Here is a 56,924-nt window from a genome sequence, read left to right on the forward strand (position 1 = left end):
CACCGACGGACTGGGCCGCCTCGAAGCAGGCCTGTTCTTCCTCGCCTACCAGCGCGACGTACGCAAGGGCTTCATCCCCGTCCAGCGCAGCCTCTCGCGCACCGACGCCCTCAACGAGTACATCCAGCACGTGAGTTCGGCGCACTTCGCCGTCCCGCCCGGCGTCCGCGACAAGGACGACTGGTGGGGCCGCACGCTGTTCTCCAAGGAGGCCTGACCGTGTTCTCCAACTACCTGATCGGCCTGCGCGAGGGCCTCGAGGCCAGCCTCGTCGTCTGCATCCTCATCGCCTACCTCGTCAAGACGGACCGCAGGGACGCCCTCAAGCCGATCTGGGCCGGCATCGCCGTCGCCATCGCCGTCGCCCTCGGCTTCGGCTGCGCCCTCGAATTCGGCTCCCAGGAAATGACGTTCCAGGCCCAGGAAGCCCTCGGCGGCTCCCTGTCCATCGTCGCCGTCGGCCTCGTCACCTGGATGGTCTTCTGGATGCGGCGCACCGCCCGCCACCTCAAGACCGAACTGCACGGGAAACTCGACGCCGCCCTCGCCATGGGCACCGGCGCCCTCGTCGCCACCGCCTTCCTCGCGGTGGGCCGCGAAGGCCTGGAGACCGCCCTGTTCGTCTGGGCCTCCGTCCACGCCGCCAGCGACGGCACCCCCCGCCCCCTCATCGGCGTCGCCCTCGGCCTCGCCACGGCCGTCCTCCTCGGCTGGCTCTTCTACCGCGGTGCCCTGAAGATCAACCTCGCCAAGTTCTTCACCTGGACCGGCGGCATGCTCGTCGTCGTCGCCGCCGGCGTCCTCGCCTACGGCGTCCACGACCTCCAGGAAGCCGACTTCATCCCCGGCCTCACCCACCTCGCCTTCGACATCAGCAGCACCATCGACCCCACCAGTTGGTACGGCACCCTCCTCAAGGGCGTCTTCAACTTCCAGCCCGACCCCACCGTCCTCCAGGTCACGGTGTGGGCGCTCTACCTGGTCCCGACACTCGCGATCTTCCTCGCCCCGGTAGGGTTCGCCTCCGGGAAGGGGAAGGTGAAGGCACCTGATGAGCAGGGATCACACGGGTCGCAGCCCACGAAGGCCTCGTAGTTCCGGCAGCCTCCGCCGTTTCGTCCTGGCGACGGGAGCGGTGACCGCTCTGTCCGTCGCCGCGAGCGGCTGCGTGGTGGTGCACGGTGAGCGGGAGGTCGTCCCGGCGGCGACCCGCGCCGAAGCCGCCCGCGCGCTCAAGGACTTCACCGCCGCCTACAACAAGGCGGACAAGACGTACGACCGTTCGCAGGACGCGGACCGGGTGACCGGTCCGCTCGCGGACATCGACGCCGCCAAGCTGAAGGCCGGGCACAAGAACAACCCCGGTGGGAATCCCTCGCATTCGGCGCTGGAGTTCCGGGACGCGACGTTCGCCATACCCGCGAAGGCGGCGTGGCCGCGCTGGTTCGTGGCGAACACGGCGGCCAACAAGGGCGCGCCGGGCAGCCGTTGGCTGATGGTCTTCACCCGGGGCAGCGCCGCCGAGGTGTGGCAGGCCTCGTATCTGACGGTCCTCACCGCCGACGAGGTGCCGCGGTTCACGCGGGACAAGGACGGCTGGGCGCAGCCCGTCACGGCCGACGACGCGGCGCTCGCCGTCGAGCCGGAGAAGCTCGGCAGCACCTACGCGACCTATCTGCGGGCGGGCGGCGACACGTTCGCGGCGGGGACGCACACCTCGCTGTGGCGGGCCCAGCGCAAGAAGTTCGCCAACCGGCCGGGGCTCGCACGGCAGTACATCGACGAGCCGCTGACCACGGGCGACCACGCGCCGGTGGGTCTGCGCACCGCGGACGGCGGGGCGCTGGTGTTCTTCACGACGCACCGCTTCGAGAAGCAGACCGCCGCGGAGGGCACCGCGATCCCGACGCCGAGCGCGGACGTGCAGGCGCTGACGACCGGTGAGATCAAGCAGTCCCTGACGCTGGAGTTCGTCTCCAACCAGGTGGCCCTGGACCCGGCGAAGGGCGCGGACGACCAGCGGGTGTCCGTCCTCGGACGGGTCGAGGGACTGACCGGCGCGAAGGGCGAGTGAGCGCGGTCCGGCCCCGGCGGGCCGGACCGGTCTCCGCTCAGCCCCGGTGCGGCCAGGCGGCGAGCCGCTCCGCGCCGCCGTTCTCCCCGGCGTAGCGGGCGCACGCGTCCGTGAGGTGTTCCAGGAGGGTGAGCGGGTCGGGCAGCGGGTGCTCGGGACCGCGCACCCAGTCGACGCTCAGACCGCCGGGCAGCTGGGCCGGCGGCACGAGGACGTACGAGCCGCGGCAGTGCCAGCGGAACCCCGGGTGCTCGTCCATCGTCTCGGGGTGGCAGTCCAGCTCGCAGGGCCACCACTCGTCCTCGTCCTCGGGCGTACCGCGGGTGAGGGTGAAGAAGAGCATGCGGCCGTCGCCGGTCTCGGCGACCGGGCCGACGTCGACGCCGGCGGCCAGTATCCGCTCCAGCGCCTCATGGCCCGCCTCCAGCGGCACGTCGAGCACGTCGTGCGTCATGCCGGTCGCGGTGATGAAGTTCGCCTTCGGCTGGTGCCGGGCCCAGCGCTCGATCTGGGCGCGGTCGGTGGTGGACTGCGTCTGCCAGGCGAAGGAGACGGGGTGACGCGCGGGTGTGGGACAACCGACGCGGTCGCAGGAGCAGCGGTGGCCCGCGGGGTACGCGGCCTGAGCGAGCGGCAGTCCCGCGTCCGCGGCGGCGAGCAGCAGGGCCTCACGCCGGGCGTCGGACGTCTCCGCGGGAGGCTTGGGCCGGCGTCCCCGCAGCCACTGGGAGATCCTGCCCTGCGCGCCGGGGCGGCTTCCGAACTCTGCGCTCATCTATCCCCTCGCCAAGCCGTAGTGCACTCGTCGTCCTTTGCCCATGGTCCCACCATCCTGCGCCCCGGGTGGCCGGAGCCGACAACCGGGGTAGGTGGGGCGATGCGTTCGCCGGGCCCTGATCAGGTGCTATCGCACGATGTATGACGATTTACGGTCCGCTCGGAGGGTGACGGGACCGTCAGCGCGGAGCGAGACCGTGCAGGGCGTAGTCGACGAGGGTGTCCGTGTAGTCGTACGTGATCGGGGCGGTCCGCTGGAGCCAGCGCTGGGCGAGCGGGGAGACGAACAGTTCCAGGGCGATCCGTGGGTCGACGTCCGGGCGGACCTCACCCTGGTCCTGGGCGGAGCGCAGGCGCCGGACGTACAGCTGGAGCTGGGGTTCGAGCAGTTTGGCGACGAACTCGGCGCCGAGCCGGTCGTTCACCAGGCCCTCGGCGGCGAGGGCGCGGGAGGGCACCTCGAAGGCGGGGTCGAGCAGCTCGTCGACGGTGGCGCGCAGCACCAGCTTGAGATCGGCCGCGAGGTCGCCGGTGTCCGGGAGGGCGTACGGCTCCTGTCCCGCGGCCCGCGCGGCCTGTTCGCCGAGGTCCATGAAGGCGTCCAGCAGCACCTCCGCCTTGGACGACCACCAGCGGTAGATCGTCTGCTTGCCGACCCCGGCCCGGGCCGCGATGCCCTCGATCGTGGTCTTCGGGTAGCCGCTCTCCCCGACCAGGGCCAGGGCGGCGGCGAAGATCGCGCGGCGGGACTTCTCGCTGCGCCGGGTGGCGTCGGGGGCGGGCCGCCCGGCGGGGCCGGGTGCCGGGGCGGAATCGGGGCTGGAGCTGGGCTTCTCGGCCATGGGGCGAACCTACCAGGACCGCGATACGGGGCGTCTCGCGTCCGGGGGGGGACCCGTGGGCGGACGTCCCGCGGGGCGTCTCGCGTCCGGCGGGCACCCGTGGGCGCGCGTCCCGGCCAGGGTTCCGGCGGGCCCCCGGTCGCGGTTCCGGTCGGCGTTCCGGCGGGCCGCACGGTCGGGGTTGCCGGTCGGCGTTCCGGCTGGCTGCACGGTCGGGGTTCCGATGTACGCGACGGCCCCCCGGCCGGGATTCGCCCGGGCGTCCCCGGCGGGGGTCCCGTGGCGGTTCCCGGCGGGGGTTCCGGCGGCCGGGCGGGGCGTCCGTGACGCGGACGGCGGACACCACCCGTCCGCCTGCGGGCGGCGACGGTGCGCACGGCGCACCATGAGCATCAACTGCCCCTGCGGTTGCGTAAGGAGCCTTCCTTGCACCCTCTCCGTCGTGCCACGCCCCGGCGTTACCTCATGTGCCCCCCGGTGCACTTCGACGTCACGTACGCGATCAACCCGTGGATGGACCCCGCCAAGCCGGTCGACGTGCCGCTCGCCCTCGCCCAGTGGGAGGACCTCCGCGACCGCTACCGCTCCCTCGGCCACACCGTCGAGGAACTCACCCCCCGCCCCGGCCTGCCGGACATGGTCTTCGCGGCGAACGGCGCGACGGTCGTGGACGGCCGGGTGCTCGGCGCCCGGTTCGCCTTCCGGGAGCGTGCGCCCGAGGCGGCGGCGCACCTGGAGTGGTTCCGCGCCCGGGGGTTCGCCGAGGTCCTGGAACCCGTGCACGTCAACGAGGGCGAGGGCGACTTCGCGGTCACCGCCTCGTACGTCCTCGCGGGCCGCGGCTTCCGGGCGAGCCCGCTCTCGCACGGTGAGGCGCAGGAGTTCTTCGGCCGTCCGGTGATCGGCCTGGACCTCGTCGACCCGCTCTTCTACCACCTGGACACGGCGCTCGCCGTCCTCGACGACACGACGGACGAGGTCATGTACTACCCGGGGGCGTTCTCCCCCGGCAGCCGCGAGGTGCTGCGCCGGCTGTTCCCGGACGCGCTGACCGCCACCGACGAGGATGCCGCCGCGATGGGCCTGAACGCGGTCTCGGACGGCCTGAACGTCCTGCTCCCCCAGGAGGCGGCCGGTCTCTTCGGCCCGCTCCGCGACCGCGGCTTCTGCCCGATCGGCATCGACCTCGGCGAGCTCCTGAAGGGCGGCGGCAGCGTGAAGTGCTGCACGCAGGAACTCCGGGGGTGAGCCCCGATCCCCGCGACCCGCCCGCTGTCCCGGGCCTCGCGGCCCTCACGGTGCGCGGCCCGGGCTTCCGGGCGGGGGTCTAGGACTCCTCGGGCGGCGGCCAGGCGTCGCCCCAGTCCGTGTCCCGGGCCGCCTTGTAGAGCGGGCCGTGGCGTTTGGTCACCGTCTCCCGGTGGAGGGACTCGTCCGGTCCGCACAGGTCGAGCAGGACCTGGCCCTTGCGGATCTGCGGCCTGCGCACGACGCGGGCGGGCGCCGGTTCGGGCGGGAAACGGGTCACGGCGATGTAGCTGAACTTCTCGTCCTCGTAGGGCAGGGAGCCGCCCTTGACCTGACGGTGCAGGGAGGAACGGGCGACCCGGGCGGAGAAGTGGCACCAGTCCTCGCCGGGGACGATCGGGCAGGCCGCGCTGTGCGGGCAGGGGGCGGCGACGTGGAAGCCGGCGTCGATCAGCCGGTCGCGGGCGGCGAGCACACGGGCGTAGCCGTCGGGCGTGCCCGGCTCGATGATCACGACGGCCTGTGCGGCGCTCGCGGCGGCGTCCACGACCGAGGCGCGGTCGTCCTCGGTCAGTTCGCCGAGCACGTAGGAGACCGTGACGAGGTCGGTGCTCTCGATGGTGAGCGCCGCTCCGATCCGTGAGCGCTGCCATGTGGCGCCGGTCAGTTCGGGGTTGGCGGCGGCGATCTCCCGGCCGAGGGCGAGTGCGGGCTCGGCCCAGTCGAGCACGGTCACCGGGCGGGTGCCCTCCCAGGTGGCGTTCACCGCCCAGGTCGCCGCGCCGGTGCCGCCGCCGACGTCCACATGGCTTCCCGGCGCCCAGCCGGGCACCGCGTCGGCGAACGCGTCGAGGGCCGCGCGGACCGCCTCGAACGTCGCGGGCATCCGGTACGCGGCGTACGCCGCCACGTCCGAGCGGTCCCGCAGGATCGGCGCGTGCGTCGGGGTGGTCCCCCGGTAGTTGACGATCAGCCGCTCGACCGCCTGCGCGGCGGCCTTCGGCGGGAGACCGTCGAGCAGCCCGGCGAGGGCGCTGCGCAGGGTGTCGACGGTGGGGAGGGGGGCGTTCACGGGGTCGATTCTCTCAGGTACGGCCGGTCGCCCGTGGCACGGGCGCTCTTCCCCGACCTGGGGCGTCTCCCCGCCCGCGCACCGCCCGTGACTGTCACCCGACAACCTCGGCTCGCCCGTAGGGACTCCCCGCCGTCGGCGGCACGCGGTCGCGATGCTTCCCCGGCCTCCGGCCGGGCCCTCCCCCGCCCGCGCACCACCCGTGACTGTCACCCGACAACCTCGGCTCGCCCCCGGGGGACTCCCCGCCGTCGGCGGCACGCGGTCGCGATGCGCCCCCGCCGTCGGCGGCGTGCCGGAGGCTCAGGTGCCGCGTACCGCTCGGCGGAGGCGGGTCGCCGCTGCTGCGCGGGGGGTGTTGTCCGGTGGGCGGCGGCGTGGGTGGACGGTGTTGGCGAGCAGGACCAGGAAGGTGCCCGTCACCGGGTCGAGGACCAGGGACGTACCGGTGAAACCGGTGTGGCCTGCCGCGCCGCCGCCCGCGAGGGCGCCCATGAACCGGGGCTGGTCCAGGGCGAACCCGAGGCCGGGCGGGGTCAGCAGGAGTTCGACGAAGTCGGGGCCGAGGATGCGCGCGGGACCGTAACTGCCGCCGGCGAGCAGGGTACGGCAGAAGACCGCCAGGTCGCGGGCGGTGGAGAAGAGGCCCGCGTGACCGGCCACGCCGCCGAGCGCCCAGGCGTTCTCGTCGTGCACGACCCCGCGCAGCATGCCCCGGTCCGCCTTGCCCCAGGGCCGGCGCTGGTCCTCGGTGGCGGCGGCACCCGGGCAGGGGCCGAAGGCGGTGGCGTTCATGCCGAGCGGGCGGGTGATGCCGTCCCGGACGAGGACGTCGAGCGACCGCCCGCTGACCCGCTCCAGCACGAACTGGAGGAGGATCAGGTTGAGGTCGGAGTACAGGTACTCCCCCGGCTCGGACGAGGGGGCCTCGGCCCGCAGCATCGCCAGCCGGGTCGCGTCGTCCGGGCAGTCGTACAGCGGGAGTTCGGGGCGCAGCCCGGAGGTGTGGGTGAGCAGCTGCCGTACGGTGACGCCGTGCTCGCGGACACCGCGGAACTCGGGCAGGTACGCGCCGACCCGCGCGTCGATGCCGAGGGTGCCGCGCTCCAGTTGCTGCACCGCGGCGACCGCCGTGAACAGCTTGGTGAGCGAGGCCAGGTCGAAGGGCGTGTGCACGGTCACCGGCACACGGGCCCCCGCCGCCAGCTCGGTCCCGGCGTCGGTCTTCTCGTCGTAGGCCGCGTAGCGGACCGCCCATCCCGCCGCCTCCTCGACGGCGATGACGGGGCCGCGCCCGGCGACCAGCACGACGCCCGCCGCCCACGGGTCGGGCCCGGTGGTGAGGGCGCGGACCTCGCCGGCGAGCTGTCGCAGCTCTCCGGCGTCGAGTCCGGCGCGTTCCGGTGTGTCGATCCGCAGTCTCGGAGCGCTCAGCTGTCCGCCGCCTTTCCGTCCGGTGTGGGCCCCGTGCGCCGGGGACGGCACAGTCCCACGAAGCAGGCGACGGCCACCAGTACGGCCGCCAGTTGGACGACGGCCATCGGGACGGCGGTGTGCTCGCCCGCGATGCCGACGAGCGGTGAGGCGACCGCGCCGATGAGGAAGGAGGTCGTGCCGAGCAGCGCGGAGGCGGAACCGGCCGCGTGCCGGACCCGCATGAGGGCGAGCGTCTGGGTGTTGGGCAGGGCGAGGCCCATCGCGGACATCAGCACGAACAGCGCGGCGGACACGGGTACGAGTCCGACGTTCCCGAAGACGCCGGTGGACATGAGGAGCAGCGCGGTCGCGGCGAGGACGACGAGGGCGAGGCCGGTGGCGAGGACCTTCTCCAGCGGGACCCGGCCGACCAGCACCTTGCCGTTGATCTGGCCCGTGATCACGAGGCCGACGGAGTTCACGCCGAAGAGCAGGCTGAACGTCTGCGGGGAGGCGCCGTAGATCTCCTGGATCACGAACGGGGAGGCGGAGATGTAGGCGAACAGGGCCGCGAAGGTGAAGCCGCCGGCGAGCATGTAGCCCGCGAAGACCCGGTCGGCGAGCAGCCCGCGCATGGCGTGCAGCGCTTCGCCGACGCCGCCCACGTGCCGGTCCTCGGGCCGCAGCGTCTCGGGGAGCTTCGCCCAGACGACCGCGGCGAGCGCGATGCCGACGGCGGTGAGGACCACGAAGACGCCCCGCCAGTCGGTGACGCGCAGGATCTGTCCGCCGATGAGCGGCGCGACGACGGGGGCGACCCCGGAGAGCAGCATGAGGGTGGAGAAGAAGCGGGCCATCGCGTCGCCGTCGTAGAGGTCGCGCACGACGGCGCGGGCGATGACGATGCCGGCCGCGCCCGCGAGACCCTGGGCGAGTCGGAAGGCGACGAGGAGTTCGACGGTCGGGGCGAGCGCGCACAGCACCGTGGCGACGACGTACACGGCGAGTCCGGAGAGCAGCGGGCGCCGGCGGCCCCAGCGGTCGCTCATCGGGCCGACGACGAGCTGGCCGAGTGCCATGCCCGCGAGGCAGGCGGTGAGCGTGAGCTGCACCGTCGCCGCGGGTGCGTGCAGGGCTCCGGTCACCTCGGGCAGCGACGGGAGGTACATGTCCATCGCGAGCGGGGGTGTGGCGGTGAGCCCGCCGAGGACGAGGGTGACGAGGAGTCCGGTGCGGCCGGCCGGGCCCGGGCCCGTGGCCGGTCGCGCCGTCCGGCCCCGGGCCTGCCGGGGTTCGGCGGCGGGCACCGGTGCGGTGTCCGCGGCGGTCGCGTCCGGTATGTGCCCGTGCGGGCTTTCCTGTTCCCGCGTGGTGCGGCCACGCTCGGGCATGTGCCCTCCCTCTCCGAGTGATGCGCCCCCTATGCTCTCAGTTCGAACAGCGTGTTCGGGGTCACAGATCGAGGTGCGGGCATGACGGGCGAGCGCGAACGCGTGCGGTGGGGGATTCTGGCGACGGGCGGGATCGCCGCGGCGTTCACGGCGGACCTGGTGGACATGCCGGACGCCGAGGTCGTGGCGGTCGCCTCCCGGACGGACACCTCGGCGAAGGCGTTCGCCGAACGGTTCGGGATTCCCCGGGCGTACGGGGACTGGGCCTCGCTCGCGGCCGACGAGGACGTCGACGTGGTGTATGTCGCGACTCCGCACGCGGCGCACCGGCAGGCCGCCGGGATGTGTCTGGAGGCGGGGCGCCATGTGCTGTGCGAGAAGGCGTTCACGCTGAACGCGCGGGAGGCGGACGAACTCGTCGCCCTCGCGCGGCGGCACGACCGCTTCCTGATGGAGGCCATGTGGATGTACTGCAATCCGCTGGTCCGGCAGCTGAAGACCCTGGTCGACGACGGGGTGATCGGTGAGATCCGCACCGTGCAGGCCGACTTCGGCCTCGCGGGGCCCTTCCCGCCCTCGCACCGGCTGCGGGACCCCGCGCAGGGTGGCGGCGCGCTCCTCGATCTCGGCGTCTATCCGGTGTCGTTCGCGCAGTTGCTGCTCGGGGAGCCCTCGGACATCGTCGCGCGAGCGGTGCTCTCCGATGAGGGCGTCGATCTCCAGACGGGTGCGCTGCTCTCCTTCGAGAGCGGCGCTCTCGCCTCGGTGCACTGCTCCATCAACGGCGGCACTCCGGTGGCCGCCTCCGTGACCGGCTCCGAGGGCCGCATCGACGTCCCGGACGGCTTCTTCTTCCCGGACCACTTCGTGGTGCACCGCGACGGCCGCGAGCCGCAGACGTTCCGTGCGGAGCCGTCGGCGGGGCCCCGCAACAGCCTGCGGCACGAGGCCGCCGAGGTGATGCGCGCGCTGCGGGCGGGTGAGCGGGAGTCCCCGCTCGTCCCGCTGGACGGCACGCTCGCCGTGATGCGGACGCTCGACACGATCCGGGACCGCGTCGGCGTCCGCTATCCCGGCGAGGCCGGCGGACCGGACGTCAGGCCTGCTTGAGCCCCTGGTCGCCGACCTCCGTCACGAAGGAGGCGGCGGTGGTGACCGGCGCACCCGGGGTCGTCACCGCGGACACGGTCCTGAAGTCGGCCCGCGCCGCCTCCCGGCCCAGTTCGACGGTCACGTAGCCGCGCCGCCCGTTGTAGAACTTCAGGTGCGGGTTGGCCTGGGTGTAGGTGGCCCAGTTGGCGGGCCGGTCGGCGCCGTCCTTGCCGCTGGTGATCGAGGTGGCGACGATCTCGGTGCCGAGGACCGCCGACGAGGGGTCGTCGAAGTCGTCGAGGAGGTCGAAGGCGTACCCCACGTGCACGTCCCCGGTGAGCACCATCAGGTTCTCGGTCCCGGTGGACCGGGCGCCCGCGAGGATCCGCTGCCGGGAGGCCCGGTAGCCGTCCCAGGCGTCCATGGACACCTTGGCGACCGGGTTCAGGTCCAGCTTGCGCTGGGCGAAGGTGACCTGCTGCGGTACGACGTTCCACAGGGCCCGTGAGTCCCGCCAGCCGTCGATCAGCCAGCGTTCCTGCGTCGCGCCGGTGATGGTGCGCGCCGGGTCGTCCGACTCGGGCCCGGGGACGTGCGAGCCGTCGCCGTAGGCCTGGTCGGAGCGGTACTGGCGGGTGTCGAGGATGTCGAACTGGGCGAGCCCGCCCCAGCGGAGCCGGCGGTAGAGCTGGGCGTCCGGGCCGACCGGGAGCTGCGCGCGGCGCAGCGGCTGGTTCTCCCAGTACGCGCGGTAGGCGGCGGCGCGGCGCAGCAGGAACTCCTCCGGCGGGCCGTCGTTCTCGTCGATGTCGTCGGCGTAGTTGTTCTCCGTCTCGTGGTCGTCCCAGGTGACGGCGAAGGGGTGCGCGGCGTGCGCGGCCCGCAGGTCGGGGTCGGACTTGTAGAGGGCGTACCGCAGGCGGTAGTCCTCCAGCGTCACGGTCTCGTGGTTGAACAGGTCGGGGAGCGTCCGGTCGGTGTAGTTGCGGGCGCCGCCGACGGAGCTGACGGCGTACTCGTAGAGGTAGTCGCCGAGGTGGAAGACGACGTCGACGTCCTCCTCGGCGAGGTGGCGGTACGCGGTGAAGTAGCCGTCGTGGTACGCCTGGCAGGAGACGGCGGCCAGGCTGAGCGAGCCGACACGGGCGCCGGGGGCGGGCGCGGTGCGCGTGCGGCCCGTCTCGCTGGTCCAGCCGCCGACCTTGAAGCGGTAGAAGAAGACGCGGTCGGGGGCAAGGCCGCCGACCTCGACGTGCACGGCGTGGTGGTACTCGGGGTGCGCGGTGGCGGCGCCGCGCCGCACGATCCGGCGGAAGCGGTCGTCGTGCGCCAGCTCCCAGTGGACGGTGACGCGTGCGGCGGGCAGGCCGCTGTCGGGCTGGTACGGGGCGGGCGCGAGCCGGGTCCACAGCAGTACCGAGCCGGGCAGCGGGTCGCCGGAGGCGACGCCGAGCGTGAAGGGGTTCTCCGTGATTCTCGCCGCGTCGAGTTCGGCGGCGCTTGCCGTACCGGCGGCCGGGAGGTCGACGGCGAAGGCGAGCGCGGCGGCCGCGCCGGTGACGGTGAGGAAGCGGCGGCGCCCGATGTGCCGTGCGACGGCGCGGATTTCGGGGGCGTGCTGCGACGGATGCTGCTGGCCTGCGGGTGTCATCTGGCCCTCCCCTGACGGTGGTGGTACACGGCATTGGAGTGGTCAGGATCGACGGCCGCTTGGCGCGTACACAACAGACACATGGCGGGGGGATGAGTTCCGGATGTCGGCCGCGTCAAAAGCCCCTCCCGTACGCTGCGGGGCCATGAACGCCATGAATCACCCGCATCCCCTGGAGACGAAGACCGCGGTGGTGACCGGAGCGGGCTCCGGCATCGGCCGCGCGGTCGCCGCCGAACTGCTGCGCGCCGGCTGGTCGGTGGCGCTGGCCGGGCGCCGGACCGAGACTCTGGACGAGACGGCCGCCCTCGTGCCCGAGGCGCCCTCGATCGCCGTCCGCACGGACGTCTCGCGCCCCGACGAGGTCGCCGCCCTGTTCGGCGCCGTACGCGACCGGTTCGGGCGGCTGGACCTGCTCTTCAACAACGCCGGGACGTTCGGCCCCGGCGGGGTGCCGGTCGAGGAACTGCCCTACGACGCCTGGCGGCACGTCGTGGACACGAACCTGAACGGCGCGTTCCTGTGCGCGCAGGCGGCGTACCGGCAGATGAAGGAGCAGGACCCGCAGGGCGGCCGGATCATCAACAACGGCTCGATCTCGGCGCACACGCCCCGTCCGCAGTCGATCGCGTACACCGCGACCAAGCACGCGCTGACGGGCCTGACCAAGTCGCTGTCCCTGGACGGCCGTCCGTACCGGATCGCCTGCGGCCAGATCGACATCGGCAACGCGGCCACCGACATGACGGAGCGGATGCGGACCGGCACGCTCCAGGCGAACGGCGAACTCGCGGTCGAGCCGGTGATGGACGTGGCCGATGTGGCCCGCACGGTGCGGCACATGGCCGAGCTGCCGCTGGAGGCGAACGTGCAGTTCGCGACCGTCCTGGCGTCCGCGATGCCCTACGTCGGACGCGGCTGAACCGCGCCGCACCCCGCCGTCTCCGTCGGGGCGGCCCGTCCCCTGTGTACGCAGGAAGCGGGCCGAGCGTTCACCGCATCTGGTCAAGTCCTCAACCTACACAAACGGAAGCTGACTCTCCGGACCATACGAGCCGGTGATGGGCTTATGCTCAACACCTCCTCCACGAGAGCTTCACACTCGGAGGAAGAGACTTCGGTAGGACCGACGGTCCGCACCGAGGGGGGAGGCGACCGTCGTTCCGCGGTCCGGGTGGGGGCGGGCCTCGCGCGCAGGCGTGAGGAAAGCACCGGGTCACGGAGCGGCTGTCGCCGTCATGGCCGGCACCGCACAGCTGTCAGGGCTGTGCGGTGCCGCGCTGTGTTGTGTTGTACGGCCCCGCGCACGTGGTCCCGCGTCAGCGCTCGCGGCGACGTCCGCGTCCCTCGGCGGACGCCTCGGCCTGATCCTCCGCCGGGCGACGGCGGCGGTTGCGCAGCGCCAGCGCGCCCCCCGCGAGCAGCACGACCGCTCCCCCGGCCCCGCCGACCAGTCCCCAGGGCGGGCCGTCGCTCTTCGCGGCGGCGGCCGGAGCGCCCGCCGCCGGCTTCGCCGTCGCCCTGCGCGTGGGGGCCGCACTCGCGCCCCCCTCACTGATCGGGGTGACGAGCGTCCCCACCGGGTCGACCGTGGCGTTCCGGAAGCCCCAGTCGAGCAGTTGGGCCGTTTCCTCGTAGACGCCGTTGCCGCCGCTCTTGGGGTGCATCACCGTGACGAGCAGGGTCCGTCCGTCGCGCGTCGCGGCGCCCGTGAAGGTGTTGCCGGCGTGGCTGGTGTATCCGTTCTTCACGCCGATCAGGCCGTCGTACGTCTTCAGGCCCCACGCGCCGGTCAGCAGGCGGTCGGTGTTCTGGATCTGGAAGGTCTTCTTGCCGCCGGCCGGGAAATCGGCCGTCCTGGTCGCGCAGTAGCCGCGGAAGTCGGCGCTCGCGAGGCCGTGCCGGGCGAACAGTGTCAGGTCGTACGCGGACGACAGCTGGCCCGGGTGGTCGAATCCGTCCGGGCTGACCACGTGCGTGTCCAGGGCCTGCAGGTCCTTCGCCTTGGCCTGCATCTCGGCGACCGTCGCCGGGACACCGCCGTTCATGTGGCTGAGCACGTGCACCGCGTCGTTGCCGGAGCGCAGGAAGACGCCCTGCCACAACTGCTCGACGGTGTAGGTGATACCGGGCTTGATGCCGACCAGACTGGAACCCGCGGGGACGTCCGCGATCTCCACGTCGGTCACCCGGTGCGTCTCGGTCCGTTCGAACTTCGCCAGCACGGTGTCCGCGAACAGCATCTTCAGGGTGGAGGCCGGCGCGAGGCGCCGGTGCGCGCGGTACGAGGCGAGCACCTGGCCGCTCGTGTGGTCCGCGACCAGCCAGGAGCGGGCCGTGAGGTGCTTGGGCAGCGCCGTGCCGCCGCTCGCCTGCACCCCGGTGCGGCCCAGGCGCGCACCGCCGATCGTGCCGGCGGCGGAAGCGGTGGCGGCCGTCGCGGCGGCGAGCGGCGCGGCGGCGGCGAGGCCCAGAGCGGCACGGCGGGAGAGCCCGGAAGAATCACGCATCCCGGGACCGTACAAAGCCGCTCCGCGGGCCCCGACAGCGGGGTGACAAAGGGAAGGGAAGCCGCTTCCAAAGGGGCGGCAAAGACACCGCGAACGTCGGGGCGAGCGGGCCGCGCGGGGGCGAGCGCGGGCCCGCCCGCGCACCGTCCGCCGTCCCACCGGGAGAAGCGCGGCGGGCGGGCCCGCGACCGTGACCGTCCGCCATTCCACACGCCTTTCCTGTCAATGGCCCCTTCATCGCCCAGGAATGCGCTGTCTGATCAAAGAATGATGCGGGGCCCCGTTTTCTCAGTTCGCGCACATCCGCCACTCAGCCCGGATCAAAGGTTCCTCCCTAGCGTGTGGCCGCGCCCACAGCGGGCGCCAAGAACCAGTGAGGAACGGGATGTTTGGCATCTATCTCAAGCGTGAGCTGAGCCGGCGCAAGAAGGCGGCGCTGGTGATCGCCCTGGGTCTGGCGCTCGGAATCGCGCTGGTCATCACCGTCAATTCGGTGTCGGCCGGAATGCAGCAGGCACAGGACAAGGTCCTGAAGTCGCTGTACGGACTCGGCACCGACATGACCGTCACCAAGGCCCAGGCGGCACCGACGGGCAATTCCTCGGGCCGCCCGAAATTCGACTTCGACGCCAAGGCGGACAGCGGCAAGAGCCAGAGTTCGGACCGGGTGATGACCCAGGGCGGGCAGTCCCTGAAATCGTCGCTCGTCAGCCGGGTCGCCGCGCAGAAGGGCGTCGCGAGCGCGGTCGGCGCGCTGAGCCTGAACGTCACCAAGGTCGACGGCTCCTTCACCCAGGGCAAGGCGAAGTCGTCCACCTCGGGCTCGGGACAGCAGGGCGGACCCGGCGGCGGCCAGAACGGCGGCACCGGCACCCCGCAGGTGCAGGGCGGCGGAGCCTCCTTCGACGTGAACTCGTACTCCGTCGCGGGCGTCGACGTCACCCACCAGGACCTCGGCCCGCTCGCCACCTCGAAGATCACCACGGGCACGACGTTCACCTCCGCGCAGAGCGACGCCAAGGTCGCGGTGCTCGCCACCTCCTACGCCAAGGAGAACAAGTACACGGTCGGCAAGACCGTCAAGATCTCCGGCACCACATACAAGATCATCGGGATCGCGACGCCCGACAGCGGTGAGTCGACCACCGACGTCTACCTGCCCCTGAAGCAGGCCCAGACGCTCGGCGACGCGAAGAACAAGGTCACCACGATCTACGTCAAGGCCACCGACTCGAAGCAGATCGACACGGTCAAGGCGGCCATCCGGAAGAACATCGCGGGCACGACGGTCACGACCTCCGCGGACCTCGCCGACACCGTCTCCGGCTCGCTGTCGACGGCCTCGAACCTCGCGACCAGCGTCGGCAAGTGGCTGTCGATCGCCGTCCTGGTCGCCGCCTTCCTGGTGGCGGCGCTGCTCACCTCGTCCGCCGTCTCCCGCCGGGTGCGCGAGTTCGGCACCCTGAAGGCGCTCGGCTGGCCCTCCCGCCGGGTGACCCGGCAGGTCGTCGGCGAGTCCATGGTGAACGGCCTGCTCGGCGGCGCCCTCGGTATCGCCCTCGGCGTCGGCGCGGCGGCCGTCGTCACCGCGATCAGCCCGAAGCTGACGGCACAGCTCGGCTCCACCGGCGGCGGAGGCGGGATGGGCGGTCCCGGTGGCGGCGGTCCCGGCCGGCAGGCCGCCTCCGCGGCCAAGAACACCGTGGACATCGCGCTCTCGGCGCCGGTCTCGGTCACCACCATCGCGCTGGCCGCGGGCCTCGCCATCGCGGGCGGTCTGATCGCCGGTGCCATGGGCGGCTGGCGCGCCTCGCGGATGCGCCCGGCCGACGCGCTGCGCAGCGTCGCGTAACCGCCCCCGGCCACATCCCGGGCCACACCCCAGGAGCCGGGGCGCCGCGTCCACTCCCCCGGGCCGCGGCGCCCCACCCCTCACCCTCGGAGAACCTCATGTACAAACTCACCGGCGTCACCAAGCGGTACACGCGGGGCAAGGAGACCGTCGAGGCGCTGCGCGGCGTCGACCTCGCCATCGAGGACGGCGACCAGCTCGTCATCCAGGGCCCCACCGGCGGCGGCAAGTCGACGCTGCTCCAGATGATCGGCGGCCTCGACCGGCCGACCTCCGGCAGCGTCGAGCTGGACGGCGTGGACCTCGCCTCCATCAGCGAGGCCAGGCTGACCCGGCTGCGGGCCGAGAAGATCGGCATCATCTTCCAGTCGTTCAACCTCATCCCGACGCTGACCGCCCAGGAGAACGTCGAGACCGCCCTCGTCCCGCTCGGCGTGAAGCCCGCCGAACGGCGTGAGCGGGCCGCCGAGGCGCTCCGCTCGGTCGGACTCGGCGAGCGGCTCGCGCACGTCCCGACCGAGCTGTCCGGCGGCCAGCAGCAGCGCGTCGCCATCGCCCGCGCGCTGGTCAAGAAGCCGAAGGTGCTCCTCGCCGACGAGCCCACCGGCAACCTCGACGAGGGCACCCGCGACGACATCATGGGCCTGCTGGACGGACTGTGGCACGAGTACGGGCTGACGTTCGTCATGGTCACCCACGACTCGTCCATCGCCCGCCGCTCGCCGCGCCTCGCCACCATCCGGGCCGGCCGGATCACCCTGACCGAGCAGGGCGGCGCGCGCCGCGCGGCCCCGCGGCACTCGGCCCGAGGGGAGCACGAGGGACCGCGGTCGGCGCGGCAGCCGTACGGCTCCCAGCCCGTCGTCCCGTAGGCGTACGCGCCCGGTACGCCGCCGCGGTGCCGTACGCGCCGCAGGGCGGCACCGCCCGTTCCCCCTGTGCGACCCGGCGGCTCGGGTTCGTACAGGGGAACCGGACGGCTACGAAAGGCGGTTCGGGGTTGGACCGCGCGGAACCGTGCCTCTACGACCGGAGGTTGGGGGTCGAACCGCGGAACCGTGCTTCTACGACCGGCGGTTCGGGGTCGTACCGGGAGACCGGACGTCCGGCGGCCGCATTCTCGCGTGGGCACCTGTGAGGCCGTTCACCGCCCGAGCACCCGGTCGACCTCGGCCATCTGGGCGGCGGTGAGCGGCCCCCGGGCGATCGCGCCCGCGTTCTCCTCGGCCTGGGCGACCGAGCGGAAACCCGGGATCGGCACCGTCCGGGGGCTGCGGGCCCACAGCCAGCCGAGGGCTCCCTGGGCGAGGGTGCGCCCGCCGCTGGTCAGGATCTCCTTGAGGGCGTCCACGCGGGCCAGCCACTCCGGGTCGGCGCCGCCCTCGCCGGTGAAACCGGGCAGCCAGGCGGGCGGCGCGCTGCGGATGTCACCCGAGGCGAGGGAATGGCCGGAGGCGTGCCGCCCGGTCAGCAACCCCATGGCCAGCGGGCTGCGGTTGATGCTCGCGAGCCCCGACTCCTCGCAGAACAGGACGAGTTCGGGGGCGTCCTGGAGGATGTTCAGCCGGTGCTGCACGGCCGCGCAGTGCTCGCCCTCGGCGAAGACCGCCGCACGCTCCGGATCGTCGGTGCTCCACGCGTAGGCCCGCACGAGCCCCTCCCTCACGAACCCCTCGCAGGTGTCGCGGAGTGCGGCGGCCCGGTCGGGTTCGGCGTCGGAGAGGTGCAGTTGATAGAGGTCGATCCAGTCGGTGTCCAGGCGGCGGAGCGAGGCGGTGAGGGCGCGCCGGGCGTACGCCGGGGAATCGTCGGTGCCGGTGAGGAGCCGGTGGTCCTCGTCGATGACGTTGCCCCACTTGGTGGCGAGCACCACGTCGGCCCGCCGCTTGCCGAGGGCCCGCGCCAGCACGCGTTCGCTGTGCCCGGCCCCGTACGCGTCCGCCGTGTCGAAGAAGGTCACGCCGAGGTCGAGGGCGCGGCGGACGGCCCGTACGGACTCCTCGTCGTCGACCGCGCCCCAGCCGAGCGGCTGCCCGTCCGGCGTCGCCCACTCACCGCCGATGGCCCAGCAGCCGAAGCCGAGCGCGCTCACCTCGATGCCGCTGCTTCCCAGGGTCCTGTTCCCGAAGCTCTCCATGCCCAGGGACGCTAGGAGTTGGAGCGCACGCGAACACAAGCCCTCGGGGCGGGATTCCCGGGCCCGGGAACGGACGACCTCCCCGGGTCCGACCGGCGTCCCCGGCCGGCCTCGGTCAGGCCCGGCCGGCCTCGGTCAGGCCTGGCCGGTCTCGAAGCGGCTGATCCGCCCGCCGTCGTCCACGGTGAACGTCCACTTGGTCTTCATCTCGCCCCAGGCGTCGTTGCGGTACCGCACGACGAGGGAGCGGCCGCCGGCGGACTCGTTGTCGACGTCCATGTGACCCCGGGAGGAGAAGATCTCCCGGTCGGTCCAGTCGGCGACGTCCCGGTCGGAGCCGTCGTCGGACATGGTGGCGCCGGGCGCGAGGACCGACTGGAACGCGTCGCGGTCGTGCGCGTTCACGGCGGTGACGAAGGCCCGGACGGCCGGATCGCTGAGTTTCGCTACCTGAATCGTCATGGCAAGCAGACTCACACCGGTCCCCGGAGCCCGCCACCCGAACGGCCGCGCGGGAACACCGGGCGCGGGTGATCGGTGCGACGGTGGAGACCCGGGAGGGAACCGTTGCCGTTGTCTGCACTGGGAGTCACCGTGACCTGTTTCGACCGGCGTGATCTGGGACTGCTGCTGCTCCGTCTGAGCACGGGCGGCGCACTGGCCGCGCACGGAGCGCAGAAGCTCTTCGGCTGGTTCGGTGGCGGCGGCCTCGAAGGGACCGGGGCGGCCATGGAGGCCATGGGCTACTCCCCCGGCAAGGCCAGCGCCACGGCGGCGGGCCTCGCCGAGGCGGGCGGCGGCGCCCTCCTCGCCCTCGGCCTCGCCACCCCGGCGGCCGGTGCCGCCGCGGCCGGGGCCATGGCCGGAGCGGCCGCGGTGCATGTACCGAACGGGTTCTTCGCGCAGTCCGGCGGCTACGAGTACGCGGCGTCGCTCGGACTGGCCGCGGCGGGTCTCGCGGTGACGGGCCCCGGGCGGCTGTCGGTCGACCACGCGCTGGGCCACGCCGTGAACCGCGGATGGATGGTGCCGATCGCACTCGGTGTCACGGCCGCGGTCACCGCCGTCGTCATCGGCACCCGCAACAGCCGGCTCCGCACGGCGCAGCAGGGCGAGCAGGAAGCCCTGTTCGAGGAGTAGGAGTCGGGCGGTCCGCCGCGGGGGAGGCTGCTCCTATGGCCGATCAGGACCGTGACGACGACCCGATGGACCGTGACGCCCCGACGAACCGTGCCCGACCGACCGGCCCGGCGGGCACCGAGGGCACCACGGCCGGCCCACCGGACCCGTGGGAGGCGATCGACCGGTTGCACGACTGGCTGACCGTGAACCGGGCGCACGGCGGCCGGGAGGGGTTCCTCCTGCGGGTGCTGAAGCTGTCGGAGGAGGTCGGCGAGGTCGCCCAGGCGGTGATCGGCGCGACGGGCCAGAACCCGCGCAAGGGCGTGAGCCACACCTGGGACGACGTCCGGTCGGAGCTGTGCGACGTCATGATCACGGCGATGGTGGCGCTGCGGGAACTCGCGCCCGACGCGCGCGAGGTGTTCGCGGAGCACCTCGTGTCGGTGACGGACCGCTCCCTGCGTCCGGACCCTTCTCCTGGCGCCGAACCGGCCCCCGAACCGGCCGCGGGGCCGCCCCTGTCCGACGCGGGCCCCTGACCCCGCTCTTTACCTGCGCGCCCACCCTGCGCGCCCAGGCTCCACTCGCCGCTCTTCCCCTCCCCTCCACCCGGCGCTTGCCGCTCTCCCCTCGCTTCCCCGCCGTCCGGCGCGTTCCGCCGCCCGGCGCGTTCCGCCGCCCTCTCGTGCTCCGCCGACCCCTCCCGCTCCGCCTCCACCCTTCCTACGAGGCAACGGGGTTGGCGGCCGGCTCAGGGGTGTCCGTCGGTCGCGCCCTCGGTGACCGCATCTGTTCACCTCCCGGACAGCGCGACGCAGCCGGGAGTTGGCGGACGCCGCACAGCCTTCTCGTCGACATCGCGTCGACGAAAGGGCCCCCGTGCAGGACAACGCTTTCCCCAGAGGCCGCCGGACGACCGCCGTGATCGGCGGCGTGCTGACGCTCGCGGCCATGGGGCTGGGAAGCCAGGCACACGCGGCGAGTTACGGCACGCCGAGCCTGTCCCTGTCGGCCACGTATCTGTCGGGCGCGGTGGGCGCGACCGGCGATCCGACCGTGAACGTGACCGTCGCGCAGAGCGGGGCCGACGCCGGCGCGCTCGCCGTCACCGTCACCAAGAGCAGCAAGACCTCGGTGGCGACCACCACCGACGCCACCGTCAGCGGCACGGGCGCCACCCGCAAGCTCGCGGTCGCCGCACGCGGCCTGGGCTACACGGACCTCACGGTGCAGGTCACCGGCGTCGACGGCAAGAAGGTCACCAAGACGCTGCACTACGCCGCCTCGGCGTCCGTGCAACACCCCACGGACACTCGCTACTTCACCGGCTCCAGCGACGCCTCGGCGGCCGTCGACGTCGGCGGCGGCTACGCGGTCGTCGCGGACGACGAGTCCAACACGCTGCGCCTGTACGACCGTTCGGCGTCGGGCGCGCCCGTCAAGACCTGGGACTTCGGCTCCAAGGCGGGCGTGTCCAAGGAGATCGACATCGAGGGCGCCACCCGCGTCGGCGACGCGATCTACTGGACGGGCTCGCTCGGCAACAACAAGGACGGCGAGTACAAGGCCGACCGCAACACCGTGTTCACCACGACGGTGACCGGCTCCGGCGCCTCCACCGCCCTCACCTACGGCCGTTCGTACAAGAAGCTGCGCGACGACCTCGTCGCCTGGGACGAGGCGAACGGCGACCGCTACGGCTTCGCGGACGGCACCGAGGACGGCCAGATCCCCAAGCAGATCGACGGGTTCAACGTGGAGGGCCTGGAGTTCGCGCCGGGCTCGACGACCACGGCCTACCTCGGCTTCCGCGCACCGCTCGCTCCCGCGGTTCCCGGCGGGAAGGCGCTCATCGTGCCGGTCACCAACTTCGACAAGGTGCTGAGCAGCGGTTCGAAGGCGGTCTTCGGCACACCGATCGAGCTCGACCTCGGCGGTCTGGCGATCCGTGACATCCGTAAGAACGCGTCGAACCAGTATCTGATCGTCGCCGGTTCCTGGGCCGCGGACGACAACTCCGACCCGTACGCGCTCTACTCCTGGGACGGCAACGCGGCGCACGCCCCGGTCAAGCGTCTCGACCTGCCGACCTCGGACCCCGGCGGCTGGGAGGCGGTGGTGGACGTCCCCGATCTCAGCGTGTCCGGCGCCCGCGCCCAGCTGATCACGGACGACGGCTCGGCCGACCTGTACGGCGACGGCACCGAGGCGAAGGACCTCGACCACCCGGAGTGGCAGAAGTCCCGGGCGACCTGGTTCACGGTCACCGACTGAGCCGTCCTGGGCGCCGGTTCACGGTCCGGGGCCGGTGGTCCACGCGGGCAACGGCGCGGTCCCGCCGGGACAGTGACCTCGTGCCCGACATGGACCTGATGCACGTCCGCACGGACCCGTGCCCCGCACTCCGGGGCACGGGTCCGTGGCGTTTCCCGTATTCGTCCGGGGGGACGGAAATCAGCCGTTCTCCGAGGTGGGACGGGGGACGGCGCAGGCCAGGCCGGTCGGCGGGGGGGCGACAGGGCTCTCGCTCCGGACGCGACTGTCCGGACGGAGCGGCGGGCGCGTCCGGTGCCCGATCGGCCGCCCGGAAGAAGGGCCGCTGCCCGATCGGGCAGCGGCGGATGCCCCGCCGGTCAGATGTAGCCCTCGCGCAGGGCGTGGGCCACGGCGTGCGCCCGGTTGCGCAGACGGAGCCGGGTGGTCAGTCCGTGCATGACGTTCTTGACGGTGCGCTCCGAGTAGGAGAGCTTGCTCGCGATCTCCGCGGTGTCGAGCCCCTCCGCCACCAGGCGCAGCACGTCGATCTCGCGCGGTGTCAGCCCCGACGCCGGTGCGCCGGTTTGGCCGGACGCCGAGCGCTGCATCGTGCCCACCTGGCTCAGCAGCCGCCCGAGCAGGTCGGCGGGCAGGTCCCCGTCCCCGCGCGCGGCGGCGAGCACGGCCTGCGACAGACGCTGCGCGGTGGCCTCGTGCCGCCAGACGACAGCGGCGGCGCCGCAGGCGATGACGTCGAGGAGCTCGGCCTCCCGGACGGAGTTCACCACCAGCACCGCACGGGCGCCCTCGGCGCGGACCAGCCGGCGCAGCCGGGCGAGGACGGTGGCGTCGGGCGTCTCGCTGATCAGCACGGCCACGGTGTCGGGGCCGGCCTCCGTCTCGTCGCGCAGGTCGAGCAGCGGGTCGCCGCGCAGTTGGCTCAGCGCCCCTGCCCGGGAGATGGGGTCCGCGGTGTGGACCACGACCGGGATGCGCGACGGCGCGCCCGCGGGGCCGTGGTCCGTGCCCGGTTCGGATGCCGGTTCCAGGGACGCTTCGATGCCTGTCGTCCTGGCTGAACTGTGCAACCGCTTCTCCCGAATCAACGTGCCGTCCGTCGTGTGGGGTCGGTGACAGAGGGCTGAAATCACACTCCTGTGCCAACAGAGGTCCGCACAATCGTGGAGCACCACGAGAGACACCACGAGATCGGCGTCAGCGGATCCACGACTGCGGGAGGCAGTGATGTCCGTACGCGGACCACTTCGCGAACGCGGGGACGCGCTGGAGCTGGTGGCCGCCGAGGCCGCGCGGGCCCGCGGCGGCACCGGCCGGCTGCTCCTGCTGTCGGGCGCCACCGGCACCGGGCGCACGGCCCTCCTCGAAGCCGCCGCCGGTCACGGGGAGACGCACGGCATGCGGGTGCTGCGCGCCCGCTGCTCACCGGACCCCCATCCGCCCTTCGCCGCCGTGCTCCGCCTGCTCTCCCTGGACCAGGACGCGCTCGGGCAGCACAGCGCGGACCAGAGTGCGCTGGGGCAGCACAGCGGGCGCGGGACGGAGCCGCCGTCCCCCGCCCCTGAGCATGGCCGGACGGCCGCCCGGCTGTGGCGCCTGCTGCTCGCGCACGCGGGCGACGCGCCGCTGCTGGTGGCCGTGGACGACGTGCACCTCGCCGACGAGCACTCCCGGCAGTGGCTCGCCGCCGCCGCCCGGCAGATCGACCGCCTGCCGGTGCTGCTGGTGGTGACCGAGCGCACGCAGTACGACGTCGATCCGGCGGGCCCCGGCCTCGCGCACGCGCTCTCGCCCGACCTGGTCCGTACCCACACCCTGGCCCCGCTGAGCACCGACTCGGCGGCGGAGCTGGTCCGTTCGGCCTTCGACGACGCCCCCGCGGACGCCTGGGTGGACGACTGCGTACGGGCCTGCGCGGGCAACCCGCTGCTGCTGCACGCCCTCCTCGACGACCTGCGCGCGGTGCCCGGTGCGCGGTCCCCCGCTCCCGTCCCGTCGACCTGCGCGGCCCTCTACCCCGGCGCGTACCCGGCGGCCGTGTCGTGGTGGCTGGACTGCGCGGGCCCCGCCACCGCCGATGTGGCCCGTTCGCTCGCGCTCGCGACGACGGACTCAGCCAGCCACGCGCCGTACGCCGACACCGAGTTGCTGGCGGTGATGGCCGGCGCCGACCCCGCCCGGGTCCCCGGCTGGCTGACGTCGATGACCCGCCTCGGGATGCTGCGCCCCTCACCCGCGGGCGGCCACCCCGACTACGCCCACCCCCTCCTCCGGGACGCGGTGGCGAGCGGCTGGCCGGGAGCCCGGCGCCAGGCGGCCCACCGGGCAGCGGCGGAGACGATGCTGCGGCGGGGCGATCCGGCTCAGGCGGTGGCGGGGCACGTCCTGCGGGCGCCCGCGATCGGTGCCGGGTGGGCGGTCGGCGTGCTGCTGGACGCCGCGTCCGCCGCGGTCCGCACGGGCAGGGCCGGCGACGCACCGGCCTTCCTGCGCCGCGCCCTGGAGGAGCCGCTGACGCCCGAACGCCGCTCCGCGGTCCTCACCGAGCTGGGGTCCCTGGAGTTCCTGACCGTCCGGCCGGCCGCGGGGATGTCCCGGCTCGCCGAGGCCGTACGGCTGCCGGGCACGCCCCGTGACCGGGTACGGGCGGCGGTCGCCCTCGGCACGGCGCTGACCGGGCAGGGTGAGACGCGCGCCGCGATCGGCGTCCTGCGGTCCCTGGACGACCAGTTGCGCGACCACCCGGACCTGGCCCGCACCGTCCAGACGGCCTCGGCACTCCTGTCGGACCAGGACGCGGACGTACGGCGGGAGATGTACCGGTGGCTGCGCGAGACCGCCGAACGCTCCCCGCACCTGGTCGGCGCGGCGGGCCGGGCGCTGCTCGTGCGGTACGAGGCGACGGCCGGCCTGACGTCGGCGCGGACCGCCGTACGACGCGTCCGCGCGCTCCTGGAGGAACCGTCGGACCCGCTCGGCGAGCCGTTCCTCCTGGGCACGGCCGCCGCCGTCGCGCAGTGGGCCGACGAACTCGACGAGGCGGAACGCCTGGTGGAGCGGGGCCTCGCGGGCCAGAGCGCGTCGCTCCTGCACCCGATGCACGCGGCCCTGCTGAACGTACGGGCCGACATCGCGGCGGCCCGCGGCGCCCACGAGGACGTCGTCCCGGCCGCCCGTCCCGTCGGCCGTGCCCCGGGCAACCAGGACGCGCTCGCCGTCCTCGCCCTGGTGGGGCAGGGCCGTACGGACACGGCCACCGCCCTCGCGGACGACGTCGAACTGCGGGACGCCCCCGACTCCTGGGAGGCGAACCGGTTCCTCTACGCACGCGGGGTCCTGCGCGCGGCCGACGGCGACCCGGCAGCGGCGCTGGACGACTTCCTGGAATGCGGGCGCCGGCAGTCGGCGCGGGAGGTGCTGAGCCCCGTGGTGACGCCGTGGCGCACGGCGGCGGCGGAGTGCCGGGTGGCCCTGGGCCGCCCGGAGGAGGCCCTCGCACTCGCGCGGGAGGAACTGCGCCTGGCCACCGTCTGGAACACGCCCCGCCTGGTGGGGCGTTCCCTGAGCACCCTCGGCACGGCGACGGGCGGCAGACAGGGCCTGGACCTGGCGGACCGCGCCGTACGCCTGCTGCGCGAGGCACCCGCCGGTACGGAACTGCCGGCCGCGCTGATCGCCCAGGGCCGCCAGTTGACCGCGGCCGGGGAGCGGACGCGCGCCCGCGAGCCCCTGCGCGAGGCGGCCGAACGCGCGGAGCGCCTCGGCGCGGTCCGCCTGCACACCGAGGCCCAGCAGGCCCTGCGCGAGGCCGGCGCCCGCCGCGCGGCGGCCCCCCGCACCGGCACGGACGCCCTCACCCCGAGCGAACGCCGCATAGCCACCCTGGCGGCCGACGGCCGCACCAACCCGGAAATCTCCACCCTCCTCCACCTGGCCCGCCGCACCGTGGAAACCCACCTGACCAGCACCTTCCGCAAGTTGGGGATTCGGGGGCGGGGGGAGTTGGCGGGGGCGTTGGGGCGAGAGTATCCACAGGGGGACAGCGAGCCGAGAACACGAATGCCCGCGTGAACAGCCGGGCAAGATGCCGTGCGGCCCCGATCAAGGGTCGACTCACCGGTCGACATCCGTCGGTCGCGGTCCCGTGTCGGAACCCCTACCGGGCTGCTCCAGCGGGGCACACGCCTTGACAGCTGATCCAACGCCTCGGGAGGCTGACCGCAATGGACTTCCATGAGACTCATGACGGGTTGACCGAGGCCAACGCGCGACGGGCCATGCTGGTGGCGTGCGACTCCGCCGGATTGCCCCAGTTCCCGGACGCGAAGCTCCTGCGGCTCGGCGAGAACGCCCTGTTCGCCCTTCCCGAGGTGGATACCGTAGTCAGAGTCGCCCGGTCGGCGGAGATGGCCGACAAGGTTGCCAAGGAACTCGCCGTCGCGCGCTGGCTCGCCCGGTCCGGCTTTCCGTCCGTTCATCCGACGGACGCGCCACAGCCGGTCGAAGCGGACGGCCGACTGGTGACCTTCTGGGAGTTCGTGCCGGACAGCTCTCCCCCGACAGCCTGTGCCCCGCTCGCCACGCTCCTCCGCGATCTTCACGCGCTGCCGGATCCCGACTTCCCCCTTCCGGTCCTGGACCCGTTTCCTGTCATGCGTCGCCGTCTTGATGTGGCATCAGGCATCCGACGGGAGGACGTCCGCTTCCTTTCCGAAGCCTGTGACAGCGCTGAGGACGACTTCCGTACGCTCGTGGCCTCGTCACCACAGCACTTGGTCCACGGTGACGCTCATCGCGGCAACGTCCTCCGCAACAGCGACCGCACCCTCCTGATCGACTACGAGGCAGTGGCGTTGGGCCCACGGGCCTGGGACCTGGTGCCCACCGCAATGGCTGTCGACCGGTTCGATCTGCAACCCGCCGAGTACGCGGCCTTCGCGCTCACCTACGGCGCCGACGTCACCGAGTGGCACGGCTATCCGGTGCTCCGCACCACGCGGGAGTTGGGGATGACGACCTGGCTGATGCAGATCGCCCAGTCCGGCGACGCGGCGGAAGAGTTCGCGCTGCGTATGGAGTCTCTGCGAAAGGGTGACCTTGAACGGCGCTGGCACGCGCTCTGACGGCACGGCCGGCGGGCTCTTCGCTCCCTATGCCTCCCGGCCCCACCTTCGCATCACCACGGTCTATTCGACGTCCTGGGTCTGCGACCCGGCCCGGCTCACGCCGGACGGTCATGCTCCGACGGACATCCTGGCCTTCGGGCGGCTGACACCCTTCTATGACATGGCGAAGGAGCAGTTACCCAGAGTCCTCAGGAAGGAGTCCCTCGACTGCGCCTCGCTGGTGTGTCAACGCTGGCAGACCGGCCTGCCGATGGCCGCGACTCTGTGGCATTTTTTGCACCCCTCCGGTCAGGTGCTGGTGGCGCTGACGCTGGACGTTCCCCTGGGGCTTGTCGAGTCGGTTCCGCTGATGGAGGACCTCTACTACGCGAGCATCGAATGCGGCGGTGTCCCGCTGGAACAGCTCGCCGGCGAACGAGTCGGTCATCATGCGCCGAACGGCGACGCAGCGACCAGGGGCTTCCTCCCCGAACGACACCAACTGGTCTTCCGCAGTGTGTCCTCTCCGGAGGATGCGCCGGGCGACGATGTCATTCAGCGCGTCATCTACCGCTCCGATCTTCCGTACCGTCCGGAGCACAGTTCCATCAGCTACCCGGCCGAACTCAACAGACGACCCACCACAGTCGGCGCCCTCGGGCCGTACGCGAGCCTCATCTGCGGCCATCAGGACTACATTGAGAACTGCGTCCTGCTCTCCGCCGTGCAGACGGTGGGTTCTGCCGCCCGCCTGCGGGAGATCCGGGAAATCGCCTACGCCTACGGACACCGGTTCCGGGCCCGGTCAGAAACCGAACGCGACACCCATCGCCGTCGGACGATGCTGGAGTCGATCTCCGAAGGCCTGAGCCATCTCGAACTGGAACTCAGTTACAGCGTCGAAGCCGGCGGTGACATCGGAACCCTCGTCCCGGCCTTACGCGTGGAGAGCTTCCACAACGCCCTCTACACCGCGATGGGTCTGACCGGACGCTCCAGCACGATCGGCCAGATGCTGGGCCGGCTCAGCAACGCCATCGCCGCCGAACTCACCTCTGTCGAGAGTGCCGAGCAGCGAGCTGGCGACCGGCGTCGTATCCGGACGGTCGTGGCAATCACCTTCGTCACCACGGTCTCCGGAACCCTGAGTCTGCTCTTCGGCTTCTTCGGCATCAACGCCCGGCAGGTGGACGACCAACGGTCGATGTTCGACGACCGCTACACACCGATCTACGCCCTCATCGCCCTCATCCTGGCCTGCGCTTTGGCGATCTTCGGAGGGATGAGGCTGCACGAACGACGGACCGAACGGCGTGAGCGCAACCGTATCCGCAGCTGGGAGACCATTCACGGGCTCCTGGCCCGCGAATTCGGAGCCGTCATGCTGAACCCGGCCAACTTCGCCGCCCCGCATCCCCAGGCCGGACCGTCCCAGGAAGCAGGACGGGACCCCCCGATGGGGAGCCGCAGCCTTCGGGCACCCCGGCTCACTGACGTGATGGAGCGACGCCGGGTAAAGAGCGGCAGACGAGTCAGGCTGTACGCCGGGTTTTGTACCGCGGGTCCTCGCGGACGTCGCGGCGACGGCCATCCATCTAGGGCCGGCGTTGCCGCCGGCCTCGTGCGGTCTACCCGCGGACTCGGGCGAGCAGCCCTCGAACGTCCGCGCAGGAGCACCGAGGTGCTCCCTCTTGACCTTGCTCCGGGTGGGGTTTACCTAGCCGCCTGAGTCACCTCAGGCGCTGGTGGTCTCTTACACCACCGTTTCACCCTTACCGGGAACCGGAGTTCTCGGCGGTCTGTTTTCTGTGGCACTGTCCCGCGGGTCACCCCGGGTGGCCGTTAGCCACCACCCTGCCCTGTGGAGCCCGGACGTTCCTCGGGAAGGTCCACAAGGACCTCCACGCGGCCGCCCGCCCGGCTCGTCTGCCGTGTCGACCATGGTACCGGCCGGACGGGGCGGCGCGGACCGGTGGCCGCCGTCGCGAGGACCGAGCCCGCCAGGATGAGGGTGAAGGAGACCATCACGGCCGTGGTCAGCGACTCGTCGAGGAACAGTGCGCCCGCCGCCACGGCCACCGCCGGGTTGACGTACGTGATCACCGTCGCCCGCGTCGGGCCCGCCTCCCTGATCAGCTCCAGGAACGCGACGAACGCGATCGCCGTGCAGATGACGCCGAGGCCCGCGAGGGCGGCCAGGGCGTGGGCGGACGGGACGGCGTCGGGACGGGTGAGGACCGCCGCGGGGGCGTAGACCAGGGCCGCCAGCGCCAGGCAGGGGGCCGTCAGGTGGAGCGAGGGCACGTCCTTGAGGCGGCGGGCCGCGATCACCGGCGCCGTCGCGTAGCCGACGACCGTGAGCAGCACCTCCGCGAGCGACCGGGTGTCGCCGCCGGTCAGGTGCGGGACCGTGAGGACCGCGACGCCGGACAGGCCGAGGGCGAGGCCGATGACGCGCCGGGCGCCGAGGCGCTCCGTGTCGCCGAGGAGGCGGGCCGCGGCGACGCCGACGATCGGCACCCCGGCGATCAGCAGGCCGGCGGTGGAGCTGGACAGGTGGCGTTCGGCGTCCGTGAGGGTCCACCACGGGACGATGACCTCGATGCATGCGAAGGCCAGCATCGGGCGCCAGTGGGCCCGCACCGTCCGGGTCAGGCCGCCCTGGCGGATCGCGAAGGGCAGCAGCAGCGCCGCACCGATCGCACAACGCGTGAACACCACCACCGACGGAGACACCTCGTCCACCGCCACTTTGATCATCAGGTAGGGGATGCCCCAGACCACTCCCATCAGGGAGAACAGGAGCCAGCCACGTGCAGTCATACGCGCAGTCTCGGGCTGTCGGGGGTCGACCGTCTTGAACGTCGTTGCGCCGCCGTCACCGGCCGACGCCCCCTGTCATCGCGCGACCACGCTCGCGCGGTACGCCGCCGGGGTCACCCCGAGCACCCGGCGGAACCAGCGTGTCAGGTGCGCCTGGTCCGCGAAGCCGACGAGGCCGGCCACCTCGGCGGGGCGCAGCCCGGACTCCAGGAGCCGGCGGGCCCGCTGGACGCGGTGCTGGGCCAGCCAGGCGTACGGGGGTAGTCCCACGGTCGTACGGAAGGCGCGCAGGAGCTGGTAGCGGGACAGGCCGAGGTCGGCCGCGAGGACGGTGAGGGAGGGCGGGGCCTGGAGCTCGCCGGCGAGGCGGTCCCGTACGACGGTGGCGATGCCGGCCGCGCCGGGGATCCCGTCGCGGTCCGGGCGGGCCGTGGAGTGGCGTCGGGCGAGCGCGGCGAGCAGCCACGGGAAGCGTGACTCGGCCTCCAAGGGGTCCGGGCAGGCGCTCAGTTCGGTGTGGGCGGCGCGCAGCGCGGCGGCGAGTTCGGGGTCGTCGATGAGAGGTTCGCGGAAGTGCGGCGGCGGGCCGACGACTGCCTCGGTGAGGAGTGACGGCCGCGCGTAGAGGGCGCGGTAGGCGTAGCCGTCGCAGGCGGCCGGTCCGCCGGTGTGCATCTCGCCGGGCGCGAGGACGACGATGGAGCCCGGGACGGCGCGGATGCGGCCGCCGCGGTAGTCGATGATCTCGGAGCCGCCGACGCACACCCCGATGGTGAACTCCTCGTGGGCGTGCGGCGCGTAGCGGTGCCGGTCGAAGCGGGCGGTCAGCAGGTCGAGGGGCTGTCCGTCGCGCCCGAGGGTGGCCCGGGTCCAGCGGGCCTCCTCCCGGCGGGTCGGGGACCGTACCACCCCGGCGTCGTCCGTCACCGTTCCGTCCTCCCCCCTGTCCGCTCCGGTGCCGTGTGCCGGTACCGCTGGAGGGACAACGCGGACGGGTGCCGTTTCCATGCCGGGCGGCGGCCGCCGGATACGCCGACGGGCCCGGGGAGCGGAGTCCTCCTCGTGCGGAGCGGTCAGGCCGGGGCGAACTGGACCTTCGTCGTGCCGGGGTCGGCCTGGGTGAGGCGGACCCGGAGGCGTTCGCCCAGGGGGAGCCGGGAGGTGCCGCCGGTGATCCGGGCGAAGACCGCCGGGGACTCCAACTGGACGGTTCCGACGGTGGGTTCGTGTTCCTGCACGTCGACCACGCAGCCTTCGAAGAGTTCGCCGACCCGGTCCTTGAGCAGGGCGGCCTCCACGATGTCGACGCACTCGCGCTCGACGGTCCCCGCGCGCCGTCCGCCGTCCGCCATCTCCTTGGGGAGGGCGTCCAGAGCGGCGAGGGCCCACTCGGGCGACGGCTGCCCGGCGACGGCCGCGAGGCAGATCTCGGCGGCGTAGCGGTCGACGAGCCGGCGCAGCGGGGCCGTGCAGTGCGTGTAGGGCGCGGCGACGGCGGCGTGCGCGGTGACCTCGGGGAGGGCGCCGTCCCGGAAGACGGTGTAGCCGGCGCCGCGCAGCAGGGTCGTGCACTCCTGGAGGAAGGCGGCGTGGTGCGGCCGGTGCGGGTCGAGGGAGCGGATGAGCTGTGCGTACGAGACGTGGTGCGGCCAGTCGATGCGCAGGGCCCTGGCGGTGCGGCGCAGCCGTCCGACCGCTCCGTCGGGCGCGGCGGGCAGGGTGCGCAGCACTCCGGTGCCGTACGCGAGCATCAGGTCCGCCGCGGCCATGCCGGTGAGCAGGGAGATCTGGGCGTTCCAGCCGTCGGCGGGCAGCGGGGCGCGGTAGGCGAGTTCGTACGTCCCGTCCTTCTCGACGATCTCCTGCTCGGGCACGTTGAGCGAGATGCCGCCGCGTTCGACCTCCAGGGCCTCGCGGAGGGTGCCGACGTCCTTGAGGAGCGCGAGGGGTTCCTCCGCGGTCCCCGTGTCGATCTGCCGCTGCACGTGCGCGTAGTCGAGCTTGGCGCGGCTGCGGACGAGGGCGCGGCGCACGTCGGTGGCCTCGGTGCGGCCGTCGGCGTCGAGGTCGATCGTCCACAGGACGGCGGGGCAGGTCTGGTCCGGGAGGAGGCTGGCCCTGCCCTCGGAGAGGCCCGGCGGGTGGACGGGGACCTTCTCGTCGGGGAAGTAGAGGGTCATCACGCGGCGATGGGCCTCGGCGTCCAGGGCTCCGCCGGGGGTGACGAAGGCGGCGACGTCGGCGATGGCGTAGCGGACGCGGTATCCGCCGTTCTCCCTGCGGGACAGGTGCATCGCCTGGTCGAGGTCTTCGGACGTCGGCGGGTCGATGGTGAAGAGGGGGATGTCCGTCGCGTCGTACGAGGGCAGCCGGGGCGGCAGCGCGGCCTCCGCGAGCGCCTCCGCCGGGAAGGTCTCGGGCACGCCGAGTTCCGTTCGCAACGCGCTGAGGGCGGCTCGCAGCGGAGCCTCCGGTGCACCGGTGACACGGACGCGACGGCGAGGCATGGGTCGAGCCTAGGCCGGGGGTCCCCGATGGGCACGCCGAAGGGGGACCCATCGCCCAGGAGCGGGCCGTCCGGACGGCCCGCGCACACCGTTTAGGCTGGCGCCGGGCCGTTTCCACCGTGAGGAGATCCAACCGTGCTCGTGCTGCTGCCCCCCTCCGAAGGGAAGGCCTCCTCCGGCCGGGGAACCCCGCTCAAGCTGGAGTCGCTGTCCCTGTCCGGTCTCACGGAGGCACGCCAGGCGGTTCTCGACGAGCTGGTCGAGCTGTGCGCGGCCGACGAGGAGAAGGCGCGTGAGGTCCTCGGGCTGAGCGAGGGGCTGCGCGGGGAGATCGCGAAGAACACCGAGCTGCGGACCGCGGGCGCGCGTCCGGCCGCGGAGATCTACACCGGTGTCCTCTACGACTCCCTCGACCTGGCGACACTGGACACCGCGGCCAAGCGGCGCGCGGGCCGTTCGCTGCTGGTGTTCTCGGGGCTGTGGGGCGCGGTGCGGGTGACGGACCGGATCCCGTCGTACCGCTGCTCGATGGGTGTGAAGCTGCCCGGCCTCGGAGCGCTGGGCGCGCATTGGCGTGCGCCGATGGCGACCGTGCTCCCGGAGGCGGCGGGCGAGGGACTCGTCCTGGACCTGCGGTCCTCGGCGTACGCGGCGGCCTGGAAGCCGAAGGGCGAGGTCGCGGGGCGCACGGCGACGGTACGGGTGCTGCACGCGCAGCTGGTGGACGGCGTCGAGAAGCGTTCCGTCGTGAGCCACTTCAACAAGGCGACCAAGGGAAAGATCGTCCGGAGCCTGCTCAGTGCGGGTGCGGCGCCGAAGAACCCCGCCGCGCTGGTCGAGGCGCTGCGGGACCTCGGGTACACGGTCGAGGCGGAGGCGCCCGGCCGGGCGGGCCGGCCCTGGGCGCTCGACGTGGTGGTGACGGAGATCCACTGACGGACCGGCCCACGCATGGACCACGGACCGGTCCATGCCGCGATCACGGACCGGCCCACGCCGACAGACGGATGTGTCCGCGCCGAGATCACGGAGGGTCCGCGCCGAGATCACGGAGGGTCCGCGCTGAGATCGACTCCCTGAGAACCTCTGGATTGCAGCATGTGCAACGACCTTTGCGCATGCTGCACACCCCGGGCAGGATGTGGGCATGACTTCGCCGCTGCCCCCGTCTCCGCATGCCTCCGTCCTGGATCTCGCGCCCGTCGTGCCCGTCGTCGTGGTCGCGGACGCGGCCGACGCCGTTCCCCTGGCGCGGGCGCTGGTCGCCGGCGGGCTGCCCGCGATCGAGGTGACGCTGCGGACCACGGCCGCGCTCGACGCGATCCGGGCCATCGCGGCGGAGGTGCCGGACGCGGTGGTCGGCGCGGGCACCGTGCTCACACCGGAGCACGTGGCCCAGTCGGTCGCGGCGGGCGCCCGCTTCCTGGTCAGCCCGGGCTGGACGGACGCGCTGCTCGACGCGATGAAGTCGTCCGGGGTGCCGTTCCTGCCGGGGGTGTCGACCACGTCGGAGGTGGTGGCGCTGCTGGAACGCGGGGTGCGCGAGATGAAGTTCTTCCCCGCGCAGGCCGCGGGCGGTACGCCGTACCTCAAGTCGCTGGCGGGGCCGCTTCCGCAGGCCCGGTTCTGCCCGACCGGCGGCATCGGCCTCGACACCGCGCCGGACTATCTCGCCCTCCCGAACGTGGGTTGCGTGGGCGGCAGTTGGATGCTCCCCTCGGACGCGGTCGCGGCACGCGACTGGCAGCGGGTGGAACAGCTGGCCCGCGAGGCGTCGGCTCTGCGGCGCTAGGACGAGCCGTGGCCCACGGTCCCGCCCGGCACGTGGATGCGTCCATAGCTGTTCGGGACGGTCGTCGCGCTCGATTCCCCGCCGGGCACGACGGGTTGCCGGGCCCGTCCCTGCGCAACCCCGATCCCCGACTCGACGCGCCGGCAGCGGAGTTGGCGCGGTACGTCCCCGGCGGCGAGCCCGGCGGGGTTGAACCCCGGGTTCCGTCCCCGCGGCGCCGGTGCGCTCGTCGCCGGCGGGTGCTCAGCGCAGGTGCGAGGTGTCGTTGAACAGGCGGACGCTCGCGTTGCCGTCCGCGTAGTAGGCCACCGCGGAGAGGGACGCCGCCGACAGCTCCATGCGGAACAGGGACTCCGGCGGGGCGCCCAGGGCCAGCCGTACCAGGGTCTTGATCGGGGTGACGTGCGTGACGAGCAGGACGGTGCGGCCCGCGTAGGCGGCGGTCAGTCTGTCGCGGGTCTCCGCCATGCGGTGGGCGGTCGCGGCGAAGCTCTCGCCGCCGCCGGTCGGTTCGACGTCCGGGGAGCCGAGCCAGGCGTTCATGTCGTCCGGGTACCGGTCGCGGACCTCGCCGAAGGTCAGTCCCTCCCAGGCGCCGAAGTCCGTCTCGCGCAGGCCGTCCTCGACGGTCACGTCGAGACCGAGACGGGCGGCGACGACCGCCGCGGTCTCGCGGGTACGGGCCAGCGGGGACGCCACGACCGCCTGGATCGTGCCGCGTGCGGCCAGTGCCCTGGCGGCCCGCTCGGCCTGCTGCCGGCCCACGTCGGAGAGGGACGGGTCGCTGCCGCCGCTGCCCGAGAAGCGCTTCTGCGGGGTCAGGGGGGTCTCGCCGTGGCGCAGGAGGACGAAGGTGGCGGGGGCGCCCATGTCGGGGGGTGCGCCCCAGCCGACGGTGGGGGTGGTCGCCACGTTGTGCGCGGCGCGTCTGTCGTCCGTGGACTTCGCGGCTTCGCCGCCGGGGGGTGGGGTGGGGGTCTCGGTCGCCGTCCCGGTGCCGCCCGGCTGGGGCTGGCCGCGCAGTTCCCCGCGCCCCTCCACCGGCACCCCTGCACTCGCGGCTTCGCCGCCGGGGGTCGGGGTGGGGGTCTCGGTCGCCGTCCCGGTGCCGCCCGGCTGGGGCTGGCCGCGCAGTTCCCCGCGCCCCTCCACCGGCACCCCCGAACCCGCGGCTTCGCCGCCGGAGGCCGAGGTGGGGGGCTCTGTCGCCGTCCGGCTGCCGCTCGGCTGTGGCTGGTCGCGCAGTTCCCCGCGCCCCTCAACCGGCGCGCCTGCACTCGCGGCTTCGCCGCCGGAGGCCGGAGTGGGGGCCTCTGTCGCCGTCCCGGTGCCGCCCGGCTGTGACTGGTCGCGCCGTTCCCCGCGCCCCTGGACAGTCCCGGTGCCGGGGCGCTGTGGCTGGTCGCGCCGCTCCCCGCGCCCCTCGACCGGCACCGCCGGACCCGCGGCTTCGCCGACCGGCACCTCCGCGCTCGCGGCTTCGCCGGCGGGTGGGGTCCAGGGTTCGCCGCGTTTGCCTGCGTCCATCGCATCGTTGGCCAGGCGGTCCGCGTGCTTGTTCTGGGCGCGGGGGATCCACTCGTAGGTCACCTGCGAGCGGGGAAGGACCCGGGCCGCTTCCGCGGCCAGGGGCCTCATATCGGGGTGCTTGATCTGCCAGCGGCCGGACATCTGCTCGACGACCAGCTTGGAGTCCATGCGGACCCGGACCCGCGCGGCCGGGTCGAGGTCGCGGGCCGCCAGCAGCCCGGCGATCAGGCCGCGGTACTCCGCGACGTTGTTGGTGGCGACGCCGATGTACTCGGCGCGCTCCACCAGCGTCTCCCCCGTGACCGCGTCGATCACGACGGACCCGTAGCCCGCGGGCCCCGGGTTGCCCCGGGAACCTCCGTCGGCCTCGACGATGAACTCCCGCACGCGACGGACTCCCTGACTGCTACGGGCCGGAAACTGCTACAGGCCGGACTCGGACGTACGCACCAGGATGCGACGGCAGTTCTCGCAGCGCAGCACGGTGCTGGGAGACGCGGCCTTCACCTCGTTGACCTCGGTGATGTTGAGCTCCAGGCGGCAGCCCTCGCAGCGACGCTGGTACAGCCGGGCGGCACCGACGCCACCCTGCTGCTCGCGCAGCTTGTCGTACAGCTTGAGGAGATCGGCGGGCACGCTGCCGGCGATGACCGCGCGCTCCTTGGTCACCGTGGCGGCCTCGGCGTCGAACTGCTCGAACGCCGCGTCGCGCCGCCCGGTGGCGTCGTCGATCTTCGACTGGACGGACGCGTCGCGCTCGGTCAGCTCGGCGACCCGCTCCTGCGCCGACTCACGGCGCTCCATGACCTCCAGCACCACGTCCTCCAGGTCGCCCTGGCGCTTGGCGAGCGAGGTGATCTCGCGCTGGAGGTTCTCCAGGTCCTTGGGGGAGGTGACGGCACCCGAGTCCAGGCGCTGCTGGTCGCGGACGGCGCGCTGACGCACCTGGTCCACGTCCTGCTCGGCCTTGGTCTGCTCGCGGGCGCAGTCGCTCTCCTCGGTCTGCGCGGCGACGAGCAGGTCGCGCAGCTGGGTGAGGTCCTTGTTCAGCGACTCGATCTCGGCGTGCTCGGGAAGCGACCTCCGCCGGTGCGCGAGCTGCTGCAGGCGGGCGTCGAATGCCTGGACGTCGAGAAGTCGGATCTGGTCGGCGGGCTCGGCGTTCAGTTGGGGGCTCCTGATGTGTCGTTGTGAGAGGCCGCGTGAGCGGTCCAGGGGTCGGTGACCGTCCGGGAGACGTGGACGCGCAGTCCCCATCCCTTCCGGTCGGAGATCTCGTCGAGCTGGGCGGCGGCCAGCTCGCACCAGGGCCACTCGGTGGCCCAGTGCGCCGCGTCGAGCAGCGCGAGAGGACTGTGGGCGCGCGCCTCGGAGGCGGGGTGGTGGCGCAGGTCCGCGGTGAGGAAGGCGTCCACGCCCGCGGCGCGTACGTCGTCGAAGAGGCTGTCGCCCGAGCCGCCGCTGACGGCGACGGTGCGCACCAGCGCCTCGGGGTCGCCCGCGACGCGGATGCCCTGCGCGGTGGCGGGCAGCCGCTCGGCGGCCCGCGCCGCCAGTTCACGCACGGTCAGCGGGTGGTCGAGTTCACACACGCGGCCGAGGCCCCGGCGGCCCTCGGGGTCCGTCGGGTCGGGCACGAGGGGCCGTACGACCCGCAGGTCCAGCGCTCCGGCAAGGGCGTCGCTGACGCCCGGGTCGGCGCGGTCGGCGTTGGTGTGGGCGACGTGCAGCGCGATGTCGTTCTTGATCAGGGTGTGCACGACGCGGCCCTTGAAGGTGTCCGCCGCCACGGTCGTCGTCCCGCGCAGATAGAGCGGGTGGTGCGTGACCAGCAGGTCGGCGCCCAGTTGCACCGCCTCGTCGACGATGTCCTGGACCGGGTCGACGGCGAAGAGCACGCGCGTGACGTCCTGGTCCGGGGCGCCGCAGACGGTGCCGACCGCGTCCCAGCTCTCGGCCTGCTGAGGAGGCCAGAGGGATTCGAGCGCGGTGATGACTTCAGACAGACGGGGCACGGGGAAAGGCTACCTGGCCCGGGTGCCTCTCCGACCGGCCGCGGACCACCCGGCCGGTGCCCGGGCGGCCGGGCGTCCCCGGCCGCCGTCGCACGGGCTCCGTCCGCCCCGTCGCCGGCGCTTCCGCCCCTTCCTTCCGCGGCACCGTTCAGCACATCCGCCCCCGTTCCCTCAGGCGAATCCCGACATGGCCACCCTTATGTGTGAAGCCGCAGCCCGTCGGTCCCCCGTCTGTGCGTGCGAAAACTAGCTTCGTCGCCGGAGGTGACCGAACGATGACGGCCGGTGCGACGGAGCCCGTGGTGGCGAGCGAGGGCGGGATGGGCGACGGGGACGACGACGCCGCGAGTGGGTGGGCCGCTCCGCCCGCCTGTGTCATCACCGCGGACGGGACCTACGGGGCGCGGCTGACCAGCGACGGCGAGTCCTGGTACCCGGAGCGCTGGACGCTGGACGGCCCGGAGCCGTACGCCGTTCCGCTGCCCTCCCATCAGCCGGAGGAGCCCGGCACCGAGGTGCTGCCGCTGACGGACGGGAGGGTGCTGATCCATCGGGTCGCGGACGGACGCCACGCGTTCTCGCTCCTGTACCCCACCGGGCCGGGCACCGGTGAGCTGCCGCTCGGCGCGGTCGAGTGTCCCGACCCGGGCACCCGGCTGCGGCTGCTGCCGCCCGCGCCGGACGGGGAGCGGGCCTACGCGCTCGCCGTGGGACGGGGGTCCACGGCGGTGTGGCTGGTGGCTGGCGGCGCGTTCGGTCCCGAGCACCTCGCCGAGATCCCCGGGCACTGCTCGGGCGGGGTGTGGCTGGACGGCTCGGGACGGCTGCTCGCGCTGGACCGCTTCCACGGCGGCCGCACCAAGACGGTCGTCGTCGACCTGGAGCGCGGCGGAGAGGTCTCGCCGCTCCTCCAGATCGCCGAGCGCAGCAACGACCGGCTGCTCCTCGCCGACGCGGACAGCGGGCTTCTGCTGATCCGCTCCGACGCCCCCTCACCCGGCCGGGAGCGGCTCGGCTGGGGTGTGCTCGGCAGCACGCTGCCGGTCCGCTTCCCGGAGTGCCTGACGGCGACGGGCTGCTCGATCACGCCGTTCGCCATCCAGCCGGGCCAGGTGCTGACCCCGGAGGCCTGCGCGGTCGCCCTGCGCATCGACGGTCCGGGCGGCACCTGGGTGGGGATGTGGCGCCCGTCCGAACGCCGGATCGACCACCGGCCCGTGCCCGAGGGCTGGTTGGCGGGCACCGGGCTGTGGACCAGGGAGGGTGTGCTCCACCTGCCGTACGCGAACGGGGGCGTGCCGTGCGGTGTCGCCCGGCTGCAGGTGTCCCTGGGGGCGACGGAACCGGACCGGGGGGACCCGGTTCCGCCGGAGCGCCCCGCACCTCGGCCGGTCCCCCTTCAACAGGCCTCTCTGCACGGCCGGTTGACCACCTCTCGGAATCCGGTGGTGAGCGCGGGTCCCGTGCTCCGCACGTCCGACGCCCACCCGGCCCGGCAGGCGGACGCCACCCGCCGGCCGCCGCGCACCGACGCGGACCACGCGACCTCGGTCGCCGGAGTGCACCGGCACACCGCCGCCCCGGAACCCCGGCGCGCGGAAAAGCCGGGGTCGGGGGAACCGGGGACTCGGACACCCGGGTCGACGCCGGCGGGTGCGGTGTCGGCGGGTGCGGTGACATCGGGTGCGGGGACGTCGACCGTCGGAGCGCCCGCAGCGGGGGCGCCCGGTCCCGGCCCGCGCCTCCTCGCGGTACCGGTCGAGGTCCAGCGCGCACCGGCCCCGGCGGCCCCGTACGCGGACGCCACCACCGACGTCGACGCACGGTCGGCCGAAGGCGAGCGATCCGTCCCGCCGGTCGCACCCGAGCCGACGGAACCGCGTCGGCCGAGGCCGGGTCTCTGGACCAAGGTCGCCGCGACACCCCCGCCCGGCAGGAGTCTCGGCGCCGGCTTCGTCGCGTCCCTGCCCCTGGAGGTCGAGGCACATCCCGCGGTCACCCACGGCGGACCCGAACTGCCCCTGAGGCAGGACGGCTTCAGTGAGCCGCAGCCGCCCCGCGAGCCCCGGCAGCGGGCCGACTTCGGCGAACGCGAACAACCCCTGGAACCCCAGCAGCAGGCCGACTTCAGTGGACGCGAACTTCCCCTGGACCCCCAGGAGCAGGGCGACCTCGGCGGACGCGAACGGCCCCTGGACCCCCAGGGGCAAGGCGGCCTCGGCGGACGTGAACTACCGCTGACACAGCCCGACTTCGGCGGCGGCGAACCGCCCCTGGAGCAGACCGCCGCATTCGACCGCGGAGGGCTGCCGATGGAGCAGTCGGCGGCCACCGGTTCCCCGCACCCCTCCGACCACCGGCAGCTCCCCGTTTCGGCACCACTCCCCGTTTCGGCACCGCTCCCCGACCACCGGCAGCCCCCCGTTTCGGCGCCGCTCCCCGACCACCGGCAGCCCCCCGTTTCCGCCCAGCCAGCGGGCGCAGCGGAGTTCACCGCAGCGCCGGAGTTCACCGCAGCGCCGGAGTTCACCGGGGCGCCGGAGTTCAGGGGAACACCGGAGTTCACCGGCTTCACGCGGATCGCCGACTCCCCCGGCTCCGGGAGCTTCGCGGACTTCACCGCTTTCCGGGGCGAGACCCCGCTGCGGAGCTTCGAGCCCCAGCAGCTCCCGCCCGAGCAGCCGTGGCGCGACGCGGCCCCGGCCCTCCCGCAGGCGCCCGCACACGACGCGGAGTGGAGCCCGGAGCCCTCCCCGAGCCCCGAGCACCGCGAGGAGCCGGAGAACTCGGGGAGCCTCGGCGGCCCCGGCCGTGCGGAGTCGCCGGACCGCTGGGAGCACCAGGACGTCCCCGCCCGTCGCACGCCCCCGACCCACCGCCGTCCGCTGCACGCCGGTCCGCCCACGCCTGTCGAGCAGACGTCGGAGGGAGAGATCGCACCGCCCGGTGTCGCGGCCCCGGACGCGGCCTCTCCCGGGAATCCGGCGGCGACCGCTCCCGGAGGCGGGGAGGAAACGGGCGGAGAGGATGAAGAAACGTCACCCTCCGCCACCCGGGCGATGACGGCACGTTAGACTCCCCCGGCTGAAAAGAAGGATCTTGCATACGGGGTGAACACTTCAATGAACGACACCAGCACCACGGAAACGCGGGGCTCGGACGTCCACGAGACGTCGACGGGCCGGTCGGACGGCCACGGCAGACACCGTGGACCGGTCTCCGGCCACGACGACGAGGCGAGCCCCCAGGGACGCCACCGCAAGCCGTCCGGCCAGTCCGGTCAGCCCGGACAGTCGGGCACGGCGATCTGACGGCTCCGCCGGTTCTCGTCGCGTCGACGATCCGAACGGCACACGGCCCCGCTCGCACCAACACGAGCGGGGCCGTTCCCTGTCCGTGCGGGTGTCCACGTCCGCATCCGCGCCGGGGCTCTCCCGGTGGCACGCTTCGCCGACGGACGGCCGCGCAGCTCAGCGAGCGGTGCCGTCCCGGTCCCTCTTGAGACCCAGCACCTCGGCCGCCGCGAACGTCTCGCCGCGCGGCCGGTCCGCGTAGTACGGGGTGAGCAGCGCGTCGAGTTCGTCGTGGCTGAAGGTGTCCTGTTTGCTGTCGAACTGGGCTGCCACCCGCGGTCGTTCGACGACGGCGACCATGCCTCCGTGCACCACGAGGAGCTGTCCGTTGACGTCGGCGGCGGCGGGCGAGGCCAGATAGCCGACGAGCGGGGCGACATGCTCGGGGGCGAGCGGGTCGAGTCCCTCGTCCGGCCTGCCGAATCCGGCGAAGACGTCCTCGGTCATACGGGTCCGGGCGCGCGGGCAGATGACGTTGGCCGTGACGCCGTACTTGGCGAGCGCCAGGGCCGTCGAGGTCGTCAGCCCGACGATCCCGCCCTTCGCCGCCGCGTAGTTGGGCTGTCCGGCGGATCCGGCGAGGAAGGCCTCCGAGGAGGTGTTCACGATCCGCCCGTACACCGGTGCGCCGGTGGCCTTGGAGCGGTCCCGCCAGTGCGCGGACGCGAAGTGGGTGGTGTTGAAGTGTCCTTTGAGGTGGACGCGGATGACGGAGTCCCACTCGTCCTCGGTCATGGAGAAGACCATGCGGTCGCGCAGGATGCCCGCGTTGTTGACGAGGATGTCGAGTCTCCCGAACTCGGTGACGGCCGACTCGACGAGCTCGCGGGCCTGTTCGTGGTCGGCGACGTCTCCGGTGTGGGCGAGGGCCCGGCCGCCCGCGGCGCGGATCTCCGCGGCGACCTGCTCCGCGGGAGCGTCCGAGGCCTCGCCCGAACCGTCCCGTCCGGGCTGTCCGAAGTCGTTGACGACGACGGCCGCGCCGAGCCGTGCGAGTTCCAGTGCCTCGGCCCGGCCGAGGCCGCGGCCCGCGCCGGTGACGATCGCGGTCAGCCCGTCAAGTGGCAGTGACATCAGGGTCCTTAGCGGTTGTCGTGGGGGGCCTCGGAGGGCGGGGTCTCGCGGGACACCCGCCCTCCTCGTGCTCGGCGGGCCCCGGGGCGGTCTCGGAACGGGTCAGATCTCGATGCACGTCCGCAGGGCGGTGCCCGAACGCATCTGGTCGAGGGCCTCGTTGATCCCGGCGAGCGGTACCCGGTGGGTGATGAGGCTCTCCAGGTCGATGCGTCCCGCGCGCCACAGGGCGATGGTCCGTTCGTAGGAGCGCAGGACGTCGCCGCCGCCGTACATGGAGGGCAGGATGCGCTTCTCGTCGAAGAACAGCTCGAACATGTTGAGCTGGAGGAAGTCGTCCATGGCGCCCGCTCCGACGACGACGAGCGTGCCGCCGCGGCGGGTGTGGTCGTAGGCGGTGCGGGCGGTGGCGGACCTGCCGACGACCTCGAAGACGTAGTCGAAGCCCTCGCCCGCGGTCACCGACTGCTTGGCGTCGCCGAGTTCCTCGGGCGACACGGCCCGGGTCGCGCCGAAGCGGAGGGCCGCCTCGCGGCGTGAGGCGACCGGGTCGACGGCGACGATCTCGGCGGCTCCCTTGAGGCGGGCGCCCTGGATCGCGGAGATGCCGACGCCTCCGCAGCCGATGACGGCGACCGACGAACCGGCCTCCACGTCGGCGGTGTTGAGGGCGGCGCCGAGTCCGGTGGTGACGCCGCAGCCGATCAGGGCGGCGATGTCGAAGGGCACGTCGTCGGGGATGGGGACGGCGCAGCCCGCGTCGACGACGACCTCCTCGGTGAAGGTGCCGGTGCCGGCGAACCCGAAGACGTCGCCGCCGGGTCGCCGGAAGTTGGGCGTGCCCGCGTTCATGAAGCCGGCCAGGCACAGCTCGGTCTGGCCGCGCTTGCAGGCCGGACAGACGCCGCAGGCCGGCAGCCAGCAGACGACGACCCGGTCGCCCGCCTTCAGATGTCCCACTCCGTCACCGACCTCGACGATCTCACCGGCGCCCTCGTGCCCGGGGACGAACGGCGCGGGCTGCGGCAGTACACCGTTCATCGCCGACAGGTCCGAGTGGCACAGCCCGGTGGCGCGGACCCGGATGCGCACCTTTCCGGGCCCGAAGCCCACCGCCTCGACGTCGTCGAGGACTTCGAGCTTGTCCTGGCCTATCTCGTGCAGTACGGCTGCGCGCATGGTGCGGCTCCCCTCGGGATGGTTCGTGCGACGGGTCACGTGGGTTCGGCGGTCAGGTGTGATCGACGGTGGTGTCGGCGAGGACCGGCGCGTCGTCCCGTTCGGCCGCGCTCACCGTCACCCGGACCGCGCCGTCGTGGCGCCACATCCGGATGCGCAGGGTCTCGCCGGGGAAGACGACGCCGGCGAAGCGGGTGGTGTACGAGCGGACGCGGGTCACGTCGCCGCCGAGGAGGGTGTCGACGACGGCCTTGAGCGTCATGCCGTACGTGCACAGCCCGTGCAGGATCGGCCGGTCGAACCCGGCGAGCTTGGCGAACTCGGGGTCGGCGTGCAGCGGGTTCCGGTCGCCGGAGAGCCGGTAGAGGAGCGCCTGGTCCTCGCGGACGGGGCGTTCGACGGTCCGGTCGGGATCGCCGGACGGGGGTTCGAGGCGGGCGGAGGGGCCCCGGTCGCCGCCCCAGCCGCCCTCGCCGCGTACGAAGATCTGGGCGTCGTTCGTCCACAAGGGGCCCTCGGCGTCGGCGACTTCGGTGCGCATGACGAGGACGGCCGCCTTGCCCTTGTCGTAGACCGCGGCGATCCGGCCGGTCGCGGTCGCCGTGCCCTCGGCGGGGATCGGGCGGTGCAGCCGGACGGTCTGGCCGCCGTGCAGCACGCGGGCGAGGTCGACGTCGACGCCGGGCATGGAGAGACCGCTGATCACGCCCGGTGAACCGGCGCCCGCGACGGTGGCGAAGCTCGGCAGGACGTGCAGCCTGGATTCGAGGGTGTAGCGCAGCTCGTCGGGGTCGGTCGCGGGCACGCCCGCGCCGAGGCCGAGATGGTAGAGCTGGACGTCCTTGTGGCTCCAGGCGATCTCGCCGGTCCGCGGTTCGGCGGCGACGGCCTTGGCGGCGTCAATGGGCATGGGGCTCCTGACTCGACTGCGCGAAAGACCTCGGTGCGACCGTCCGCACCGTCGGCCGCACCGAGGTCGACACCGGGGCCGGGGAACCCGCCCGTTCTAGAACGCGTTCCAGTCCGGCGAACCCCTGTATAGCCCAGCCCTCAGCACTTGTGAAGACTCCTGACACCATGTCAGATCGAGTCGGCGTGCGGGCCTTCGAGGGCGCCGGGCCGACGCCGGGGCGACCATGACATTTGTCCCGGGCGACTGCTGACAACTGCATCTGCCGGTGGCTCCGGCGGAGCTCTAGCGTCGTTCTCATGACACAGACGACGGGGACACCACCGGCCGTGTCCTTCATGGGGGCGGTCAAGACGTTCGGCGCGGTGCGCGCGGTGGCCGGCATCGACCTGGACGTGGCGTGCGGCGAGACGGTGGCGCTGCTGGGGCGCAACGGCGCGGGCAAGTCGACGGCGATCTCGCTGCTGCTCGGCCTGAACGAACCGGACGGGGGCTCGGTCGCGCTGTTCGGCGGCAGCCCGCAGGAGGCGGTGCGGGCCGGCCGGGTCGGAGCGATGCTGCAGGACACCCGGCCCGTGTCGCGCGTCACCGTCCAGGAGCTGGTCTCCTTCGTGGCGGGCCGCTATCCGGCACCGCTCCCGGTCGCCGAGACCCTGCGGCTCGCGGGCGTCGAGGAACTGGCGGGGCGGCGCGCGGACCGGCTGTCCGGCGGTCAGGCGCAGCGGGTCCGGTTCGCTCTGGCGCTCGCCGGGGACCCCGCGCTGATCGTCCTCGACGAGCCGACGGCGGCGCTCGACGTGGAGGCGCGGCACGCGTTCTGGGAGTCGATGCGGGCCTACGCGCTGCGCGGCCACACCGTCCTCTTCTCCACGCACTATCTGGAGGAGGCCGACGCGCACGCGGACCGGATCGTCGTCCTCGACCGGGGGCGGCTCGTCGCGGACGGGACCGGGGAGGAACTGAGGCGCTCGGCGGGCGGCGGCCTGGTCGCGTTCGACCTGGCGGGGCGGGGCACCGAGGGTCTGGCACTGCTGCCCGGCGTGGTCGCCGTCGAGGTGCGCGGGGACCGGGCCCGGCTGCGCACGGACGATCCGGACGCGACCGTGATCGCGCTGGCGGAGCTGGGGGCGATACGCGGCCTCGAAGTCGCCCCCGCCTCCCTGGACGACGCCTTCCTGGCCCTCACCTCGCACGCTCTGGAGACGGTGTGATGATCGACTATCTGCGGCTCGAAGTGCGCCGGACGCTGCGCGACACCGGCTTCGTGATCGGCGGCGTGGCGATGCCGGTGATGATGTATCTGCTGTTCACCAACCTGGGCGGCGGGGACGACGGCGCGTGGAAGACGGCGTCCATGGTGGGGATGGCCGCGTACGGCGCGGTGGGTTCGGCGCTCAACACCGGGGGTGGCGTCGCCGAGGACAAGGTGACCGGCTGGCTGCGGCAGCTGCGGGTCACGCCGATGACGCCGCGCCAGGTGGTGCTCGGGCGGGCCCTGACGGGTTCGGTGACGGTGCTCCCGGCGATCGTGGCGGTGCTGGCGGCGGGCGGTCTGGTCAACGGCGTACGGCTGGCGGCCTGGCAGTGGGCGGCGACCGCCGTGCTCCTGTGGATCGGCTCGGTCCCGTTCACCCTGCTGGGCCTCGGGAACGGCTACCGTCTGACCGCGCAGACCACGGGCGTCGCGAACATGGTGTGCAACCTGGGGCTGTCGGTGGTCGGCGGGCTGTGGTTCCCGCTCGCGCTCTTCCCCGGCTGGCTGCGTTCGGTCGCGGCCTACACGCCCACGAACCGGTTCGCGCAGCTGGGCGTGGCGGTCACGGAGGGCCGTGCACCGTCGCTCGCGGCGGTCGCGGTGCTGACGGGCTGGCTGATGGCCTTCGGTTCGTACGCGGTCGTCTCGTACCGTCGATCCGCACGAACCGTCTGAACGGGGAGCGGGACATGTCCTTGATGAGGGGCCTCACCTGCCAGGTGCGGGCGTGGCGGGCGGAGCGGGCGGTCTGGAAGGCCGACATGGAGCGGTTCAAGGCCGACCGGCGGGCGGCGCGGCGCAGTGGCGGGAAGGTGCCCGAGAACCCGGGGCCACCGCCCACCGGCTTCTCGCTGCTGCCGTGGCTGCTGATGGGGCTGGGCTCCTTCTCGAACCTCCTCCAGGGCAGGACGGCCCAGCCGTGGATCGGCGCCGTGGGCCTGTTCGCCTTCAACTCGCTGTACATCTACGTGACCTTCCGGGCGTTCGTGAAGGACAAGCGGGAGTCCCGCTCCACGCGGGTGGCGCTCGTCGTGATGGGCGTCATCACGTGTGGGCTGGCCATCGGGTACGGCGGGAGCTGGCTGTACTTCTTCCCGCTGCTCGGGCTGGCCACCGGGGCCGTGCTGCGCGGTCCGTGGCTCGGGAGGACGGGCCTCGCCCTGACGGCGCTCGCCGCGGTGGTGTCGTCCGTGCAGGCGGGCTGGGACGCGCTGAACGTCGCGTACGGCACGTTCCTGTCGACGATGGTGACGGCGGCGATCCTCTCGCTCTCCGAGGCGGTGCGTGAACTGCGTTCGGCGCGCGAAGAGTTGGCCCGGCAGGCGGTCGAGAAGGAGCGGATGCGCTTCTCCCGGGACCTGCACGACCTGCTCGGGCACACGCTGTCCGTGATCGTGGTCAAGTCGGAGGCGACCCGCCGGCTGGCTCCCCGCGACCTGGACGCGGCGCTCGTGCAGGTCACCGACATCGAGTCGGTGGGGCGGCAGGCGCTCACGGAGATCCGGGAGGCGGTGACGGGATACCGGGAGGGCAGCCTCGCCACGGAGCTGGACCGCGCCCGCTCGGCACTGTCCGCGGCACGGGTGGAGCCGGTCGTACGCCAGTCGGGGCCGCCGCTCGTCCCGCAGACCGAGGCCCTGCTCGGCTGGGTGCTGCGGGAGGCCGTCACCAACATCGTGCGCCACAGCGACGCGACCGGCTGCGAGATCACCGTCGACGGCACCCCGGACCTGGTCCGCCTGACCGTCTCCGACAACGGCACCGAGGCGGCCCCGGCCACGCCCGACGCGGGCGGCGGCACCGGCCTCAAGGGCCTCGGCGAACGTCTCGCGGCCGCGGGCGGCTCCCTGGAGGCGGGTCGGACGCCACGTGGAGGCTTCCGGGTGAGAGCCGAACTGCCGGTGGAGGCGGTGGAGGCGGTGGACTTGACGGAGATGTCGGGCTAGGACGCGGGGCCCGGCCTCCGGCCCCGCGCCGGGCGCAGGATGACGCCGGAGGCCCGGCGGCAACGACCGTACGGGGTCGGCCGTACGGGGGTCGGTCGTACGGGGGTCGGTCGTACGGGGGTCGGTCGTCCGGGGGTCGGTCGTCCGGCGACCGGTCGTCCGGGGGCCCGCCGGGAGGGTGCCGATGCCCGGCCGGTCCGGCGGCCGGCGCTTCCGGTGGGCCGGTGCGGCGGCCGTCGCCACGCGTCCTCACCGGGGAAGGGCCGATCGTCGGTCCGTGGCGGCGGCCGCCGCCTACCCTTGGCCCGTGAACGAGATGCCCCGGGACCACCGCCCCGCCAAGTCCATCCGCGTGCTGCTCGCCGAGGACCAGGGGATGATGCGCGGGGCGCTCGCCCTGCTCCTCGGGATGGAGGCGGACATCGAGGTGGTCGCCCAGGTCTCCGCGGGCGACGAGATCGTGGACACCGCACTCGTCAGCCGGCCCGATGTGGCCCTGCTGGACATCGAGTTGCCCGGGATGAGCGGACTGGACGCCGCCGCCGCGCTGCGCGAGGAGGTGCCGGACTGCCGGGTGCTGATCCTCACCACCTTCGGCCGCCCCGGGTATCTGCGCCGGGCCATGGAGGCGGGCGCGGCGGGGTTCCTCGTCAAGGACGGGCCCGTGGAGGAGCTGGCGCAGGCGGTCCGCCGGGTGCTGACCGGCGAGACCGTCGTCGACCCGGCGCTCGCCGCCGCCGCGCTCAGTGCCGGGCCCAGTCCGCTCACCGCGCGCGAGTGCGACGTCCTGAAGGCGTCGGCCGACGGCGCGACGGTCGCGGACATCGCCGCCCGCGTCCATCTCTCGGAGTCGACGGTCCGCAACTACCTGTCCTCCGCCATCGGGAAGACGGGCACCCGCAACCGCATGGAGGCGATGCGCGAGGCCCGCCAGCGGGGGTGGCTCTAGGGCGTGTCCGCAAAGTCTCGCCTGCCCGGCGACGCCCGGCCCGCCCTTCGGGCGGACGACGTGACGTTGCGGACACCCCCTGGCGCGGACGGCCGGTCCGGCCGCCGGCCCCGTCAGGACCCCTTCGCCACCTTCGTCACCTTCACCGTTGCCGAGCGGTGGTCCTCGCCCTTGGGGGCCACGCAGGTGAACCAGTTCGCCCGCGATCCGTCCACCGGCCGGACCAGGTCCTCGAAGTCGCCGACGAGACCCGTGCCCGGGGCGGCGGGAGCGGCCTTCACCTTCGTGCCGTCGTCCCAGGTGCAGGTGACCTCCAGCGCGGTCGGGGCGACCCGGCCGACGACGAGCCGCCGCGAGTCGTCCGCCGCCGCCGGGTTCTCCGGGGCCAGCGTGGTCACGGCGTCCACGACCTGTCCGTCGGGCGGCGTGCCTCCCTTCTCCACCGGGGCGTTCATGAACGTCGACACCAACCCGCCGTCGCGCATCAGACGGCCGTAGTACCAGCCCTTGCCGACCAGGTCCGAGGGTGCGTGGATGCCGGCGGGGGCGAGGGCGTACCCCCTCATCGTCTTCAACTGGGCCCGCGCTTCCGACACGTTGCGCGGCGCCGCCCACACCAGGGCCTCCACCGTCCAGCCCTCGCCGTGGTCGGTCCCGCGCGCCACGGCCGTGCTCCGCGGCTTGTCGACCTGCCGGGAGTCCGGTGTCACCGGTGCGGTCGCGGCCGGCACGACCCTGCGTCCCTCTCCGTCCGTCCCGCCGGCCGACGCCAGCGTTCCCGCGGAGCCGGCGACGACGAGGGCCGCCGCCGCGGCCAGGGTCCAGCGGCGGGCCCTGCGCCGACGTCCACCGCGCACCAGCTCCCGGTAGGGGACGGCGCCGATCCTCACCCCGTCGGCCGCCTCCGCGAGCAGCACCGCGATGTCCCGGTCCGCCGCCCCGCCGTGCTCCGCCTGTCCGTTCCCGCCCATCACGCCCGCCCTCCGTAGGTCAGCGTGTCGGCCAGGCCCGGTACGACACGGAGTTTCGCGATTCCCTTGGCCGCGTTGCTCTTCACGGCGCCCACCGAGCAGCCCATCGCGGCCGCCGTCTGGATCTCGCTCAGGTCCTCCCAGTAGCGCAGGACGACCGCCTCGCGCTGCCGCGGGGGCAGTTGGGCGAGTGCGGTGAGCAGGGCGCCGCGGTCGTCGGCCCGCCCGATCGGATCCGCGCGGTCGGGGACCTCGTGTGTCAGGCCCGAGTCGTCCCTCGGCGCGAGGAACTCCTTGAGCTTCCTGCGGTGTCTGCGCGCGTGCGCGTTGATCATCACGCGCCGTACGTACGCCTCCGGTTCGTCCGCCGCGGCGATCCTGCGCCAGGCGACGTAGACCTGCTCCAGGGTCGCCTGGACCAGGTCCTCAGCGGCGTGCTGCTCCCCGGTGAGGAGAAACGCCGTACGCATCAGCCGCGGCCAGCGGCCGAGGACGAAACGGTGGAACTCCTCGTCCCGGGACTGCTTCCGATCCCCCATGAACACCTCCTCGATGCGTGAAGGAGTCCACGAGGGCCCGATCCCGTTGCCTCATCCGCGTGACGTTCTCCGTGGCAGCCATACGAGCATCAGGGCGGCGCCGGCCACCAGCAGGACGGCGCTGGTACGGAAGGCCAGGGCGTAGCCGGCGGTGAGGGACTCGGCGGAGTGGCTGTCCCCCGTGCGGGCCGCGGCGATGGTGGACATGACGGCGAGGCCGAGGGAACCGCCCATCACCCGCGAGGTGTTGACCAGTCCCGAGACCAGGCCCGCGTCCTGCGGGGTCGCACCGGAGGTGGCGAGGGAGGCGAGCGGGGTCTGCGCGAGGCCCGCGCCCGCCATCATCAGGATGCCCGGGAGCATGATCGCCGTCGGATAGGTGCCGTCCGCCGTCATCGTGGACTGCCAGCCGAAGCCGCCCGCCGCGAGGAGGGTGCCGAGCACGGCGACGGTGCGGGGTCCGGTCACCGTCATGAGCCGGGGCGCCAGCTTCGAGCCGAGGACCACCGCGAGGGAGCTGGGCATCAGGGCGAGACCGGCCCCGAGGGGCGAGTAGCCGAGGACGTTCTGCGCGTAGAGGGTCATGAAGAACCACATGCAGAACATGGCGGAGCCGCTGACGAACATCGCCGCGTTCGCCGAGGACACCGACCGGACCCGCAGCAGCGTCAGCGGCATCAGGGGGGCCTTGGTCCGTGCCTCGACGGCCAGGAAGGCTCCGATGAGGGCCAGTCCGGCGCAGAGCGGCACCAGGGTCGCCGCCGAGGTCCAGCCCTCGGCCTCCGTCTGCACGATGCCGTAGGCGAGGGTGGCGAGCCCTGCCGTGACGAGAAGTGCGCCCGGCAGGTCCAGGCGGCGCCCGTTCCCGGCGCGGCTCTCCACCAGCCAACGGGCGGCGCCCGCCAGGACGACGGCGCCGACGGGCACGTTGATGAGCAGGACCCAGCGCCAGGACAGCCCGTCCACGAGCAGGCCGCCGACGAGTCCGCCCGCGGCACCGCCCCCGGCCCCGACGGCAGCCCAGGTCGCGATGGCACGCGCTCGGGCGGCGCCCGCCGGGACGGCCGACGTCAGGATCGTCAGCGTCGAGGGCGCGAGCACGGCCGCCCCGAGCCCCTGCACGGCCCGCGCCGCCAGGAGCTGCGGGCCCTCCTGCGCGAGGCCTCCGCCGACCGAGGCGAGCGTGAAGAGGGCGAGCCCGACCAGGAACATCCGCTTGCGGCCGTACAGGTCTCCGGCCCGGCCGCCGAGCAGCATGAACCCGGCGAAGGCGATCGAGTAGGCGTTCACCACCCATTGCAGCCCCGGCGCGCTCAGCCCCAGGTCGGCCCGCATGGACGGCAGCGCCACGTTGACGACGGACACGTCGAGGACGACGAGGAACTGTCCGGCGCAGGCGAGAGCGATCACCACCCAGGCGGGTGGCGCGACCGGTGCGGATGTACGGGTGTCTTCAGCGGCTCGGAGCATGGATGTCATGCTCTCAACCGGCGGACGCTCCTGGCATCGGGATTTCGAAGCAGCGGGCGTGGCCGCCGGACCCGGGCCCGCGTCCGCAACGTCGCGTCGGCCGCCCGGAAGGCCGGGCAGGCATGACTTTGCGGACAGGTCCAGGACCCCGTGGGACGGGCGGGGGCCGCCTCAGACACCCGCGCGCAGCAGCGTGACCACGGCCGCGCCGCCCAGGCCGATGTTGTGGGCGAGTCCGACGCACGCGCCGGGCACCTGGCGGTCCGCGGCCTCGCCCCGCAGCTGCCAGACGAGTTCGGCGACCTGGGCGATGCCGGTCGCGCCCAGCGGATGCCCCTTGGAGATCAGGCCGCCCGAGGGGTTCACCACCCAGCGCCCGCCGTAGGTCGTCGCGCCGGACTCGACGAGCTTGCCCGACTCCCCTTCCTCGCACATGCCGAGCGCCTCGTAGGTCAGCAGCTCGTTGACGGAGAAGCAGTCGTGGAGTTCGACGACGTCCACGTCCTCGATGCCGAGTCCGGAGCGTTCGTACACCTGGCGCGCGGCCTCGCGTGACATCGGCCGGCCGACGACGTCGATGCAGGAGCCGGAGGCGAAGGACTCCTCGGTGTCGGTGGTCATCGCCTGCGCGACGATCTCCACGGCCCGGTCCCCGAGTCCGTGGCGGTCGACGAACCGTTCGGACACGACGACCGCGGCGGCGGCCCCGTCCGAGGTCGGCGAGCACTGGAGCTTGGTCAGCGGCCGGTGCACGGTCCGGGCGGCGAGGATCTCGTCGACGGAGTACACGTCCTGGAACTGCGCGTACGGGTTGTGCTGCGAATGCCGGTGGTTCTTGGCACCGACGGCGGCGAGCTGGGCCTCGGTGGTGCCGTACCGCTCCATGTGCTCCCGGGCGGCGTCGCCGAAGATCTGCGCGGTGGGCGGGGTCATCTCGAAGCCGTGCCGGGCGGCCATGATCCCGTAGTGGCGGGCGACCGGCGAGGTCGAGAAGTCCCCGCCGTCCGCGCCCGATCCGAGGGCACCGCGCTTCATCTTCTCGAAGCCCAGCGCGAGGACGCAGTCCGCGAGGCCGCCCTCGACGAACTGCCGCGCGAGCATCAACGCACTCGCCCCGGTCGCGCAGTTGTTGTTCACGTTGTACACCGGCACTCCGGTCAGGCCGAGTTCGTACGCGGCGCGCTGACCGGCGGTGGACGCCTGGAAGCAGTGGCCGACGGGGACCTGCTCCACGTCGGTGTAGGCGATCCCCGCGTCCGCGAGGGCGCCGGAACCGGCCTCCCGGACCATGTCCCAGTACTGCCAGTCCCGGGTCTCGGGCTTCTCGAACCGGGTCATGCCGACCCCGACGACGTACGACTTCATGGCGGACCTGGCGGACCTGGCGGGCTCGGCGGGCTCGGTGCTCGTGGCGGGCTTGACGGTCATGGCAGTGGCGCTCCTAGTCTCGTGGCAGGCCGAGGATGCGTTCGGCGACGACGTTGAGCTGGACCTGCGTGGTGCCGCCGGCGATCGTCAGGCAGCGGGAGAGCAGGAAGCCGTGCACGGCCCGCTCGCCCGGACCCTCGCGCAACGCGCCCTCGGGGCCCAGGAGTTCGAGGGCGAGTTCGGCGACCCGCTGCTGGTGGGCGGTCTGCACCAGCTTCCGCACGGAGGCGCCCGCGCCCGGTTCGGTGCCGGACACCCGCTGGAGCGTCGTGCGCAGCCCGATGCAGGCCAGGGCGTGCGCCTCGGCGAGCAGGGCGCCCAGCCGGGCCGCGTCGACGTCCGCCCGTATCAGCGCCTCCAGGCCGGTGTCGAAGGTCAACTGGTCGGCCATGTGGACGCGTTCGTTGCCGAGGGTGTTGCGGGCGACCCGCCAGCCGTCGTCGACCTCGCCGACGACCGCGTCCGCGGGGAGCAGCACGTCGTCGAACCAGACCTCGTTGAACAGGGAGTCGCCGGTGATCTCCTTCAGGGGTCGGATGTCGATGCCGTCCGTGGTCTTCATGTCGACGAGGAAGTAGGTGAGGCCCCGGTGCTTGGGCGCGTCCGGGTCGGTCCGGGCCAGCAGGATGCCGTGGTCGGCCCACTGCGCCGCGCTCGTCCACACCTTCTGTCCGTTGATCCGCCACCGGCCGTCCGCGGTGCGCTCGGCCCGGGTGCGCAGCGAGGCGAGGTCGGACCCGGCGTCCGGCTCGGAGAAGAGCTGGCACCACAGCAGGTCTCCGCGCAGCGTGGGCAGCAGATAGCGCTCCTGCTGGGCGGCGGTGCCGTGGGCGATGAGGGACGGCACGACCCAGGTGGCGATCCCGAGGTCGGCGATCCGTACGCCCGCCGCCGCCAGCTCCTGCTGTACGGCGAGCTGCTGCACGGGTCCCGCGCCGAGCCCGTGGGGCGGCGGCAGGTGCGGGGCGGCGTAGCCGGTGGGCGCCAGCGCCCTGCGGACCGCCGCGGGGTCGAGACCGCGTACCGGGTCGATCGCCCGGCGGGCCTCGGAGCGGTACCGGTCGGCCTCGGGCGGGAGTTCGAGGCGCAGTTCCCGTCGTACCCCGTCCCGGGCGAGCCGGGCGGCCCGGCGCAGGTGTCCGCTCCCGGCCCCGTGCAGCTGGCGCGCCACGAGGGCGCGGCGCAGGTACAGGTGGGCGTCGTGCTCCCAGGTGAATCCGATGCCGCCGAGGATCTGGACGCAGTCCTCGGCGCAGGTGAGGGCGGCGTCGAGCGCGGAGCCCGCGGCGAGGGAGGCCACCAGTTCCCGTACGGGGGACGGCTCCCGCCCGGTGCGTGCGGCGTCCCAGGTGAGGGCCCGGGCCTGTTCCAGCCGGACGAGCATGCCGGCGCACAGGTGCTTCACGCCCTGGAACCGTCCGATGGGGCGGCCGAACTGTTCGCGGACCCGGGCGTGCCCGGCCGCGGTGTCCAGCGCCCACGCGGCGGTGCCGCAGGCGTCGGCGGCGAGGACGACGGCGGCGAGGTCCCGGACCGTCGACGGGCCCGCCGCGAGCACCCGGTCGGCGCCGACCCGGACCCCCTCGGCACGCACCTCGGCGGTCCCCCGCGTGGGATCGGCGCTCTCGTGCGGCCGTACGACGAGATCCCGGGCGTCGACGACCAGACACACGGAGCCGCTCCCCGCCCGCGACCCTCCGCCGCCACTCGGATCGCCCCCGGGCCCTCCGCCGCCGCTCGGATCATCCGGGCGCACTCCGACGCCGCCCGGATCGCCCCCTGCCGCGGCTCCGGCCCCCGGACGTCTTGCCGGCCCTCCGCTCACGACGGACGCCGCGAGCACCAGGACATCCGCGTCGGCGCCGGAGAGCACGGGCGGCGCGACCCCGTCGAGCAGGTATCCGCCGCCGTCCACGGCCTCGGCGGTCAGGGAACCGGCTCCGAACGCGACCGCCCCGACACGGTTCCCGGAGCAGAGGTCCCGCAGGAGCCCGCCGAGCCCGCCCGCATCCCGGTCGCCCGCCCCGGGGGAATCCCCGGCGGTCGCAGCCGTGGACCCGGGGACGGCGGACGCGGGGAGGGCCGACGCGAGGACCGCCGCCGCGAGGGCGTGCGCGAGGAACGGTCCCGGAAGCGCCGCCCGCGCGGCCTCCTCCACGACCACGGCGAGGTCGAGGAGGTCGCCGCCGCCCCCGCCGTACTCCTCCGGAAGGTGCACGGCGAGCAGCCCCTGCGCGGCGAGCGCGTCCCAGAACGGCGGGCGGCCGGTGCCCGGGGCGTCGAGGAGTTTGCGGACCTCCTCGGGTGGCACGGCGCGGGCGATCCAGCCGTGGACGGCCTCGGCCAGCTCCCGCTGTTCCGGCGTGATCGCGATGCCCATGCGTGCCTCCCCGAAGGCCCAAGGTGCGTGGATCGGGCGCCAGACTAGAACACGTTCCATTCTGACGGTAGGTCAGATCCTCATGGAACGGTCAAGAATTCGTTAGTACGCCGAAGCATCGGAATAGTTGCCCGGGCACACCGGGTTCTCCTTGCACGTATCCCGCACGGATCAGCCGACCGACGTCCCCGCATCCGCATGGATCAGCCCGACCGACCGTCCCTCGAATCCGCACGGATCACCCCTTTTCCGCTCCACCTCTCTTCTGAGTGCTCGCTTTCTTACGGCCTGGAGGCCCCACGCAATGACGCACACGACGACCGACCAGCCCGCGCGGAGGCCGAGCGGCGCGACCGTGCCGGTGCTCGCGTTCGCGGGCATCGTTGTCGCGGTGATGCAGACCCTGCTCGTCCCGGTCATCAAGGACCTGCCGGCACTGCTGGGAACCGCGCCCAGCAACGCCACCTGGGTCCTGACCTCGACCCTGCTCGCGGGCGCCGTTGCCACCCCGATCATGGGCCGCCTCGGCGACCTCTTCGGCAAGCGGCGCATGCTGCTGACCAGCCTGTCCATCATGGTGGTCGGCGCCCTCATCAGCGCACTCACCAGCGCGCTGCTGCCGATGATCGTGGGCCGTTCGCTCCAGGGCTTCGCGATGGGCGCCATCCCGCTCGGCATCGGCCTGATGCGCGACATGCTCCCCCGCGAGAAGCTCGGCTCCGCGATGGCGCTGATGAGCTCCTCGATCGGCGTCGGCGGCGGTCTCGCGCTGCCCGCGGCGGCCCTCGTCGCGCAGCACGCCGACTGGCACGCCCTCTTCTACGGTGCCGCGGCCCTCGGCGTCATCTCCATCGTGCTCACCCTGCTCGTCGTCCCGGAGTCCCCGATGCGGGCCCAGGGGACCTTCGACGTGCTGGGCGCGATAGGCCTGTCCGTCGGTCTCGTGCTCTTCCTGCTGCCGATCACCAAGGGCAGCGACTGGGGCTGGACCGCGCCCACCACGCTCGGCCTCTTCGGCGCGTCCGTCGCCGTCCTGCTGCTGTGGGGCGTGATGGAGCTGCGCCTGAAGGCCCCGCTGGTCGACCTGCGCACCACGGCCCGCCCGGCCGTCCTCTTCACCAACCTCGCCTCGATCATGGTCGGCGTCTCCTTCTACGTCGTCTCCCTCGTCCTGCCTCAGCTCCTCCAGCTCCCGAAGTCCACCGGCTACGGCCTCGGCCAGTCGATGGTCAGCGCCGGCCTGCTCGTCATGCCGCTCGGCCTGACGATGATGGTCACGGCCCCGGTGTACGCGCGGCTGTCGGCTAAGTACGGCCCCAAGGTCACCCTCATCCTCGGCATGGTGATCATCGGGATCGGCTACGGCGCCGGTCTCGGCCTGATGAGCGCCGCCTGGCAGTCCCTGGTCATCGCCGTCGTCCTCGGCGCGGGCATCGGGCTCGCCTACTCCTCGCTGCCCGCCCTGATCGTCGGGTCCGTCCCGGCCTCGGAGACGGGTGCGGCGAACGGCCTGAACACCCTGATGCGGTCCATCGGCACGTCCGTGTCGAGCGCCGTCATCGGCATGGTGCTCGCCAACACGGCGAACCACGTCGGCGGCGCCGCGATCCCGACCATGCACGGCTTCCGGGTGTCGTTCATGATCGCCACCGGCGCCGTCGCGGTCGGCCTGGTCCTAGCCCTCTTCCTGCCCCGCCAGCGCCAGGCCTCCGCGCCGCAGCTGCGCGCGAGCAGCGAGGAGGAGGCCGCGCTGGAGCGTGCGCACGAGGTGCTCGGTGGCTTCCGCGGCCGGGTCCTGAACGCCTCCGGCGACCCGGTCGCCCGCGCCAAGGTCACCCTGATCGACCGGCGTGGCCGGCAGGCGGGCGCCACCCTCTCCGACGAGAACGGCGGCTACGCGCTCGCCGTCCCGGCGCAGGGCGCGTACGTGCTCGCCGCCCGGGCCGCGGGCCACGGCCCGCTCGCCTCGTCGGCGACGCACGCGGGCGACGACCGGCCCGTCGACCTCGATCTGGCGCTGCCCGGCGAGAACGCGGGCGTCACCGCCTGACCCCGGCGCCCTCCCCGGCACGTGATCGTCCACACCCCCGTCGCCCACGCGGCGGGGGTGTGGTGCACGATGGGTCGGCCCGTCGCCCGCACCGCTCACGACGTGCGCGCTGTTGAGGTCGTCGACGCCGTCGACGCCGTTCGCACCGATGGAGGACCCCATGCCCGCGGCACCCAAGCCCGAGATCCTC

At 73.3% G+C, this 56,924-nt stretch carries 48 protein-coding genes, 1 other RNA gene and 1 pseudogene (2 of these 50 running past the window's edge); 25 read left to right on the forward strand and 25 right to left on the reverse strand.

Annotated elements, in window-relative coordinates:
- The 3 genes in view from efeB to B0675_RS01540 are tightly spaced (at most 2 nt apart) and all read left to right on the forward strand, a layout consistent with a single transcriptional unit that may run on beyond the window.
- Positions 1-217, forward strand: partial view of an iron uptake transporter deferrochelatase/peroxidase subunit gene (gene efeB / locus B0675_RS01530; RefSeq protein WP_081216923.1) — the final stretch only. Its footprint begins 1,076 nt before the window's first position; only the last 217 of its 1,293 coding nucleotides appear in the window; its start codon lies off the left edge, out of view; its stop codon occupies positions 215-217.
- Positions 218-219: 2 nt separating this feature from the next.
- On the forward strand, positions 220-1,095 hold the full coding sequence (gene efeU, locus B0675_RS01535) for an iron uptake transporter permease EfeU (protein ID WP_081216924.1): 876 nt from the start codon (positions 220-222) through the stop codon (positions 1,093-1,095).
- Positions 1,052-2,074: a hypothetical protein gene (locus tag B0675_RS01540; RefSeq protein ID WP_081216925.1), complete on the forward strand. Its 1,023-nt coding sequence runs from the start codon at positions 1,052-1,054 to the stop codon at positions 2,072-2,074. Before efeU ends, B0675_RS01540 begins: the two co-directional genes overlap by 44 nt.
- A 37-nt stretch (positions 2,075-2,111) precedes the next feature.
- Here the strand turns inward: B0675_RS01540 and B0675_RS01545 are convergent, their stop codons facing one another.
- Both B0675_RS01545 and B0675_RS01550 read right to left on the reverse strand, forming a co-directional pair.
- Positions 2,112-2,849: a bifunctional DNA primase/polymerase gene (locus tag B0675_RS01545; RefSeq protein ID WP_081216926.1), complete on the reverse strand. Its 738-nt coding sequence runs from the start codon at positions 2,847-2,849 to the stop codon at positions 2,112-2,114.
- A 181-nt stretch (positions 2,850-3,030) separates the two neighbouring features.
- A complete protein-coding gene (locus tag B0675_RS01550; RefSeq protein WP_081216927.1) occupies positions 3,031-3,693 on the reverse strand; it encodes a TetR/AcrR family transcriptional regulator in 663 nt (220 codons plus the stop codon).
- A 426-nt stretch (positions 3,694-4,119) separates the two neighbouring features.
- On the opposite strand from B0675_RS01550, the gene ddaH reads away from it, so the two are divergent.
- Positions 4,120-4,941 (forward strand): dimethylargininase, encoded by an 822-nt coding sequence (ddaH, locus tag B0675_RS01555; protein WP_347107772.1) that lies wholly within the window; start codon positions 4,120-4,122, stop codon positions 4,939-4,941.
- A gap of 79 nt (positions 4,942-5,020) precedes the next feature.
- Here the strand turns inward: ddaH and B0675_RS01560 are convergent, their stop codons facing one another.
- The 3 genes from B0675_RS01560 to B0675_RS01570 form a co-directional block, all read right to left on the reverse strand.
- Positions 5,021-6,013, reverse strand: coding sequence for a small ribosomal subunit Rsm22 family protein (locus tag B0675_RS01560; protein ID WP_081216929.1), 993 nt, complete (start codon positions 6,011-6,013; stop codon positions 5,021-5,023).
- A gap of 303 nt (positions 6,014-6,316) precedes the next feature.
- Positions 6,317-7,498, reverse strand: coding sequence for a serine hydrolase domain-containing protein (locus B0675_RS01565; RefSeq protein WP_241539668.1), 1,182 nt, complete (start codon positions 7,496-7,498; stop codon positions 6,317-6,319).
- Entirely contained in the window at positions 7,444-8,820 is a 1,377-nt protein-coding gene (locus tag B0675_RS01570) for a multidrug effflux MFS transporter (RefSeq protein WP_081216930.1), read from the reverse strand. Before B0675_RS01570 ends, B0675_RS01565 begins: the two co-directional genes overlap by 55 nt.
- An 81-nt stretch (positions 8,821-8,901) precedes the next feature.
- On the opposite strand from B0675_RS01570, the gene B0675_RS01575 reads away from it, so the two are divergent.
- Positions 8,902-9,930 carry a Gfo/Idh/MocA family oxidoreductase gene (locus B0675_RS01575; protein WP_081216931.1) on the forward strand — a complete coding sequence of 343 codons (1,029 nt, stop codon included), beginning with the start codon at positions 8,902-8,904 and terminating at the stop codon, positions 9,928-9,930.
- Here B0675_RS01575 and B0675_RS01580 read toward each other — a convergent pair.
- On the reverse strand, positions 9,917-11,563 hold the full coding sequence (locus B0675_RS01580; protein WP_081216932.1) for an alkaline phosphatase D family protein: 1,647 nt from the start codon (positions 11,561-11,563) through the stop codon (positions 9,917-9,919). The genes B0675_RS01575 and B0675_RS01580 overlap by 14 nt on opposite strands.
- A 145-nt stretch (positions 11,564-11,708) precedes the next feature.
- Here B0675_RS01580 and B0675_RS01585 point away from each other — a divergent pair, with 145 nt between their 5' ends.
- On the forward strand, positions 11,709-12,485 hold the full coding sequence (locus B0675_RS01585) for an SDR family oxidoreductase (protein ID WP_081216933.1): 777 nt from the start codon (positions 11,709-11,711) through the stop codon (positions 12,483-12,485).
- 397 nt (positions 12,486-12,882) lie between these two features.
- Here B0675_RS01585 and B0675_RS01590 read toward each other — a convergent pair whose 3' ends face one another.
- Positions 12,883-14,073, reverse strand: coding sequence for a serine hydrolase (locus B0675_RS01590; protein ID WP_081216934.1), 1,191 nt, complete (start codon positions 14,071-14,073; stop codon positions 12,883-12,885).
- 385 nt (positions 14,074-14,458) lie between these two features.
- On the opposite strand from B0675_RS01590, the gene B0675_RS01595 reads away from it, so the two are divergent.
- Both B0675_RS01595 and B0675_RS01600 read left to right on the forward strand, forming a co-directional pair.
- Positions 14,459-15,925, forward strand: a complete 1,467-nt coding sequence (locus B0675_RS01595) for an ABC transporter permease (protein WP_081216935.1) — start codon at positions 14,459-14,461, stop codon at positions 15,923-15,925.
- 98 nt (positions 15,926-16,023) lie between these two features.
- The gene (locus B0675_RS01600) at positions 16,024-16,797 is read left to right on the forward strand and encodes an ABC transporter ATP-binding protein (protein ID WP_081216936.1); all 774 of its coding nucleotides are present in this window, start codon (positions 16,024-16,026) and stop codon (positions 16,795-16,797) included.
- Positions 16,798-17,069: 272 nt separating this feature from the next.
- Here the strand turns inward: B0675_RS01600 and B0675_RS01605 are convergent, their stop codons facing one another.
- Both B0675_RS01605 and B0675_RS01610 read right to left on the reverse strand, forming a co-directional pair.
- A complete protein-coding gene (locus tag B0675_RS01605; RefSeq protein WP_081216937.1) occupies positions 17,070-18,062 on the reverse strand; it encodes an aldo/keto reductase in 993 nt (330 codons plus the stop codon).
- Positions 18,063-18,197: 135 nt separating this feature from the next.
- Positions 18,198-18,524: a hypothetical protein gene (locus B0675_RS01610; RefSeq protein WP_081216938.1), complete on the reverse strand. Its 327-nt coding sequence runs from the start codon at positions 18,522-18,524 to the stop codon at positions 18,198-18,200.
- A gap of 132 nt (positions 18,525-18,656) precedes the next feature.
- On the opposite strand from B0675_RS01610, the gene B0675_RS01615 reads away from it, so the two are divergent.
- The 3 genes from B0675_RS01615 to B0675_RS01625 all read left to right on the forward strand — a co-directional run bounded on the left by B0675_RS01615 (position 18,657) and on the right by B0675_RS01625 (position 21,458).
- Positions 18,657-19,202, forward strand: a complete 546-nt coding sequence (locus tag B0675_RS01615) for a DoxX family membrane protein (RefSeq protein ID WP_081216939.1) — start codon at positions 18,657-18,659, stop codon at positions 19,200-19,202.
- Positions 19,203-19,267: 65 nt separating this feature from the next.
- Positions 19,268-19,723, forward strand: coding sequence for a MazG-like family protein (locus tag B0675_RS01620; RefSeq protein WP_241539883.1), 456 nt, complete (start codon positions 19,268-19,270; stop codon positions 19,721-19,723).
- A 412-nt stretch (positions 19,724-20,135) separates the two neighbouring features.
- Positions 20,136-21,458: a hypothetical protein gene (locus B0675_RS01625; RefSeq protein WP_241539884.1), complete on the forward strand. Its 1,323-nt coding sequence runs from the start codon at positions 20,136-20,138 to the stop codon at positions 21,456-21,458.
- A 359-nt stretch (positions 21,459-21,817) separates the two neighbouring features.
- Here B0675_RS01625 and B0675_RS01630 read toward each other — a convergent pair whose 3' ends face one another.
- The gene (locus B0675_RS01630) at positions 21,818-22,489 is read right to left on the reverse strand and encodes a response regulator transcription factor (RefSeq protein WP_081221528.1); all 672 of its coding nucleotides are present in this window, start codon (positions 22,487-22,489) and stop codon (positions 21,818-21,820) included.
- 196 nt (positions 22,490-22,685) lie between these two features.
- Here B0675_RS01630 and B0675_RS01635 point away from each other — a divergent pair, with 196 nt between their 5' ends.
- The gene (locus tag B0675_RS01635) at positions 22,686-25,529 is read left to right on the forward strand and encodes a LuxR family transcriptional regulator (RefSeq protein WP_081216942.1); all 2,844 of its coding nucleotides are present in this window, start codon (positions 22,686-22,688) and stop codon (positions 25,527-25,529) included.
- A gap of 152 nt (positions 25,530-25,681) precedes the next feature.
- Entirely contained in the window at positions 25,682-26,581 is a 900-nt protein-coding gene (locus B0675_RS01640; protein ID WP_241539669.1) for an aminoglycoside phosphotransferase family protein, read from the forward strand.
- Between the two features lie 919 nt (positions 26,582-27,500).
- Here the strand turns inward: B0675_RS01640 and B0675_RS41230 are convergent.
- Positions 27,501-27,914 (reverse strand): hypothetical protein, encoded by a 414-nt coding sequence (locus tag B0675_RS41230; RefSeq protein ID WP_179165219.1) that lies wholly within the window; start codon positions 27,912-27,914, stop codon positions 27,501-27,503.
- Positions 27,915-28,087: 173 nt separating this feature from the next.
- Positions 28,088-28,488, reverse strand: an RNA gene (gene rnpB / locus B0675_RS01650) — RNase P RNA component class A.
- An 86-nt stretch (positions 28,489-28,574) separates the two neighbouring features.
- On the opposite strand from rnpB, the gene B0675_RS41810 reads away from it, so the two are divergent.
- Entirely contained in the window at positions 28,575-28,817 is a 243-nt protein-coding gene (locus B0675_RS41810) for a hypothetical protein (RefSeq protein WP_241539670.1), read from the forward strand.
- Positions 28,818-29,156: 339 nt separating this feature from the next.
- Positions 29,157-29,330 carry a hypothetical protein gene (locus B0675_RS41815; RefSeq protein WP_164373100.1) on the forward strand — a complete coding sequence of 58 codons (174 nt, stop codon included), beginning with the start codon at positions 29,157-29,159 and terminating at the stop codon, positions 29,328-29,330.
- A gap of 131 nt (positions 29,331-29,461) precedes the next feature.
- Here the strand turns inward: B0675_RS41815 and B0675_RS01660 are convergent, their stop codons facing one another.
- Both B0675_RS01660 and B0675_RS01665 read right to left on the reverse strand, forming a co-directional pair.
- On the reverse strand, positions 29,462-30,313 hold the full coding sequence (locus B0675_RS01660) for an AraC family transcriptional regulator (RefSeq protein WP_241539671.1): 852 nt from the start codon (positions 30,311-30,313) through the stop codon (positions 29,462-29,464).
- 146 nt (positions 30,314-30,459) lie between these two features.
- A complete protein-coding gene (locus B0675_RS01665; protein ID WP_081216944.1) occupies positions 30,460-31,893 on the reverse strand; it encodes an RNB domain-containing ribonuclease in 1,434 nt (477 codons plus the stop codon).
- A gap of 135 nt (positions 31,894-32,028) precedes the next feature.
- Between B0675_RS01665 and yaaA the strand changes: the two genes are divergently transcribed.
- Positions 32,029-32,829 (forward strand): peroxide stress protein YaaA, encoded by an 801-nt coding sequence (gene yaaA, locus B0675_RS01670; protein WP_081216945.1) that lies wholly within the window; start codon positions 32,029-32,031, stop codon positions 32,827-32,829.
- 211 nt (positions 32,830-33,040) lie between these two features.
- Entirely contained in the window at positions 33,041-33,685 is a 645-nt protein-coding gene (gene eda / locus B0675_RS01675; RefSeq protein ID WP_081216946.1) for a bifunctional 4-hydroxy-2-oxoglutarate aldolase/2-dehydro-3-deoxy-phosphogluconate aldolase, read from the forward strand.
- Between the two features lie 243 nt (positions 33,686-33,928).
- Here eda and B0675_RS01680 read toward each other — a convergent pair whose 3' ends face one another.
- From B0675_RS01680 to B0675_RS01690, 3 genes are read right to left on the reverse strand one after another with little or no spacing between them, the layout of a single operon-like run.
- A complete protein-coding gene (locus B0675_RS01680; protein ID WP_081216947.1) occupies positions 33,929-35,602 on the reverse strand; it encodes a bifunctional RNase H/acid phosphatase in 1,674 nt (557 codons plus the stop codon).
- Between the two features lie 36 nt (positions 35,603-35,638).
- A complete protein-coding gene (locus B0675_RS01685; RefSeq protein ID WP_179165372.1) occupies positions 35,639-36,382 on the reverse strand; it encodes a C4-type zinc ribbon domain-containing protein in 744 nt (247 codons plus the stop codon).
- A complete protein-coding gene (locus B0675_RS01690) occupies positions 36,379-37,230 on the reverse strand; it encodes a Nif3-like dinuclear metal center hexameric protein (RefSeq protein WP_081216949.1) in 852 nt (283 codons plus the stop codon). Before B0675_RS01690 ends, B0675_RS01685 begins: the two co-directional genes overlap by 4 nt.
- Positions 37,231-37,550: 320 nt before the next feature.
- On the opposite strand from B0675_RS01690, the pseudogene B0675_RS01695 reads away from it, so the two are divergent.
- Together B0675_RS01695 and B0675_RS01700 are read left to right on the forward strand one after the other, a co-directional pair.
- Positions 37,551-38,657, forward strand: a pseudogene (locus tag B0675_RS01695) (hypothetical protein); the annotation flags it as partial.
- 1,695 nt (positions 38,658-40,352) lie between these two features.
- Entirely contained in the window at positions 40,353-40,541 is a 189-nt protein-coding gene (locus B0675_RS01700) for a hypothetical protein (protein ID WP_081216950.1), read from the forward strand.
- Positions 40,542-40,700: 159 nt separating this feature from the next.
- On the opposite strand, the gene B0675_RS01705 is transcribed toward B0675_RS01700, so the two are convergent.
- The 3 genes from B0675_RS01705 to B0675_RS01715 all read right to left on the reverse strand — a co-directional run bounded on the left by B0675_RS01705 (position 40,701) and on the right by B0675_RS01715 (position 43,746).
- On the reverse strand, positions 40,701-41,657 hold the full coding sequence (locus B0675_RS01705) for a 3-oxoacyl-ACP reductase (RefSeq protein ID WP_081216951.1): 957 nt from the start codon (positions 41,655-41,657) through the stop codon (positions 40,701-40,703).
- Between the two features lie 102 nt (positions 41,658-41,759).
- Entirely contained in the window at positions 41,760-42,836 is a 1,077-nt protein-coding gene (locus B0675_RS01710) for a Zn-dependent alcohol dehydrogenase (RefSeq protein ID WP_081216952.1), read from the reverse strand.
- 52 nt (positions 42,837-42,888) lie between these two features.
- On the reverse strand, positions 42,889-43,746 hold the full coding sequence (locus B0675_RS01715; protein ID WP_081216953.1) for a MaoC/PaaZ C-terminal domain-containing protein: 858 nt from the start codon (positions 43,744-43,746) through the stop codon (positions 42,889-42,891).
- Between the two features lie 299 nt (positions 43,747-44,045).
- Between B0675_RS01715 and B0675_RS01720 the strand changes: the two genes are divergently transcribed.
- From B0675_RS01720 to B0675_RS01735, 4 genes are all read left to right on the forward strand, one after another.
- Entirely contained in the window at positions 44,046-44,957 is a 912-nt protein-coding gene (locus B0675_RS01720) for an ABC transporter ATP-binding protein (RefSeq protein ID WP_081216954.1), read from the forward strand.
- Positions 44,957-45,676, forward strand: a complete 720-nt coding sequence (locus B0675_RS01725; RefSeq protein WP_081216955.1) for an ABC transporter permease — start codon at positions 44,957-44,959, stop codon at positions 45,674-45,676. The genes B0675_RS01720 and B0675_RS01725 overlap by 1 nt, the downstream gene beginning before the upstream one ends.
- Before the next feature lie 14 nt (positions 45,677-45,690).
- Complete coding sequence (locus B0675_RS01730) at positions 45,691-46,947, forward strand: sensor histidine kinase (protein ID WP_081216956.1); 1,257 nt, start codon at positions 45,691-45,693, stop codon at positions 46,945-46,947.
- Positions 46,948-47,263: 316 nt separating this feature from the next.
- Entirely contained in the window at positions 47,264-47,896 is a 633-nt protein-coding gene (locus tag B0675_RS01735; protein ID WP_081221530.1) for a response regulator transcription factor, read from the forward strand.
- Positions 47,897-48,009: 113 nt separating this feature from the next.
- On the opposite strand, the gene B0675_RS01740 is transcribed toward B0675_RS01735, so the two are convergent.
- From B0675_RS01740 to B0675_RS01760, 5 genes are all read right to left on the reverse strand, one after another.
- Complete coding sequence (locus tag B0675_RS01740) at positions 48,010-48,867, reverse strand: hypothetical protein (protein ID WP_081216957.1); 858 nt, start codon at positions 48,865-48,867, stop codon at positions 48,010-48,012.
- A complete protein-coding gene (locus B0675_RS01745) occupies positions 48,867-49,406 on the reverse strand; it encodes a SigE family RNA polymerase sigma factor (protein ID WP_081216958.1) in 540 nt (179 codons plus the stop codon). Before B0675_RS01745 ends, B0675_RS01740 begins: the two co-directional genes overlap by 1 nt.
- Positions 49,407-49,457: 51 nt before the next feature.
- Positions 49,458-50,876: an MFS transporter gene (locus B0675_RS01750; protein ID WP_241539672.1), complete on the reverse strand. Its 1,419-nt coding sequence runs from the start codon at positions 50,874-50,876 to the stop codon at positions 49,458-49,460.
- Positions 50,877-51,047: 171 nt separating this feature from the next.
- Positions 51,048-52,241 carry a lipid-transfer protein gene (locus B0675_RS01755; RefSeq protein ID WP_081221531.1) on the reverse strand — a complete coding sequence of 398 codons (1,194 nt, stop codon included), beginning with the start codon at positions 52,239-52,241 and terminating at the stop codon, positions 51,048-51,050.
- A gap of 76 nt (positions 52,242-52,317) precedes the next feature.
- Positions 52,318-54,684 (reverse strand): acyl-CoA dehydrogenase, encoded by a 2,367-nt coding sequence (locus tag B0675_RS01760; RefSeq protein WP_081216960.1) that lies wholly within the window; start codon positions 54,682-54,684, stop codon positions 52,318-52,320.
- Between the two features lie 304 nt (positions 54,685-54,988).
- Between B0675_RS01760 and B0675_RS01765 the strand changes: the two genes are divergently transcribed.
- Complete coding sequence (locus tag B0675_RS01765) at positions 54,989-56,734, forward strand: MFS transporter (protein WP_081216961.1); 1,746 nt, start codon at positions 54,989-54,991, stop codon at positions 56,732-56,734.
- A 160-nt stretch (positions 56,735-56,894) separates the two neighbouring features.
- Positions 56,895-56,924, forward strand: partial view of a class I SAM-dependent methyltransferase gene (locus B0675_RS01770; RefSeq protein ID WP_081216962.1) — the 5' end (the start) only. It continues 621 nt past the right edge of the window; only the first 30 of its 651 coding nucleotides appear in the window; it begins with the start codon at positions 56,895-56,897; the stop codon falls past the right edge of the window.

Source organism: Streptomyces sp. M41(2017), assembly GCF_002078175.1.
Taxonomy (GTDB): domain Bacteria; phylum Actinomycetota; class Actinomycetes; order Streptomycetales; family Streptomycetaceae; genus Streptomyces.

Coding starts and splice junctions, on each gene's coding strand:
- B0675_RS01755 (WP_081221531.1), bottom strand. CDS start 52,241: ATGAAGTCGTACGTCGTCGGGGTCGGCATGACCCGGTTCGAGAAGCCC.
- B0675_RS01640 (WP_241539669.1), top strand. CDS start 25,682: ATGGACTTCCATGAGACTCATGACGGGTTGACCGAGGCCAACGCGCGA.
- B0675_RS01765 (WP_081216961.1), top strand. CDS start 54,989: ATGACGCACACGACGACCGACCAGCCCGCGCGGAGGCCGAGCGGCGCG.
- B0675_RS01600 (WP_081216936.1), top strand. CDS start 16,024: ATGTACAAACTCACCGGCGTCACCAAGCGGTACACGCGGGGCAAGGAG.
- B0675_RS01760 (WP_081216960.1), bottom strand. CDS start 54,684: ATGGGCATCGCGATCACGCCGGAACAGCGGGAGCTGGCCGAGGCCGTC.
- B0675_RS01570 (WP_081216930.1), bottom strand. CDS start 8,820: ATGCCCGAGCGTGGCCGCACCACGCGGGAACAGGAAAGCCCGCACGGG.
- B0675_RS01540 (WP_081216925.1), top strand. CDS start 1,052: ATGAGCAGGGATCACACGGGTCGCAGCCCACGAAGGCCTCGTAGTTCC.
- B0675_RS01720 (WP_081216954.1), top strand. CDS start 44,046: ATGACACAGACGACGGGGACACCACCGGCCGTGTCCTTCATGGGGGCG.
- B0675_RS01595 (WP_081216935.1), top strand. CDS start 14,459: ATGTTTGGCATCTATCTCAAGCGTGAGCTGAGCCGGCGCAAGAAGGCG.
- eda (WP_081216946.1), top strand. CDS start 33,041: ATGACTTCGCCGCTGCCCCCGTCTCCGCATGCCTCCGTCCTGGATCTC.
- B0675_RS01620 (WP_241539883.1), top strand. CDS start 19,268: ATGGACCGTGACGCCCCGACGAACCGTGCCCGACCGACCGGCCCGGCG.
- B0675_RS01740 (WP_081216957.1), bottom strand. CDS start 48,867: ATGGGCGGGAACGGACAGGCGGAGCACGGCGGGGCGGCGGACCGGGAC.
- B0675_RS01580 (WP_081216932.1), bottom strand. CDS start 11,563: ATGACACCCGCAGGCCAGCAGCATCCGTCGCAGCACGCCCCCGAAATC.
- B0675_RS01610 (WP_081216938.1), bottom strand. CDS start 18,524: ATGACGATTCAGGTAGCGAAACTCAGCGATCCGGCCGTCCGGGCCTTC.
- B0675_RS01710 (WP_081216952.1), bottom strand. CDS start 42,836: ATGCGCGCAGCCGTACTGCACGAGATAGGCCAGGACAAGCTCGAAGTC.
- B0675_RS01745 (WP_081216958.1), bottom strand. CDS start 49,406: ATGGGGGATCGGAAGCAGTCCCGGGACGAGGAGTTCCACCGTTTCGTC.
- B0675_RS01550 (WP_081216927.1), bottom strand. CDS start 3,693: ATGGCCGAGAAGCCCAGCTCCAGCCCCGATTCCGCCCCGGCACCCGGC.
- B0675_RS01625 (WP_241539884.1), top strand. CDS start 20,136: ATGGGGCTGGGAAGCCAGGCACACGCGGCGAGTTACGGCACGCCGAGC.
- B0675_RS01605 (WP_081216937.1), bottom strand. CDS start 18,062: ATGGAGAGCTTCGGGAACAGGACCCTGGGAAGCAGCGGCATCGAGGTG.
- B0675_RS01665 (WP_081216944.1), bottom strand. CDS start 31,893: ATGCCTCGCCGTCGCGTCCGTGTCACCGGTGCACCGGAGGCTCCGCTG.
- B0675_RS01635 (WP_081216942.1), top strand. CDS start 22,686: ATGTCCGTACGCGGACCACTTCGCGAACGCGGGGACGCGCTGGAGCTG.
- B0675_RS01705 (WP_081216951.1), bottom strand. CDS start 41,657: ATGTCACTGCCACTTGACGGGCTGACCGCGATCGTCACCGGCGCGGGC.
- B0675_RS41815 (WP_164373100.1), top strand. CDS start 29,157: ATGACCTCGATGCATGCGAAGGCCAGCATCGGGCGCCAGTGGGCCCGC.
- B0675_RS01730 (WP_081216956.1), top strand. CDS start 45,691: ATGTCCTTGATGAGGGGCCTCACCTGCCAGGTGCGGGCGTGGCGGGCG.
- B0675_RS01585 (WP_081216933.1), top strand. CDS start 11,709: ATGAACGCCATGAATCACCCGCATCCCCTGGAGACGAAGACCGCGGTG.
- B0675_RS01590 (WP_081216934.1), bottom strand. CDS start 14,073: ATGCGTGATTCTTCCGGGCTCTCCCGCCGTGCCGCTCTGGGCCTCGCC.
- B0675_RS01750 (WP_241539672.1), bottom strand. CDS start 50,876: ATGCTCCGAGCCGCTGAAGACACCCGTACATCCGCACCGGTCGCGCCA.
- B0675_RS01735 (WP_081221530.1), top strand. CDS start 47,264: ATGCCCCGGGACCACCGCCCCGCCAAGTCCATCCGCGTGCTGCTCGCC.
- B0675_RS01715 (WP_081216953.1), bottom strand. CDS start 43,746: ATGCCCATTGACGCCGCCAAGGCCGTCGCCGCCGAACCGCGGACCGGC.
- B0675_RS01700 (WP_081216950.1), top strand. CDS start 40,353: ATGAACGACACCAGCACCACGGAAACGCGGGGCTCGGACGTCCACGAG.
- B0675_RS01725 (WP_081216955.1), top strand. CDS start 44,957: ATGATCGACTATCTGCGGCTCGAAGTGCGCCGGACGCTGCGCGACACC.
- B0675_RS01545 (WP_081216926.1), bottom strand. CDS start 2,849: ATGAGCGCAGAGTTCGGAAGCCGCCCCGGCGCGCAGGGCAGGATCTCC.
- B0675_RS01575 (WP_081216931.1), top strand. CDS start 8,902: ATGACGGGCGAGCGCGAACGCGTGCGGTGGGGGATTCTGGCGACGGGC.